This window comes from Microbacterium resistens NBRC 103078, assembly GCF_001552355.1.
GTDB classification, from domain to species: Bacteria; Actinomycetota; Actinomycetes; order Actinomycetales; family Microbacteriaceae; genus Microbacterium; species Microbacterium resistens.
Map to the genome: position 1 here is coordinate 1 of NZ_BCRA01000023.1, position 53,812 is coordinate 53,812.

At 71.1% G+C, this 53,812-nt stretch carries 57 protein-coding genes, 1 tRNA gene, 1 other RNA gene and 1 pseudogene; 27 read left to right on the forward strand and 33 right to left on the reverse strand.

The window, feature by feature from the left end:
* The first annotated feature begins 202 nt into the window (after nt 1-202).
* Nucleotides 203-572, forward strand: a transfer-messenger RNA (tmRNA) gene (gene ssrA, locus MR1_RS04870).
* Nucleotides 573-651: 79 nt separating this feature from the next.
* Here the strand turns inward: ssrA and MR1_RS04875 are convergent.
* From MR1_RS04875 to MR1_RS04895, 5 genes are read right to left on the reverse strand one after another with little or no spacing between them, the layout of a single operon-like run.
* Nucleotides 652-1,251 (reverse strand): DUF4304 domain-containing protein, encoded by a 600-nt coding sequence (locus tag MR1_RS04875; protein ID WP_067243558.1) that lies wholly within the window; start codon nt 1,249-1,251, stop codon nt 652-654.
* Between the two features lie 4 nt (nt 1,252-1,255).
* The gene (locus MR1_RS04880) at nt 1,256-2,131 is read right to left on the reverse strand and encodes a protein phosphatase 2C domain-containing protein (RefSeq protein WP_067243559.1); all 876 of its coding nucleotides are present in this window, start codon (nt 2,129-2,131) and stop codon (nt 1,256-1,258) included.
* A gap of 23 nt (nt 2,132-2,154) precedes the next feature.
* Nucleotides 2,155-3,210, reverse strand: coding sequence for a phosphogluconate dehydrogenase (NAD(+)-dependent, decarboxylating) (gene gnd, locus MR1_RS04885; protein ID WP_067243560.1), 1,056 nt, complete (start codon nt 3,208-3,210; stop codon nt 2,155-2,157).
* Between the two features lie 49 nt (nt 3,211-3,259).
* A complete protein-coding gene (locus MR1_RS04890) occupies nt 3,260-3,829 on the reverse strand; it encodes a hypothetical protein (protein ID WP_157517904.1) in 570 nt (189 codons plus the stop codon).
* A complete protein-coding gene (locus tag MR1_RS04895) occupies nt 3,826-4,650 on the reverse strand; it encodes an inositol monophosphatase family protein (protein WP_067243561.1) in 825 nt (274 codons plus the stop codon). The genes MR1_RS04890 and MR1_RS04895 overlap by 4 nt, the downstream gene beginning before the upstream one ends.
* A 94-nt stretch (nt 4,651-4,744) precedes the next feature.
* Between MR1_RS04895 and MR1_RS04900 the strand changes: the two genes are divergently transcribed.
* Nucleotides 4,745-4,820: transfer RNA gene (locus MR1_RS04900), tRNA-Lys, on the forward strand.
* A 102-nt stretch (nt 4,821-4,922) separates the two neighbouring features.
* Here the strand turns inward: MR1_RS04900 and MR1_RS19675 are convergent.
* Nucleotides 4,923-5,072, reverse strand: a complete 150-nt coding sequence (locus MR1_RS19675) for a hypothetical protein (RefSeq protein ID WP_157517905.1) — start codon at nt 5,070-5,072, stop codon at nt 4,923-4,925.
* 469 nt (nt 5,073-5,541) lie between these two features.
* On the opposite strand from MR1_RS19675, the gene MR1_RS04905 reads away from it, so the two are divergent.
* Entirely contained in the window at nt 5,542-6,000 is a 459-nt protein-coding gene (locus tag MR1_RS04905) for a GNAT family N-acetyltransferase (protein ID WP_067243562.1), read from the forward strand.
* Between the two features lie 73 nt (nt 6,001-6,073).
* A complete protein-coding gene (locus MR1_RS04910; protein WP_067243563.1) occupies nt 6,074-7,078 on the forward strand; it encodes an adenosine deaminase in 1,005 nt (334 codons plus the stop codon).
* A 6-nt stretch (nt 7,079-7,084) separates the two neighbouring features.
* On the opposite strand, the gene hflX is transcribed toward MR1_RS04910, so the two are convergent.
* Nucleotides 7,085-8,590 carry a GTPase HflX gene (hflX, locus tag MR1_RS04915; RefSeq protein WP_067243564.1) on the reverse strand — a complete coding sequence of 502 codons (1,506 nt, stop codon included), beginning with the start codon at nt 8,588-8,590 and terminating at the stop codon, nt 7,085-7,087.
* Between the two features lie 74 nt (nt 8,591-8,664).
* On the opposite strand from hflX, the gene MR1_RS04920 reads away from it, so the two are divergent.
* Nucleotides 8,665-9,306: a class I SAM-dependent methyltransferase gene (locus MR1_RS04920; protein WP_067243565.1), complete on the forward strand. Its 642-nt coding sequence runs from the start codon at nt 8,665-8,667 to the stop codon at nt 9,304-9,306.
* A gap of 21 nt (nt 9,307-9,327) precedes the next feature.
* Here MR1_RS04920 and dapF read toward each other — a convergent pair whose 3' ends face one another.
* Nucleotides 9,328-10,200, reverse strand: a complete 873-nt coding sequence (dapF, locus tag MR1_RS04925) for a diaminopimelate epimerase (RefSeq protein ID WP_067243566.1) — start codon at nt 10,198-10,200, stop codon at nt 9,328-9,330.
* 103 nt (nt 10,201-10,303) lie between these two features.
* Between dapF and MR1_RS04930 the strand changes: the two genes are divergently transcribed.
* Together MR1_RS04930 and MR1_RS04935 are read left to right on the forward strand one after the other, a co-directional pair.
* Nucleotides 10,304-10,942: a ClpP family protease gene (locus tag MR1_RS04930; RefSeq protein ID WP_067243567.1), complete on the forward strand. Its 639-nt coding sequence runs from the start codon at nt 10,304-10,306 to the stop codon at nt 10,940-10,942.
* A 1-nt stretch (nt 10,943) separates the two neighbouring features.
* Nucleotides 10,944-11,546, forward strand: a complete 603-nt coding sequence (locus MR1_RS04935) for a ClpP family protease (RefSeq protein ID WP_067243568.1) — start codon at nt 10,944-10,946, stop codon at nt 11,544-11,546.
* 47 nt (nt 11,547-11,593) lie between these two features.
* Here the strand turns inward: MR1_RS04935 and MR1_RS04940 are convergent, their stop codons facing one another.
* The 15 genes from MR1_RS04940 to MR1_RS05010 form a co-directional block, all read right to left on the reverse strand.
* Nucleotides 11,594-11,974 (reverse strand): helix-turn-helix domain-containing protein, encoded by a 381-nt coding sequence (locus MR1_RS04940; protein WP_067243646.1) that lies wholly within the window; start codon nt 11,972-11,974, stop codon nt 11,594-11,596.
* A 65-nt stretch (nt 11,975-12,039) separates the two neighbouring features.
* The gene (locus MR1_RS04945) at nt 12,040-12,579 is read right to left on the reverse strand and encodes a dihydrofolate reductase family protein (RefSeq protein ID WP_067243569.1); all 540 of its coding nucleotides are present in this window, start codon (nt 12,577-12,579) and stop codon (nt 12,040-12,042) included.
* Between the two features lie 43 nt (nt 12,580-12,622).
* Nucleotides 12,623-13,066 carry a GNAT family acetyltransferase gene (locus tag MR1_RS04950; RefSeq protein ID WP_067243570.1) on the reverse strand — a complete coding sequence of 148 codons (444 nt, stop codon included), beginning with the start codon at nt 13,064-13,066 and terminating at the stop codon, nt 12,623-12,625.
* The gene (gene miaA / locus MR1_RS04955; protein ID WP_255218093.1) at nt 13,063-14,040 is read right to left on the reverse strand and encodes a tRNA (adenosine(37)-N6)-dimethylallyltransferase MiaA; all 978 of its coding nucleotides are present in this window, start codon (nt 14,038-14,040) and stop codon (nt 13,063-13,065) included. Before miaA ends, MR1_RS04950 begins: the two co-directional genes overlap by 4 nt.
* Nucleotides 14,037-15,584, reverse strand: a complete 1,548-nt coding sequence (gene miaB, locus MR1_RS04960; protein ID WP_067243650.1) for a tRNA (N6-isopentenyl adenosine(37)-C2)-methylthiotransferase MiaB — start codon at nt 15,582-15,584, stop codon at nt 14,037-14,039. Before miaB ends, miaA begins: the two co-directional genes overlap by 4 nt.
* Nucleotides 15,585-15,691: 107 nt before the next feature.
* Complete coding sequence (locus MR1_RS20495) at nt 15,692-16,159, reverse strand: regulatory protein RecX (protein ID WP_255218094.1); 468 nt, start codon at nt 16,157-16,159, stop codon at nt 15,692-15,694.
* Between the two features lie 320 nt (nt 16,160-16,479).
* Nucleotides 16,480-17,532: a recombinase RecA gene (gene recA / locus MR1_RS04970; RefSeq protein ID WP_067243572.1), complete on the reverse strand. Its 1,053-nt coding sequence runs from the start codon at nt 17,530-17,532 to the stop codon at nt 16,480-16,482.
* Nucleotides 17,533-17,804: 272 nt separating this feature from the next.
* Complete coding sequence (locus MR1_RS04975) at nt 17,805-18,029, reverse strand: DUF3046 domain-containing protein (RefSeq protein ID WP_067243652.1); 225 nt, start codon at nt 18,027-18,029, stop codon at nt 17,805-17,807.
* A 40-nt stretch (nt 18,030-18,069) separates the two neighbouring features.
* Complete coding sequence (locus MR1_RS04980) at nt 18,070-18,378, reverse strand: helix-turn-helix domain-containing protein (protein ID WP_025103227.1); 309 nt, start codon at nt 18,376-18,378, stop codon at nt 18,070-18,072.
* A 144-nt stretch (nt 18,379-18,522) separates the two neighbouring features.
* On the reverse strand, nt 18,523-19,011 hold the full coding sequence (locus tag MR1_RS04985) for a CinA family protein (RefSeq protein WP_067243573.1): 489 nt from the start codon (nt 19,009-19,011) through the stop codon (nt 18,523-18,525).
* The gene (pgsA, locus tag MR1_RS04990) at nt 19,008-19,592 is read right to left on the reverse strand and encodes a CDP-diacylglycerol--glycerol-3-phosphate 3-phosphatidyltransferase (protein WP_067243574.1); all 585 of its coding nucleotides are present in this window, start codon (nt 19,590-19,592) and stop codon (nt 19,008-19,010) included. The genes MR1_RS04985 and pgsA overlap by 4 nt, the downstream gene beginning before the upstream one ends.
* Nucleotides 19,592-22,378, reverse strand: coding sequence for an FtsK/SpoIIIE family DNA translocase (locus MR1_RS04995; protein WP_067243576.1), 2,787 nt, complete (start codon nt 22,376-22,378; stop codon nt 19,592-19,594). The genes pgsA and MR1_RS04995 overlap by 1 nt, the downstream gene beginning before the upstream one ends.
* A gap of 83 nt (nt 22,379-22,461) precedes the next feature.
* Nucleotides 22,462-24,138: a ribonuclease J gene (locus MR1_RS05000; protein ID WP_067243578.1), complete on the reverse strand. Its 1,677-nt coding sequence runs from the start codon at nt 24,136-24,138 to the stop codon at nt 22,462-22,464.
* A gap of 106 nt (nt 24,139-24,244) precedes the next feature.
* Nucleotides 24,245-25,222 carry a 4-hydroxy-tetrahydrodipicolinate synthase gene (gene dapA, locus MR1_RS05005; protein ID WP_067243580.1) on the reverse strand — a complete coding sequence of 326 codons (978 nt, stop codon included), beginning with the start codon at nt 25,220-25,222 and terminating at the stop codon, nt 24,245-24,247.
* Between the two features lie 28 nt (nt 25,223-25,250).
* Nucleotides 25,251-25,685 (reverse strand): EF-Tu/IF-2/RF-3 family GTPase, encoded by a 435-nt coding sequence (locus tag MR1_RS05010; protein ID WP_067243583.1) that lies wholly within the window; start codon nt 25,683-25,685, stop codon nt 25,251-25,253.
* Nucleotides 25,686-25,728: 43 nt separating this feature from the next.
* Between MR1_RS05010 and MR1_RS05015 the strand changes: the two genes are divergently transcribed.
* The gene (locus MR1_RS05015) at nt 25,729-26,268 is read left to right on the forward strand and encodes an NUDIX domain-containing protein (RefSeq protein WP_067243585.1); all 540 of its coding nucleotides are present in this window, start codon (nt 25,729-25,731) and stop codon (nt 26,266-26,268) included.
* Nucleotides 26,269-26,290: 22 nt separating this feature from the next.
* Here MR1_RS05015 and MR1_RS05020 read toward each other — a convergent pair whose 3' ends face one another.
* From MR1_RS05020 to MR1_RS05030, 3 genes are read right to left on the reverse strand one after another with little or no spacing between them, the layout of a single operon-like run.
* Complete coding sequence (locus MR1_RS05020) at nt 26,291-27,052, reverse strand: SDR family NAD(P)-dependent oxidoreductase (RefSeq protein ID WP_067243587.1); 762 nt, start codon at nt 27,050-27,052, stop codon at nt 26,291-26,293.
* On the reverse strand, nt 27,052-27,528 hold the full coding sequence (locus MR1_RS05025; RefSeq protein WP_067243589.1) for a dihydrofolate reductase: 477 nt from the start codon (nt 27,526-27,528) through the stop codon (nt 27,052-27,054). The genes MR1_RS05020 and MR1_RS05025 overlap by 1 nt, the downstream gene beginning before the upstream one ends.
* Nucleotides 27,525-28,334, reverse strand: a complete 810-nt coding sequence (locus MR1_RS05030; RefSeq protein ID WP_067243591.1) for a thymidylate synthase — start codon at nt 28,332-28,334, stop codon at nt 27,525-27,527. Before MR1_RS05030 ends, MR1_RS05025 begins: the two co-directional genes overlap by 4 nt.
* 124 nt (nt 28,335-28,458) lie before the next feature.
* Between MR1_RS05030 and MR1_RS05035 the strand changes: the two genes are divergently transcribed.
* From MR1_RS05035 to MR1_RS05045, 3 genes are read left to right on the forward strand one after another with little or no spacing between them, the layout of a single operon-like run.
* Entirely contained in the window at nt 28,459-28,920 is a 462-nt protein-coding gene (locus MR1_RS05035; protein ID WP_067243654.1) for a TlpA family protein disulfide reductase, read from the forward strand.
* On the forward strand, nt 28,917-29,483 hold the full coding sequence (locus MR1_RS05040) for a DUF4395 domain-containing protein (protein WP_067243593.1): 567 nt from the start codon (nt 28,917-28,919) through the stop codon (nt 29,481-29,483). The genes MR1_RS05035 and MR1_RS05040 overlap by 4 nt, the downstream gene beginning before the upstream one ends.
* A 45-nt stretch (nt 29,484-29,528) precedes the next feature.
* The gene (locus tag MR1_RS05045) at nt 29,529-29,954 is read left to right on the forward strand and encodes an OsmC family peroxiredoxin (protein ID WP_067243596.1); all 426 of its coding nucleotides are present in this window, start codon (nt 29,529-29,531) and stop codon (nt 29,952-29,954) included.
* A gap of 84 nt (nt 29,955-30,038) precedes the next feature.
* Here MR1_RS05045 and MR1_RS05050 read toward each other — a convergent pair whose 3' ends face one another.
* Both MR1_RS05050 and MR1_RS05055 read right to left on the reverse strand, forming a co-directional pair.
* Nucleotides 30,039-30,482, reverse strand: coding sequence for a hypothetical protein (locus MR1_RS05050; protein ID WP_067243598.1), 444 nt, complete (start codon nt 30,480-30,482; stop codon nt 30,039-30,041).
* Nucleotides 30,483-30,544: 62 nt separating this feature from the next.
* Complete coding sequence (locus MR1_RS05055; RefSeq protein ID WP_067243600.1) at nt 30,545-31,198, reverse strand: GntR family transcriptional regulator; 654 nt, start codon at nt 31,196-31,198, stop codon at nt 30,545-30,547.
* Nucleotides 31,199-31,379: 181 nt separating this feature from the next.
* Here MR1_RS05055 and MR1_RS05060 point away from each other — a divergent pair, with 181 nt between their 5' ends.
* Both MR1_RS05060 and MR1_RS05065 read left to right on the forward strand, forming a co-directional pair.
* On the forward strand, nt 31,380-32,075 hold the full coding sequence (locus MR1_RS05060) for an HpcH/HpaI aldolase family protein (protein ID WP_255218095.1): 696 nt from the start codon (nt 31,380-31,382) through the stop codon (nt 32,073-32,075).
* Nucleotides 32,072-33,043, forward strand: coding sequence for a C-terminal binding protein (locus MR1_RS05065; protein WP_067243605.1), 972 nt, complete (start codon nt 32,072-32,074; stop codon nt 33,041-33,043). The genes MR1_RS05060 and MR1_RS05065 overlap by 4 nt, the downstream gene beginning before the upstream one ends.
* A gap of 40 nt (nt 33,044-33,083) precedes the next feature.
* On the opposite strand, the gene dapB is transcribed toward MR1_RS05065, so the two are convergent.
* The gene (gene dapB / locus MR1_RS05070; RefSeq protein ID WP_067243608.1) at nt 33,084-33,830 is read right to left on the reverse strand and encodes a 4-hydroxy-tetrahydrodipicolinate reductase; all 747 of its coding nucleotides are present in this window, start codon (nt 33,828-33,830) and stop codon (nt 33,084-33,086) included.
* Between the two features lie 61 nt (nt 33,831-33,891).
* On the opposite strand from dapB, the gene MR1_RS05075 reads away from it, so the two are divergent.
* Both MR1_RS05075 and MR1_RS05080 read left to right on the forward strand, forming a co-directional pair.
* Nucleotides 33,892-34,368, forward strand: coding sequence for a GNAT family N-acetyltransferase (locus tag MR1_RS05075; protein ID WP_067243611.1), 477 nt, complete (start codon nt 33,892-33,894; stop codon nt 34,366-34,368).
* Nucleotides 34,358-34,999, forward strand: a complete 642-nt coding sequence (locus MR1_RS05080; RefSeq protein ID WP_067243613.1) for a class I SAM-dependent DNA methyltransferase — start codon at nt 34,358-34,360, stop codon at nt 34,997-34,999. The genes MR1_RS05075 and MR1_RS05080 overlap by 11 nt, the downstream gene beginning before the upstream one ends.
* A 34-nt stretch (nt 35,000-35,033) precedes the next feature.
* Here the strand turns inward: MR1_RS05080 and MR1_RS05085 are convergent, their stop codons facing one another.
* The 3 genes from MR1_RS05085 to MR1_RS05095 form a co-directional block, all read right to left on the reverse strand.
* Entirely contained in the window at nt 35,034-35,636 is a 603-nt protein-coding gene (locus MR1_RS05085) for a histidine phosphatase family protein (protein ID WP_067243616.1), read from the reverse strand.
* A gap of 103 nt (nt 35,637-35,739) precedes the next feature.
* Nucleotides 35,740-36,777 (reverse strand): aldo/keto reductase, encoded by a 1,038-nt coding sequence (locus MR1_RS05090; RefSeq protein WP_067243656.1) that lies wholly within the window; start codon nt 36,775-36,777, stop codon nt 35,740-35,742.
* Nucleotides 36,778-36,972: 195 nt separating this feature from the next.
* Nucleotides 36,973-39,249: a polyribonucleotide nucleotidyltransferase gene (locus MR1_RS05095; protein ID WP_067243618.1), complete on the reverse strand. Its 2,277-nt coding sequence runs from the start codon at nt 39,247-39,249 to the stop codon at nt 36,973-36,975.
* 426 nt (nt 39,250-39,675) lie between these two features.
* Here MR1_RS05095 and MR1_RS05100 point away from each other — a divergent pair, with 426 nt between their 5' ends.
* The 9 genes from MR1_RS05100 to MR1_RS05140 all read left to right on the forward strand — a co-directional run bounded on the left by MR1_RS05100 (nt 39,676) and on the right by MR1_RS05140 (nt 50,520).
* Nucleotides 39,676-40,737, forward strand: coding sequence for a LacI family DNA-binding transcriptional regulator (locus MR1_RS05100; RefSeq protein WP_067243620.1), 1,062 nt, complete (start codon nt 39,676-39,678; stop codon nt 40,735-40,737).
* Between the two features lie 62 nt (nt 40,738-40,799).
* On the forward strand, nt 40,800-41,678 hold the full coding sequence (locus MR1_RS05105; RefSeq protein ID WP_255218096.1) for a carbohydrate ABC transporter permease: 879 nt from the start codon (nt 40,800-40,802) through the stop codon (nt 41,676-41,678).
* 2 nt (nt 41,679-41,680) lie between these two features.
* Nucleotides 41,681-42,508, forward strand: a complete 828-nt coding sequence (locus MR1_RS05110; RefSeq protein WP_067243624.1) for a carbohydrate ABC transporter permease — start codon at nt 41,681-41,683, stop codon at nt 42,506-42,508.
* Between the two features lie 41 nt (nt 42,509-42,549).
* The gene (locus MR1_RS05115) at nt 42,550-43,824 is read left to right on the forward strand and encodes an ABC transporter substrate-binding protein (protein ID WP_067243626.1); all 1,275 of its coding nucleotides are present in this window, start codon (nt 42,550-42,552) and stop codon (nt 43,822-43,824) included.
* A gap of 91 nt (nt 43,825-43,915) precedes the next feature.
* Nucleotides 43,916-45,076: an ADP-ribosylglycohydrolase family protein gene (locus tag MR1_RS05120; protein ID WP_067243628.1), complete on the forward strand. Its 1,161-nt coding sequence runs from the start codon at nt 43,916-43,918 to the stop codon at nt 45,074-45,076.
* Nucleotides 45,073-46,464, forward strand: coding sequence for an ADP-ribosylglycohydrolase family protein (locus tag MR1_RS05125; protein ID WP_067243630.1), 1,392 nt, complete (start codon nt 45,073-45,075; stop codon nt 46,462-46,464). Before MR1_RS05120 ends, MR1_RS05125 begins: the two co-directional genes overlap by 4 nt.
* The gene (locus MR1_RS05130; protein ID WP_067243632.1) at nt 46,461-48,443 is read left to right on the forward strand and encodes an SUMF1/EgtB/PvdO family nonheme iron enzyme; all 1,983 of its coding nucleotides are present in this window, start codon (nt 46,461-46,463) and stop codon (nt 48,441-48,443) included. Before MR1_RS05125 ends, MR1_RS05130 begins: the two co-directional genes overlap by 4 nt.
* Nucleotides 48,440-49,648 carry a CaiB/BaiF CoA transferase family protein gene (locus MR1_RS05135; RefSeq protein ID WP_067243635.1) on the forward strand — a complete coding sequence of 403 codons (1,209 nt, stop codon included), beginning with the start codon at nt 48,440-48,442 and terminating at the stop codon, nt 49,646-49,648. The genes MR1_RS05130 and MR1_RS05135 overlap by 4 nt, the downstream gene beginning before the upstream one ends.
* The gene (locus tag MR1_RS05140; protein ID WP_067243637.1) at nt 49,645-50,520 is read left to right on the forward strand and encodes an HpcH/HpaI aldolase/citrate lyase family protein; all 876 of its coding nucleotides are present in this window, start codon (nt 49,645-49,647) and stop codon (nt 50,518-50,520) included. The genes MR1_RS05135 and MR1_RS05140 overlap by 4 nt, the downstream gene beginning before the upstream one ends.
* Here MR1_RS05140 and MR1_RS05145 read toward each other — a convergent pair.
* Nucleotides 50,517-52,451 carry a GDSL-type esterase/lipase family protein gene (locus MR1_RS05145; RefSeq protein WP_067243639.1) on the reverse strand — a complete coding sequence of 645 codons (1,935 nt, stop codon included), beginning with the start codon at nt 52,449-52,451 and terminating at the stop codon, nt 50,517-50,519. The genes MR1_RS05140 and MR1_RS05145 overlap by 4 nt on opposite strands.
* Nucleotides 52,452-52,590: 139 nt before the next feature.
* On the opposite strand from MR1_RS05145, the gene MR1_RS05150 reads away from it, so the two are divergent.
* From MR1_RS05150 to MR1_RS05155, 3 genes and pseudogenes are all read left to right on the forward strand, one after another.
* A complete protein-coding gene (locus MR1_RS05150) occupies nt 52,591-53,211 on the forward strand; it encodes a DedA family protein (protein ID WP_067243641.1) in 621 nt (206 codons plus the stop codon).
* Between the two features lie 10 nt (nt 53,212-53,221).
* On the forward strand, nt 53,222-53,398 hold the full coding sequence (locus MR1_RS19995) for a DUF5302 domain-containing protein (protein ID WP_169797652.1): 177 nt from the start codon (nt 53,222-53,224) through the stop codon (nt 53,396-53,398).
* Between the two features lie 116 nt (nt 53,399-53,514).
* Nucleotides 53,515-53,812: pseudogene (locus MR1_RS05155) on the forward strand (hypothetical protein); the annotation flags it as partial.

The following is a 53,812-nucleotide window of genomic DNA, read 5'->3' on the forward strand; positions in this document are numbered from 1 at the left end:
CCCCTGGCGATCGGCGGGCTCCTCCTGCTCCTCGGCACCGTCGCGCTCGTCGCCGTCCGCCGCCGACGGGCCTGACCGGGACGCATCCGTCGCCCGCGGAATGGCGTGGGCGGCGGATGCGTTGTAGTCTGTGATGCTCGGGTGTTTCGGCGCCCCTGACAACTCCACAGCGCGACAGCGGCTCCTTCGAGAGAAGGACCACGGGGCTGATCGGTTTCGACAGCGCCTGTGAATCCACGAGAAGCGGGCCGAGGATGCAGGGTTATCTCGTGAACGCTCCCTGCAAAACAATAAGTGCCAATGCAAAGCGCACTGACTTCGCCCTCGCTGCGTAAGCGAGCCCGATAGTCCGTCAGACCGTATGTGATCCCGGTACGGATTCTGGCGTCATCTAGGGATCTTGCTGTGCGGTGGCGTCCGGACGCCGCACGGGACTCTTCCCGGACTGGGCCTGTCGACTTAGGTGTCTGTGACAAAGGTCGGGGCCGAGCAGAACGTCTGCACAGACTGCGCCCGGAGAAGGCGTGGAGACTCAGCGTTGGACGGGGGTTCGATTCCCCCCAGCTCCACCAGCCGCTGTCGCTGTGGAAGGCCCCTCGGTCCCGTGCATACGGGCCGAGGGGCTTTTTCATATCCGGGCGGCTCCGGCGCTCACTCCGCGATGCGCTCCAGCGAGGCCCGGAGCGAGGTAGCGCGTTCGGGCACCCGAGGCAGTGCCGCAGACGCCAGCCGACGGGAGAGATCGTCCTCCCCCGCCATCCGGGCCACCCGCGCCCACGTGAGCATGGTGGCGGGGTGCGGAAGGGTCGTGAGCGCCTCGCGGGCGGCGTCGAGGAACGTGTCCGGATACGCCGCGTACGGGCGAAAGAACGCCTCCGACTGCCGCGGCCACTCGGAGACGAGGAAGGCGACGGACTCCCGCGCCTCCTCGTCCGTCGCGCCCCACGCGAACTCGGCGTCGTCCGCGTTCCGGAATCCGGAGACGATCCCACCGCGCCAGGCGCAGTCGTGGTCCCGGAAGCGTTCGATCTCGGGCGCCTCTGCGCCGGCCACTCCGCCGAGGCCGAGCAGATGCGCGCCGAGGTTCACCTGGAACAGGTGCCGACGAGGCTGGTGCTGGAGGTCCACGACGTGGACCACGCCGCCGTCGAGGACGCGCCTGGCCACATCGCCCTTGCGGGTGAACCCCTCGGCGGCGAGGAGGGGGAAGAACTGCGCGCGCAGATGCGCGTTGACGGTCGTCCGGTCCATGCCGTCACGCTATCGGTTCGGGCGTCGCGCCACCGTGCGGCGAGGAGAGGGACGCTGGGGGCACGAAGGACCCGACGACGATCGTCAGGTCGTCGAAGGGCTTGCCGCGGAACGTGCCGCGTTCGCGCAGACGCTCCTCCCCCGTGCGGATCTCGGCGGCGAGCTCTTCCAGCTCGCCCGACGCGGCACGGGCCGCGAAGGAGGCGAGATCATGCGCTCCCACCAGTTGGAAGCCTCGCGTGCCGCCGTCGGACGCGGCGAGCACGGCAGCCGCTCCCCCGTCGCCGATCCGGCGTCGACCGGTCAGCGCCTCCCCGGCCGCGGCCGGGTCGGCCTGGGCGCACCAAAAGCCGCCCCGCACGTTCCGGGTCTCCTCCAGGGCGCGGAACCGCGTCGACCAGACCTCCTCGGGCGTCGGCGGGCGAGGCCCCGCCGTCTGAGCCAGGATCTCGGCCGTGCGACGCGTCACGACCTCCTCGATGCGTCGGTCCGTGATCTCCTCAACACCTCCGTCCGCATCCAGGACCACGATCGAGGCGTCGCACAGCACGAGGTGCTCCACGTCGTCGCCGTCGACGCGCCAGGCGGCGACCGTGGCGCTCGGCGATCCCCCGATCAGCGAGCAGCCGTCGCCGTGCGAGGCGGTCACGATGCGGATCGCCTCGGCGAGCGCGTCCGTCATCGCGACCCGGCGGTCCTCCAGGAGCTCGCCGAAGGCCGCCGCGAGGCTGCGGGCGTACCAGGCGACGCTGTGCACGCAGCCCCGGCGGACCGAGGCGTCCAGTCCCGCTCCGTCGACGACGACCCCGATGCCCGGGCGCAGGACGACCGCGTCCTCGTTCTCCCGATCCGGCCCCGCGGGCCACGACACCGCGAACATGCGCGGCGTCCCTCGTGGTGCGCTCACCCGGCGTCGGCGCTGCGTCCGCCCGCCTCCAGCACGTCGCCGGCCGGGCGCTCCTGATGTCCCCCGAACTGCAGCCGCATCGCAGAGAGCACCTGGTTCGCGAACTGGCCCTCGCCGCGCGACGCGAAGCGGCCGAACAGCGCCGCGGACAGGACCGGGGCGGGAACCCCCACGTCCACCGCCGCCTTCACGGTCCAGCGGCCCTCTCCGGAGTCCGAGACCCGCCCGGCCAGCCCGTCCAGCGTCGGATTCTCGTGCAACGCCGCGGCGGTCAGGTCCAGCAGCCAGGAGGAGATCACCGAGCCGCGACGCCACAGTTCCGTGACCTTCGCGGTGTCGATCGGGAACTGGTAGAACTCCGGCTGCTCCAGCGGCGCGACCTCCGCGGAATGCTCCGCCTCGCGGACGCCCGCGTCGGCGTTGTGCAGGAGGTTCAGCCCCTCGGCGAGCGCCGCCATGGCGCCGTACTCGATGCCGTTGTGCACCATCTTCACGAAGTGACCCGCTCCGGACGGCCCGCAGTGCAGGTAGCCGAGCTCCTCCGGGGCCAGCTCGCCCTCGCGCCCGGGTGTGCGCTCCACGTCTCCGGCGCCGGGGGCGACCGTGCGCAGGATCGGCTCGATCAGCGTGACCGCCTCCTCCGGACCGCCGACCATGAGGCAGTAGCCTCGCTCCAGTCCGAACACCCCGCCGCTCGTGCCGATGTCCACGTAGTGCAGGCCGCGCGGGCGCAGCGCCTCGGCGCGGCGGACGTCGTCGTGATAGTTGGAGTTCCCGCCGTCGATGATGACGTCTCCCGGCTCCAGCACCGCCGCCACCTCGTCGACCACCTGGCCCGTGATCCCCGCCGGGATCATCACCCACACGACGCGGGGGCCGTCGAGCTGCGTCGCCAGGTCCGCGATGCTCTCGGCCCCGACCGCTCCCTCGGCGACGAGCTCGGCGACCGCCGCCGGGTTGAGGTCGTACACCACGCATTCGTGCCCGTCGCGCAGCAGCCGCCGCACGATGTTCGCACCCATTCGGCCGAGTCCCACCATGGCCAGTCGCATCACGGTCCTCCTTGTCGTCGCTCCGCCCGGCGCCGCCCGCCGGACGGTCTCAGCGTGGTGCCTCGATCAGCACCAGTCCCTGCCGCGTGTCCGAGAACGTCACCCAGCCGTCACCGAAGAGGTAGGTCGATCCGTAGCCGTCCGCGTCCTTCTCGAACGCGAAGTCCGGGTCGATGGTGATGTAGACACCGCGGTCGCTGTCCTCACGGATCCACCCCTGTTCGACGAGCTGCTGTTGAAGCGTCGCCGCGCGCTCGGCGTCGATCGGCGCCCATCCGTACATCTGCCCGCGGTCGGATGCGTGGGTGAAGTCCGCCCAGAGGCAGAGGAGGCCGTCGGGGACCACCTCCGGCCCGACCGAGAACTCGCGCTGTTCCGAGGTCCAGCCGAGCTTCTTCAGCGCATCGACGGTCGTCGCCGAGATCAGGGTGTCGCACGTGGGCGGTCCGGTCGGCTGATCGGACGGGGTCGCGGATCCGGCCGTGTCCTCGGACGGCGAGGAGGGCGCCCCGCCTCCCGTGCCCGCGCCCGAGGCGGAGGGGCTGCAGGCGCTCAGCATCGCCATCATCCCGACCGCGAGAACGGCCGGGAGGAGTCTGCGCGGCGCCCGCGCCGTCATGCGGTGTCCGCCGGTGCCGACGGAGGCCCGCCGAGCAGGCCCAGGAAAGCGTCGTGCAGGCGCCCGTTGGTGGCGAGCGCGGAGCGTCCGGACAGGGTCTTCCGCCCGTCGAACGCCGTCGCGCGGCCTCCCGCCTCCGCGACGATGGCGAAGGCGGCGGCGATGTCGTACTCCTTCACGTCGAACTCGGCCACCATGTCGATGCGTCCCTCGGCGAGCAGCATGTAGGAGAAGACGTCTCCGTACGCGCGGTCCCGCCAGACGCGGCGGCTCAGCGCCACCAGGTCGTCGAGATGGCCGGCCTCGTCCCACTGGGCGATGCTCTGGAAGCTCACGCTCGCCTCGTCGAGGGAGGAGACGTCCGAGACGTGGATCCGGCGAGGCTCGGCCTCCGTGCCCGTCCACGCGCCGAGGCCCGCGCCGGCCCACCACCGACGCCCGAGGGCGGGCATGCTCACCACGCCGACGAGCGGCTTGTGATCCACGGCGAGGGCGATCATCGTGCCCCACAGCGGAACGCCGCGCAGGAAGTTGGCGGTACCGTCGATCGGATCGATGATCCACTGGCGGTGCGTTCCGCCCTCTGCTCCGTACTCCTCGCCGAAGATACCGTCCTCGGGACGCTCGGCCTGGAGGATGGCACGGATCGCGCGCTCCGTCGCCAGATCCGCGTCGGTGACGTGGGAGTGGTCCGCCTTGAGCGACACCGTCAGATCGGCCGCGTCGAAGCGCGGGAGCGACTGGGCGTCGGCGGCGTCGGCGAGGCGGAGGGCGAGCTCGAGGTCACCCCGGAAGTCGGTGGCAGCGGGGGTTTCAGACACGTCCTCAGAATACCCGCCGGGTAGGACCCGGCTCGATTTCGCGTCCTACGGATCCCCTGCTAGTGTTGTTCCTCGGCCGGGGAACACCGGCCACGCACCTCTAGCTCAATCGGCAGAGCAACTGACTCTTAATCAGTGGGTTCTGGGTTCGAGTCCCAGGGGGTGCACCACACCAACGACGGAAGGCCTGCTCGGCGTGAATCCCGAGCAGGCCTTCCGTCGTTCTCGGGCACGGAACCGACGCCTATCCATCGTTCCCCGGGCGCGGGACGCTAGGCGGCGACGGTGTGCGCGCTGAGGAACACCACGATCCACAGCGCGGTTCCCAGCGCGAGCGGGATCACGGTCACGAACCGGCGTCCCGTCCCTGGCCATCGGAGAGCCGCAGCCGTGAACACGACCAGCAGCACACTTCCGGCCATACCAGCGACCGTCGTCGGCCAACCGGTCTGAACACTGACCGTTCCGCCGCCGGCGCGATCCCATTCGCAGAGGATCCCAGCAGGAACGGCCGTCAACGATGCCTGACGCAGGGCATTGTCTATCGACGCCACGTCATCCGGCGCAGGGACATAAAAGCAACTCCCTACGACATTATCGCCACGATCGATGTACTGGCTTCCGGCCATGACGAGAACCGGAAACACGCACAGGACCGCGGCGAGGAAGAGAAGCCACCAGGTGGACCTTCGCGAGGCGCGCGGTACTGTGCGTGTCATCGTCGAGACACCCTAGCAGGCGGCCTGAACCGCCGCGTCGTCGCCGTCGTTCGATTCCGGGGGTGGTACCGCCGACGGGTGCGGCCGCCACACGCTGACGGCGAAACGCCCGCCTGCGGGGTGAGTCCGGATCGGGTTTGAACCTGCTGGCCGGGTCGGCCAGGATGATCTGATGCCCGAGGCCGCCCGCTCCGTCACGCTCCGACCCGCTCACGGACCCGCGGAATATCCGCAGCTCACCGAGATCTGGCGGAGCGCGGTCCGCGCCACGCACGACTTCCTCGAGGATGCGGACTTCGCCCGCATCGAGAGCAACCTCGCCTCCGTCTACTTTCCGGCCGTCGAGCTCATCGTCGCCGACCGGAGCGGCACCGCGGTGGGGTTCGCCGGCGTCGCGGAGGGCAGCCTCGAGATGCTGTTCGTCTCCGAGGACGCACGAGGCACAGGAATCGGCAGCCTCCTCCTCACCGAGGCCATCGCCCACCACGGCGTCATCAGGGTCGACGTGAACGAGCAGAACACCAGCGGCCGTGGCTTCTACCTCAGCCGGGGGTTCGTTCAGGTGGGTCGTAGCGAGCTGGACGGGGACGGCCGACCCTACCCGATCCTCCACCTCGCCCTCCCCGCATGACCGCGATCATCGGCACGACCTGCGAAGCGGGACGCTGACCACGGACGGCGCGGCGAGCGGCTACGGTGACCCCATGCCCACTTCGGATCCGATGACGACAGCCCCGGCCGCGAAAGAGAACCTGCCGTTCTGCGAGCTCCATGTGCACATCGAGGGAACCCTGGAGCCGGCGACGATCTTCGAGCTCGCCCGGGCGAAGGGGCTCACTCTGCCGTACGCCTCCGAGGAGGAGCTCCAGCAGGCCTATCGGTTCACGGATCTGCAGTCCTTCCTCGACCTGTACTACGACAACATGCGGGTGCTCCAGACGGAGGACGATTTCTTCACGCTGGGCGCGGCATACCTCCGCCGCGCCCACGCCGGCGGCGTGGTCCACGCGGAGATGTTCGTCGACCCGCAGGCGCACGCGAAGCGCGGGATCCCCGAGGCCGTGGTCCTCGCGGGACTCCATCGGGCGATCGCGGAGGTCGGCGGCCAGACCGGCATCACCGCGTCCATCATCGTCTGCGTCCTCCGGGACGACCCGGTGGAGGACGCCGCCCGCATGCTGGATCGCGTCCTCGACACCGGCTTCGCGGTCACCGGTCTCGGACTCGACTCGGCCGAGGTCGGATACCCGCCGTCGCTCTTCGCCGGCGTGTTCGACCGCGCCAGGGACGCCGGGCTGCGGCTCGTCGCACACGCGGGAGAGGAAGGACCGGCCGACTACGTCTGGGAGGCCCTGGACGTCCTCGGCGTCGAGCGCATCGACCACGGGAACCGCGCGCTGGAGGACCCCGCGCTGGTCGCACGGCTCGCCGCCGACCGCGTCCCGCTGACGATGTGCCCGTTCTCCAACACCCGCCTCCGGGTCATCCGGGAGCTGTCCGACTTCCCCCTCCGGCGGGCGCTCGACGCGGGGCTCCAGGTCACGATCAACTCCGACGACCCGGCGTATTTCGGTGGCTACCTGGACGACAACCTGCGAGCGCTGGCCCGCACGTTCTCGCTGACCGCGGACGAGCTCGCGGAGCTCGCGCGCACCAGCGTGCGCGCGAGCTTCCTGAGCCCTGATCAGAAGCGCCGCCTCCGCGCCTGACCCGCGTCAGACGGCGAACGGACCCAGTTCCGCGGCCAGACGCTCCGACACGTGGGCGTGGATCGCCGTCCCCGCCTCCTCGTGCTCGGCCGAGACGAGCAGGCCCGTCTCATGCACGGCGGCCACGAGATCGCCGCGGTCGTACGGGACCACCGCGCGGATCTCCACCGCCGGCTTCGGCAGGGTCTCGTCGATCGTCGCCCGCAACTCCTCGATCCCCTCGCCGGTCCGAGACGACACGAAGTGCGCCCCCGGGACGAGGCCCCGCAGCACGAGCCGCTCGTCGTCGTCCAGCAGATCGGCCTTGTTGAAGACCACGATCTCCGGCAGGTCGCGCGCGCCGACGTCGCCCATCACGTCGCGGACGGTCTGGAGCTGACCGGCGGGGTCCGGGTGGGACCCGTCGACCACGTGGACGATGACGTCGGAGTCCGCGACCTCTTCGAGCGTGGATCGGAACGCCTCCACCAGCTGGTGCGGGAGGTTCCGGACGAACCCGACCGTGTCCGTCAGCGTGTAGACGCGGCCGTCGGCCGTCTCCGTCCGCCGGACCGTGGCGTCGAGCGTCGCGAACAGGGCGTTCTCGACGAGGACGCCCGCGCTCGTGAGCGCGTTCAGCAGGCTCGACTTGCCGGCGTTCGTGTACCCGGCGATGGCGACCGACGGGATCGTGTTGCGCTTGCGCTCCGCGCGCTTGGCCTCGCGAGCGGGAGCGAAGTCGCGGATCTGCTTGCGCAGGATCGCCATCCTCGTCCGGATGCGGCGGCGGTCCAGCTCGATCTTCGTCTCACCGGGTCCGCGCGACCCCATCCCGGCACCGCCGGCGCCGACCTGTCCACCCGCCTGGCGGCTCATGGACTCGCCCCAGCCGCGCAGCCGCGGAAGCATGTACTCCATCTGGGCCAGCTCGACCTGGGCCTTGCCCTCTCGGCTCTTCGCGTGCTGACTGAAGATGTCCAGGATCACCGTCGTGCGGTCGATCACCTTGACCTTCACGACGTCCTCCAGCGCGCGACGCTGGCTGGGCGCGAGCTCGGTGTCGGCGATGACCGTGTCGGCGCCGAGCGCCGCGACGATGTCACGGAGCTCCTGTGCCTTTCCCCGCCCGAGGTAGGTCGCGGGATCCGGGTGCGGGCGGCGCTGGAGCACGCCGTCGAGGACGACGGCACCGGCGGTCTCCGCCAGCGCCGCGAGCTCGCGCAGCGAGTTCTCCGCGTCCTCCTGCGCGCCCTGGGGGTACACGCCCACCAGGACCACGTTCTCCAGGCGGAGCTGTCGGTACTCGACCTCGGTGACGTCTTCGAGCTCGGTGGACAGCCCGGCGACGCGCCGCAGCGCATGCCGGTCCTCGAGGTCCCACTGCTCGCCGTCCGCAGAGGAGTACGTCGCCGTCGCCTCGTCCTGCAGCGCCTGCGCGGCGCCGAAGACCCGCGGCTGCGTGCGCTGCTCCCCCGCTTTGAGGACGCGCTCGATCGCGTCGTCGTGATCGTCGTTCGTCGTGGACTGCGTCATCCGCACCTTTCTGTCGCTCTCCGCACCGGAAGAGCGCCTTAACCTTAGCCCCGGCTCTCCGCTACGCTCACCGTATGGGGTCCGACCACTACTTCACTGCGGCCCCCGCAAGCCCTGAGAACCTGCGTCGGATCCGGGTCACGCTTGCGGGCCGTGAACTCGAACTCACCACCGCCTCCGGGGTCTTCAGCCCCGATCATGTGGACGCCGGGACGTCCGTGCTGCTCGCGAACACCCCGCCTCCCCCTCCCGGCGGCAACCTCCTCGATCTCGGCTGCGGATGGGGTCCGATCAGCATCTCTCTCGCGCTGAGCGCCCCGCACGCCACGATCTGGGCCGTCGACGTCAACGAGCGCGCCCTGGATCTCGTACGCCGCAACGCCGCCGAACTCGGGCTCGATAACGTCAACGCCGTGACGCCCGACGATGTTCCCGACGACGTCGTCTTCCGCACCATCCGCTCCAACCCTCCGATCCGGGTCGGCAAGAACGAGCTGCACGGACTCCTGGAGCGCTGGATCCCACGGCTGGACGAGCGCAGCGACGGCTGGTTCGTGGTCAGCCGGAACCTGGGATCGGACTCCCTGCAGCGGTGGCTCGCCGCGACCTTCTCCCCCGGCTACAGCGTGTACCGCGCCGCCACGGGCCGCGGCTTCCGCGTCCTCAAGGTGCGCCGCCACGGCACGCCTCCCACCGAGGGCATCCCGGTCATCTGACCTTCACCGGGACGAGCAGCGTCAGACGAGGTCGATCTCGCCCTGGAACACGATCTGCGCCGGACCGGACAACGCGACGTGCTCGCCGTCCTCCGCGGGGAACATCCGCACGCCGAGGACCCCGCCGGGGACCTCGACCCGCCAGGCGTCCGGTGCCGCGGACCCGGCCCAATGCCGCACCGCGAGCGCGGTCGCCGCGACACCGGTCCCGCAGCTCAGCGTCTCTCCCACGCCTCGTTCGAACACCCGCATCCGGACGCGTCCGACACCGTCCTGGACGAGGGGGTCCGCCGGGACGACGAACTCCACATTCGCCCCGGCCTCGGGGGCAGGCGCCAGCTCCGGCGACCGGGTCAGATCGAGGCCGTCCAGCTCCTCCTCCGAGGCGAGGGCGACGACGACGTGCGGGTTCCCCACGTCGATCCCCTGCCCCGGCCGGGGCACGCCGAGGCCGTGGGCACGAGCGAGCGGTTCACCGCCTGCGAGACGCCAGCGCCCCAGATCCACCTGATAACCGGTCTCGCTGCGCATCACGTCGCGCACGCCCGCACGGGTCCCGATCGGCAGCGTCGCGCCGTGCTCCAGCTCGGCGAGGCCGGAGCCCAGCAGGTAGTGCGCGAAGACGCGGACGCCGTTCCCGCACATCTCGGCGATGGAGCCATCGGCATTGCGGTAGTCCATGAACCACTCCGCCGCGGGCTCCTCCGCGAGAGCCGCCGCCCCCTCGGGGAGCGCGCGCGAGCGCACCACGCGCAGCAGCCCGTCCGCACCGATGCCGAAGTGCCGGTCGCACAGCGCGGCGACCTGCTCCGGCGAGAGGTCGAGCTCTCCGTCCGGGTCGGCGATGATGACGAAGTCGTTCCCGGTGCCGTGACCCTTGGCGAATGCGACCATCGCCCCAGTCTACGGGCCGGTCCTGCACCGCCATCCGCTCAGGGTGGATCAGCCCACGGCGGATCCGGGGCCGTGCCGATCCGCGACGCCGCAGGCTGGTCGCATGACAGAAGACGCTCCACGCAACCTGTTCGACGCGGACACCCGTCGCATGCTCTACGCCCGTCGGATCCTCGTCCTCGACGGCCCCCTCGACGACGACAACGGCGTGCTGCTGATGACGCAGCTGCTCGCCCTCGCCGCCGACGACGACCAGGCCGACATCACCTTGTGGATCCACTCGCCCGGCGGCTCGGTCCCGGCCATGCTCGCGATCCGGGACCTCATGCGCGCTGTCCCCTGCGACGTCGGCACCGTCGCGTTCGGGCTCGCCTGCAGCGCCGGCCAGTTCCTGCTGTCCGCGGGGACACCGGGGAAGCGCCGAGCGCTCCCGCACAGCCGCGTCCTCCTGCACCAGGGATCCGCGGGGATCGGCGGCACGGCCGTGGACGTCGAGCTGCAGGCCGCAGACCTCCGCCAGACCCGCGACACGGTGCTCGGGCTCATCGCCGAGGACACCGGCCAGCCCCTGGACCGGGTCTTCGAGGACTCCCTGCACGATCGCTGGTTCAGTGCCCAGGAGGCACTCGAGTACGGCTTCATCGACGAGATCACGTCGTCGTTCCCCGTCATCATGCCGAAGGTCGCACGCCGCGCCGTCGGCCTCGTCGCCGAACCCGCCCCGCTTCGGGAAGGAGCCTGACATGGCCCAGTTCCTCATCCCCAACGTCGTCGCCCAGACGCCCCGCGGCGACCGGGTCATGGACGTGTACTCGCACCTGCTCGCCGAGAGGGTCATCTACCTCGGCACACCGCTGGACTCCGACGTCGCCAACTCCCTCGTGGCCCAGCTCCTCTACCTGGACGCCCAAGGCGGCGACCGGGACATCCAGCTCTACATCAACTGCGAGGGCGGGGACCCGAGCGCCATGCTCGCCGTGTACGACACGATGCGCTTCATCCGCTCCGACGTCGCGACGTTCTGCATGGGTCAGGCGGTCTCCGTGGGGGCCGTGCTCCTCGCTGCGGGCGCGAAGGGCAAGCGTGCCGCCCTCCCCCACTCGCGGATCGTGCTGCATCAGCCGGCCGCGCAGGGACGGGGTGCGATCCCCGACCTCATCCTCCAGGCCGACGAGATCGTGCGCGTGCGCAGCGAGCTCGAACGGATCCTCGTCGCGCACACCGGCCGGGCGGCGGAGGATCTCCGCTCCGACACCGATCGGGACCTGGTGCTGACCGCCGACGCCGCACGGACGTACGGGATCGTGGACGAGGTGATCGCTGAACGCCGGGAGCTCGTGCCCTGATCAGCTCGCGCGATCGGGGCCGGCCGGTGTCCCGGCCGGCCCCGTCGTCACGCCGCGAGGGCGAAGGCCGCCCGCGAGAACGTCGCCGCGGTCACCGCCGCGGGGACGGCGCGGGGAGCCATCCGCTCCGCGACGCCGAGCGTGAGATCCAGCAGCGTGAGGTCGAGGGCGCCCGCGACAGCAGCCAGCATCTCGCTGGACGGCTCCTTGATGCCCCGCTCCATCTCCGACAGGTACTGCGGGGAGACGCCGGCACGCCGCGAGGTCTCCACCAGCGTCTCGCCCCGGTCCATCCGCTCGGCGCGGAGCAGGTCGCCGACCACCTCCCGCCAGAGCGGCTCGGGCTCCCGCAGCGGCGCGACGGGACGAGGCGAGTCGGGGACGGATGCGTCGGGCTCGGGCGCGGGGCGAGGGGCGTTGTCGGTCATGGCCACATGCTAGGCGTGCGGCCGCGACGGCATCGAGCGGATCCGCTCAGAGCAGAACGCTCGGGTCAGACGTTCGTCCGGCCCGTCAGTACCCGGTATCGGCCGCACAGGAAGGCCCGGTTGCGCGCCACCTCCTGCAGCTCGAGGTCCAACCGGCGCGGAAGCAGCGGCATCCCCGCGCCGAGCGTGACCGGAGCGTATTGGATCCAGACCTCGTCCAGCAGCCCCGCATCGGCGAACTGTCCCGCCAGATCCCCACCGCCGACGATCCACACGTCCTTGTCTCCCGCGGCCTCGACCAGCTCGGCGTGGACGGTCGGGATGTCCGCCTGCGTGAGCCGCACATCCCCCTGCGTCGGAAGGTCGAGATCGCGATGCGTGAACACCCAGGTCGGCTGACGATAGCTCCACCGCCCCTCTTCGTTGCGCATGACCCATTCGTAGGTGGAGGCGCCCATCGCGAGCGCGCCGATCCCCTCGACGAAACCGGGATAGGCCATGGGCCCTTCCATGTCGATGTCCTGTGAAAGCAGCCAGTCGAGCGAGTGGTCGGTCGTCGCCAGGAAGCCGTCCAGCGAGGACGCCGTGAAGTAGTGAGTCGCCATGCGCCCATCATCCCCGGGGCCACGGACATCGCCGGCCGTGCGGTCAGGCGCCCGGGCTGTCGGCGATCAGCCGCTTGCCCATCATCGCGACGTCGACCGGCTCGTAGTCCAGCCCTTCGTAGAACCGGAGGACCTGCTCGTTCTCCCGCCGGACCATCAGCTGGACCTTGGGGCAGCCCATCTCCGTCAGCAGCCGCTCCGCCTCCGTGACGAGGAGCCGACCGATCCCCTGCCCCCGTGCGGCGCCGGCCGTCGCGAGGTAGTACAGCCATCCGCGGTGCCCGTCGTACCCGGCCATGACGGAGCCCACGATGCGGTCCGCCGGATCGACCGCGACGAGGAAGAGCTCGGGCTGTACGGACAGCTTGCGGAGGATGTCCGCACGCGGATCGTTCCACGGTCGCGTGAGCCCGGCCTCCTCCCAGAGCGCGACGACGGCCTCGGTGTCGCTCGGTTCGAACGCGCGGAGCCGTGCTGCCGCCGTCATCGGGGCCTCTCCTCGGCGACAGCCTCCCGGAGGAACGAGGCCGTTCCCGCGAGAGCGTCGTGCCAGCGGACCTCCTCGTACCGCCGGAACCAGGACACCTGACGGCGCGCGTACCGCCGGGTCAGCGCCTGGGTCTGGGCGATCGCCTCCGCCTCCGACAGCTCCCCGGCGCCCTGCGCGAGCGCCTGGGCGTACCCGATCGCGCGGCGCGCGGTGATCCCCGATTCCAAGCCCTGCTCGCGCAGCCCCGCCACCTCGGCCATCAGTCCTTCCTGCCACATGCGCTCCACGCGTCGATCGAGCCTCTCCACGAGGACCGACCGCTCCACCGTCAGCCCGAGGATGCGCGTCCGCGGATGCCACGGCACGGGGCGGTCCGGCAGAGCCGCCCCGTGGGTCGCGCTCCCCTGCTCCAGCACCTCCAGCGCCCGGACGATCCGGCGGCCGTTCCGCGGGTCGATCCGCTGCGCGGTGACCGGATCCCGCTCGGCCAGCTGCGCGAACAGCGCCGACGGCCCCTTCTCCGCCAGCTCCGACTCCCAGCGCGCACGCACCGTCTCGTCCCGGGGCGGGAACCGGAAGTCGTAGAGCACGCTCGACACGTACAACCCCGATCCGCCGACGAGGATCGCGTCGGCACCGCGGGCATGGATGTCCTCGATCGCCGAGCGGGCCAGGGGCTGGTACCACGCCACAGCCGCCTCCTCGGTGACCTCCCGGACGTCGAGGAGATGGTGCGGGATGCCGCGCCGAGCGGACACCGGCAGCTTGGCCGTGCCGATGTCCATCCCGCGGTACAGCTGCATGGCGTCGGCGTTGACGACCTCCGCCTGCACCCCGTGCGATGCCAGGGCCTCGGCGAGATCCAGGGAGAGCTCGCTCTTCCCGGTCCCGGTGGCTCCGACGACCGCCCACAGCCGGGGCGGACGGCGACCGTCGCCCGGGCCGATCGCGTCCGGTCCCGGAAGGGTCACACGCCGACGCGCAGGGTCGGCAGCCCGAGGGAGACGGGGCGGGCCCCCGCGCCGTCGGCGGGCGCCGGAACCCCGCAGCTCTCCGCCTGCGCCCGGTCCCATGCGTCCCCGCCACGGGTGCGACGGATGCGCAGCGGCTTCCCGTCCGGGGAGTCCGCGAGGAGATGGAACGGCGCGGCGTGCGTCACCGTGACGGTCACGACGTCACCGGGCCTGGGGATGTCGGAGCCCTCCGGGACCTCGAAGTGCACGAGTCGGTTGTCCTCCGCGCGCCCGGTGAGGCGATGGGTCTCCGCGTCCTTCTTGCCCTCGCCGACGGAGACCAGCACCTCGATCTCTCGTCCCTGCTGCTTCTGGTTCTCCTCGAGGGAGATCCGCTCCTGCAGGGCGATCAGGCGGTCGTAGCGCTCCTGCACGACCTCCTTGGGAACCTGGTCCTCCATGGTGGCGGCCGGGGTGCCCTCGCGGATCGAGTACTGGAACGTGAAGGCGTTCGCGAACCGCGCCTGCTCGACGACGCGCATCGTGTCCTCGAAGTCCTCGTCCGTCTCGCCGGGGAAGCCCACGATGATGTCCGTCGAGATCGCGGCGTGAGGGATGCGCTCGCGGACGCGGTCGAGGATCCCGAGGAAGCGCTCGCTGCGGTAGGAGCGGCGCATCGCGCGGAGGATCCGGTCGCTGCCGGACTGCAGAGGCATGTGCAGCTGGGGCATGACGCTCGGCGTCTCCGCCATGGCGTCGATGACGTCGTCGGTGAACGCCGCCGGATGCGGGCTCGTGAAGCGGATCCGCTCCAGCCCCGGGATCTGCCCCGCCGCACGCAGCAGCTTTCCGAACGCCTGTCGATCACCGAACTCGACACCGTACGAGTTCACGTTCTGCCCGAGCAGCGTCACCTCGATCGCGCCGTCCTCGACGAGGAGGCGGATCTCGTTCAGGATGTCTCCCGGGCGGCGGTCCTTCTCCTTGCCGCGCAGGCTCGGGACGATGCAGAACGTGCACGTGTTGTTGCAGCCGACCGAGATCGAGACCCACCCGCTGTGAGCCGAGTCCCGCCGCGTGGGCAGCGTGGAGGGGAAGACCTCGAGGGACTCGAGGATCTCCATCTCCGCCTCGCCGTTGTGCCGGGCGCGCTCCAGCAGCCCCGGGAGGGAGCCCATGTTGTGCGTTCCGAACACGACGTCGACCCACGGCGCTTTGTCGAGCACGGCGTCCTTGTCCATCTGGGCCAGACAGCCGCCCACCGCGATCTGCATGCCCTCGTGCTTGTCCTTGCGGGACTTCAGGTGGCCGAGGGTGCCGTAGAGCTTGCCCGCCGCGTTGTCGCGCACCGCGCAGGTGTTGATGATGACGACGTCCGCCTCCGCGCCCTCGTCCACACGCACGTAGCCGGCGCTCTCCAGGGATCCGGACAGACGCTCGGAGTCGTGCACGTTCATCTGGCACCCGAAGGTGCGGACCTCGTAGGTGCGCGGGCGTCCCGCGTCGTCGAACGCTGCGATCGAGGGCGCGATGATCGTCGGCTCACTGGCTGGAGTGCTCATGATGTCAGCCATTCTACGGTCGGTCGGAGCACCCGGGCCCGCCCTCCGAACGGATCCGGACCGATGTACCGCCGCCCGGCCCCGCGGGCGTCCGATGCTCGACGGCGTCAGTCGGAGTCCTCGAAGCGGACGCGCCCGCGTGCTCCCGAGGAGCGGGTGTTCTCCCGCAGTGCCGTCCTGGCCGCCGTCATCGCGACACCGCCGCCGTAGCCACGCCGCGCGAGCTGCCCGACCAGGCGCCGCACCGCGGTGTCCTCGTCGTATCGCGCGAGCGATGCGGCCTTGCTCCGGGCGAACTCCAGCGCGCGATCGGCGTCGTCGTCCTCGAGCTCGGCCAGCGCCGCATCAGCGGTCTCCCGAGGGATGCCGCGTTGCTGGAGGGTTCGACCGATCGCGACGCGTCCCTGCCCCTTGCGCTGGGACCCCGCGGTCACGAGGTACTCCGCCAGCGCCGCATCGTTGAGGTAGCCGCGCTCTTCGAACTCGGCGATCACATCCGCCGCGTCGTCCGCCGGAACACCCTGCTCACGCAGTGCCTCCCGTGCTTCCCGGCTGGAGAGTTGCTTGGTCCTCAACCGGCGCACGAGGTACTCGGTCGCCTCTTCGATCCCCGGTCCAGCCTCGTCGGTCGCATCTCTCCGGGAGAAGCGGCCCGCCCGCTCGTCCGCGGCGAGCGGCCGCGGCGACTCCCCCGACGTCGACCGACGAGACGGATGCGCGGGGTGTCGCGAGCTCGGTGCCCTCTGCGGCTCCTCCGCCGTCGCCGCGTTCGGTCGGCGGGAGCCGAACAACGGGATGACGGGAGCGAGCCGGTCGTCCTCCGATGGCCCGCCCCCGCTATGCATGGCCCACCGCACTCATCGAGTCGCGTCGAGACATGGTCATCGCCTCCGGATCAGGCGGGACGCCGCTGCGCCAGCTCGTCCGCGGGCGCGGCCTCCGGAGCCGCTGCCCCGCCGACGCCCAGCTTCTGCTTGATCTGCGTCTCGATCGCGGCGGCGATGTCCGGGTTGTTGATCAGGAAGTTCCGGGCGTTCTCCTTGCCCTGCCCGAGCTGATCGCCGTCGTACGTGTACCAGGCCCCGGACTTCTTCACGATGCCGTGGTCCACCCCGAAATCGATGAGGCTGCCCTCGCGCGAGATGCCCGTGCCGTACAGGATGTCGAACTCGGCCTGCTTGAACGGCGGGGCCATCTTGTTCTTCACGACCTTCACGCGGGTCCGGTTCCCGACCGCCTCGCTGCCGTCCTTCAGCGTCTCGATCCGGCGGATGTCCAGACGTACCGAGGCGTAGAACTTCAGCGCCTTACCACCCGCGGTGGTCTCCGGCGAGCCGAAGAAGACGCCGATCTTCTCGCGGAGCTGGTTGATGAAGATCGCCGTGGTCTTCGTCTGGTTCAGGCCACCGGTGAGCTTGCGCAGCGCCTGCGACATCAGGCGAGCCTGCAGACCCACGTGGGAGTCGCCCATCTCGCCCTCGATCTCGGCCCGGGGAACCAGGGCCGCGACCGAGTCGATGACGACGAGGTCGATCGCGCCGGAGCGGATCAGCATGTCGGCGATCTCCAGCGCCTGCTCGCCCGTGTCGGGCTGGGAGACGAGCAGCTGGTCGATGTCGACGCCGAGCTTCTTGGCGTACTCGGGGTCGAGCGCGTGCTCCGCATCGACGAACGCCGCGATGCCTCCGGCGCGCTGGACGTTGGCGATCGCGTGCAGCGTCAGAGTGGTCTTACCGGAGGACTCCGGTCCGTAGATCTCGATGATGCGGCCGCGCGGCAGTCCGCCGACGCCGAGGGCGACGTCGAGGGCGATGGAGCCGGTCGGGATGACCTCGACGGGAGCACGCTCGTCGCTGCCCAGTCGCATGACCGAACCCTTGCCGAACTGCTTGTCGATCTGAGCGAGGGCCGACTCGAGGGCCCGTTCGCGGTCTGCGGGTGATGGCATGGGATGCTCCTTCTTGCTCGCGTACTGCCGCCTGTAGGCTGTCGCGGCCGCCCCGGCTGGGGCGACTCTCCGACAAGGCGCATGACCTCTTCGGTCCGTCTGCCACGGTATGCGGGGCCACCGACATTCGCGTCGGCTCCGGGACCATCCGTGGACAACGACACCTCGTTGTCATCTGTGCAGAACGATACCCGTTTCTCGAACACAGCTTCGATGACACGCCGACGATCGACTGCCGTGTCATCGAACACGCCGAGAACGCGACGAGGGCGTCAGGAGCGCTTCGGCTCCTGACGCCCTGCTCCGTAGCGGCGGTGCGCCGGAACGTCCGTCTCCTCGCACAGTGCAAGCCAGATCTCCCGCGGCGGGACGCCGGCCGCGAGCGCTTCGGACGCCGTGCGCGTGCCGAGGGTGGTCAGGACCAAGTCGTCCAGCAACGCCGTCGCCCGGGCTCCGAACTCACCGTCGACGGCGCGGAGGAATTCGCTTCTTCGCACGCGGAGGGGCTCCACGCGTCGATACGCCGACCCCGAGGGGTCAGCGCAGCGACAGCTCCGGCTCGACCGAGGCCACGAGGTCGTCCGGAACGACGTCCGGGAAGACCTGGATGCCCTCGAGCACCGAGATGCGGTCCCCCACCTCGCGCATGATCGTCGAGATGGGCACGTCGAGCGCCTCGGCCACGGAGGCGAGGATCTCGCTCGACGCCTCCTTCTGACCGCGCTCGACCTCGCTGAGGTAACCGAGGGCGACCGAGGCCTTGCTCGCGACCTGGCGCAGCGTGCGACCCTTCTGCAGTCGGAAGTCCCGCAGCACGTCGCCGATCTCCTGTCGTACAAGGATCATCGGAACCCCCTCTCCTCAAGGCCCGTGTCGGATCTCGCGTCCGAACGGATCGTCAGTCTAACCCGACCTGTTGTCATCGAATCTACTTTTTCATCCTGTGCTTTGAATGTGAGCACACAGGACTCAACTTCGGTGACGTCGCTCTTATTCCACGCTTCCGGAAAGGACGCCGGAGACGACCGCGATCGCCGCCTCGACGCTCGCCGTGCGGATCGTGGCCCGGTCGCCGTCGAACCGGAACGCCCGGCTCGTCGACCGCTCGCCGATGCTCACGCCGATGTGCACGGTCCCCACGGGCTGCCCGCCCTGCGGCGTGGGCCCGGCGACGCCGGTCGTCGAGACGCCGACATCCGCCGCGCGGCCGTCGACGGCCAGCGCCGAACGCACCCCGTCGGCCATCTGTCGCGCCACCTCGGGGTGCACCGGCCCGTGAGCGGCGAGGAGCGCTGCGTCGACGCCGAGGACGCTGTGCTTGATCGGAGTCGCGTAGGCGACCACTCCTCCGCGGAGGACATCGGAGGCGCCGGGGACCGACACGAGCTCGGCGCAGAGCGCTCCGCCGGTCAGCGACTCCGCGACGGCCACGGTCCACCCGCGCCGCCGAAGCTCCGCCAGCAGCGCCTCGGTGCTCATTCCCCGGTCCGCCCGCTCCGCGCGCCGCGCACCTGGGCCACGACGTAGTCGATGCCGCTGGCCACCGTCAGCACCAGCACCACGACCATGAGGATCATGGTGACCACCGTCCACGGCGTCATCCCGACGAGCACGTGGAGCGGCAGCAGCGCCCATCCGAGAGCGACGCCCTGGACGGCCGTCTTGACCTTGCCCATCCACGCCGCCGCGACGACGTGCTCCTTGGCGATCACCAGACGGTGGACCGTGATCCCCCACTCCCGCACCAGGATGACCACGACGATCCACCAGGGCACCTCGCCGAGGACCGCGAGCCCGAGGAATCCCGCACCGGTCAGCAGCTTGTCCGCGATGGGGTCCCAGAGCTTTCCGAAGTCGCTGACGATGTCGTACTTGCGCGCCAGGTACCCGTCGACCCAGTCCGTCGAGATCGCCAGGATGAACAGCGCGCCGGCGATCCACCGGAGGACGAGGTCGTGAAGGCCCGCCGTGCCGCCCATCAGCAGGAGCACGAAAAACACGACGGCGAGCGGGATGCGCGCCACCGTGATCGCGTTGGGCAGCTGCCGCGGGATGGCCATCAGTCGCGTCCCGTCAGGCCCCAGGCGTCCTCGTCGCCTTCCGACTCCACCACCGGGAGGTCGCGATACTGCTCCTCCAGAGGATCGGCCCCGTACGGGTCGTCCGCCGCCGGTGCTCCCGCCGCAGGCGCCGACGCGGGCGCCGACGGCGCGGCGGGCGGCTCGTCGCCTCGGAGCCGGGCGAGGACGCCGGGAAGCTGCTCGGCCGTGACGAGGACGTCGCGCGCCTTGGAGCCCTCGGAGGGGCCGACGATCTCGCGCGATTCGAGAAGATCCATGAGGCGGCCGGCCTTCGCGAAACCGACGCGCAGCTTGCGCTGCAGCATGGACGTGGAGCCGAACTGCGTCGACACGACGAGCTCGGCGGCCGCGAGGAGAAGCTCGAGGTCGTCGCCGATGTCCTCGTCGACCTCCTTCTTCTTCGTCTCGATGGCCTCCTGGACGTCCGGACGGTACTCCGGGCGGGCCTGGCCGGTGACGTGCTTGACCACGGCGTCGATCTCGCTCTCCTCGACCCACGCCCCCTGGAGGCGGAAGGGCTTCGAGGACCCCATCGGGGAGAACAGGGCGTCGCCCTGTCCGATGAGCTTGTCCGCGCCCGGGGCATCGAGGATCACGCGGCTGTCGGTGACGCTCGTCACCGCGAAGGCGAGCCGCGACGGGACGTTGGCCTTGATCAGACCGGTGACGACGTCGACGCTCGGCCGCTGCGTCGCCAGCACCAGGTGGATGCCCGATGCACGCGCGAGCTGGGTGATGCGGACGATGGAGTCCTCGACGTCGCGCGGGGCGACCATCATGAGGTCCGCCAGCTCGTCGACGACGACGAGCAGGTACGGATACGGCTTGAGGACCCGCTCGCTGCCGGGCGGCACCTCGACCTCCCCCGCACGCACGGCGCGGTTGAAGTCGTCGATGTGGCGGAACCCGAACGACGCGAGGTCGTCGTACCGCATGTCCATCTCCTTCACGACCCACTGCAGCGCCTCGGCCGCCTTCTTCGGGTTCGTGATGATGGGTGTGATCAGGTGCGGGACGCCCGCGTAGCTGGTGAGCTCGACCCGCTTCGGGTCGATCAGGACCATCCGCACGTCCGACGGGCGGGCGCGCATCAGCAGGCTCGTGATCATCGAGTTCACGAAGCTGGACTTGCCCGAACCGGTGGAGCCGGCCACCAGCAGGTGCGGCATCTTCGCGAGGTTGGCGACGACGAAGTTGCCGCCGACGTCCTTGCCGACGCCGATGGTCAGCGGGTGCGTGCTCTTCTGCGCGGCCGTGGAGCGCAGGACGTCGCCGAGGGACACCGTCTCGCGGTCCGCGTTGGGGATCTCGATGCCGATCGCGCTCTTGCCGGGGATCGGCGACAGGATCCGGACGTCGTTCGACGCCACGGCATAGGCGAAGTTGTTGCTGAGCTGGAGGATCTTCTCGACCTTCACGCCGTGGCCGACCTCGACCTCGTACTGCGTGACCGTCGGGCCCCGGGAGAAGCCGGTGACCTTCGCATCGACGTTGAACTGGGTCAGGACGTTGGTGATCTGCTCGACGACGCGATCGTTCGCCTCGGAGCGCGCAACGGCCGGCGGTCCCGCGCTCAGCGTCCCCGGGGACGGCAGCACGTACGGGGCGACCGGGGCCTGCGGGCCGCGTTCGCCGGGACCGTCCGTGCCGAAGCCGTCGAAGCCCGCGAGCTCCGGGTACTCCCCGGTGTCCGATCCGTCGTCGAGCAGGGCCGTGCTCTGCTGCTCGGCGAGCGCGTCGGCCACGGAACGCACGTCCGACAGCACCTCGGTCGCCGCGTCGTATGGGTCGTCGCGGATGACGGCCTGGTCGTAGGCGGGCGTCTGGTCCCCGGCCGTGTCGGTCGTGGGCAGCAGCTCCGTGAGGTCCTGGGAGCCCCGCATCGACGTCGGGACCGTGGGCGTGTCGTCGGGGTCCTCCTCGCGACCGGTCTTGTTCCGGCGCCACCAGGGCAGCGCGTCGTCGTCCTTCGGCCCCTCGACCTCGACGTCCTCGTCGGCAGGGGCGTTCTTCTCCTTCTTCTCCTTCGGCGTCCGCTCCGCGTCGAACATCCAGGCGTACAGGTCGCCCAGACGCGAGCCGATCCGGTTCGGCGGGGTCTTGGTGAGGATGAGGATGCTGAGGGCGGCGAGCAGGCCCAGCACGATGTAGCCGACGACGGGCGACAGCATCGCGAGCGGCTCGGCGACCAGCCAGCCGAACAGTCCGCCGGACTCGCTGAGCGCCGGCATCCCCTGACGCGGGTGCGGACGCGCGCCGGCCACGTGGCAGAAGCCGGCGAGCGCGAGCGTGAACAGGCCGAACCCGATGCCGATGCGGCCGTTGTCGTGCACGGACGAAGGATGACGGAAGAGCCAGCCGGCCAGGAGGATCAGGAGGACCGGCATGACGAACGCGACCCGTCCGACGAGCAGGCCGACCGAGTACGCGCTGATGTTGGACGCGACGTCGTTGCCGATGAAGAACCACTCGTTGACGGCGCCGGCGATCGCGAGCAGCACGAGCAGGAACGGGAAGCCGTCCCGGCGCTGCTCCTTCTCCAGCGCCTCCGGCCCGAAGGCGCGGAAGAGTCCCCCGACGCCGTGGGCCAGCCCGAGCCACGCGCGCACGGCGACGTTGGGCTTGTCGGGCTCGTCGATGTACTTCTTCGGCGCGGCCGCGCTCCGGCGCTTCGGCGCGGAGGCCGAGGCCGAACCGGAGCGGGAGCGCGTCGAGGACTTCTCGGACGCCTGTCCGCTCTTGGTCGCACTCGTACTCCTGGGCATGCCTCCACGCTACGGCCGCGGGCCGACATCCGCCCGCAGTGACGCGGGTTTCCCGGGATTTCCGGGCTTCGGCGGAGCCCCGGTCACGCCTCGATGACGAGCGGCACGATCATCGGGCGGCGACGCAGCTTCTGGTTGACCCAGCGGCCGATCGTGCGACGGACGACCTGCGAGAGGGCGTGCGTGTCGCGCACGCCGTTGCCCGACGCCTCCTTCAGGGCGGCGACGATCTTCGGAGCCACGTCGTCGAACACCGCGTCGTCCTCGGCGACGCCGCGGGCATGGATCTCGGGGCCCGAGATGATCCGCCCGGTCGCGGAGTCCACGACCACGATGACCGAGACGAACCCCTCCTCGCCGAGGATCCGCCGGTCCTTGAGGTCCGCGTCGGTGATCTCGCCGACCGTCGAGCCGTCCACGTACACGAAGCCGAGGTCGAGCTGGCCGGCCACACGAGCGACGCCGTCCGCGAGGTCGATCACGGTGCCGTTGGCGGCGATGATCGTGCGCTCCTCGGGGATCCCGGTGTCCTGCGCGAGCTTGGCGTTCGCGATCAGGTGGCGGTACTCCCCGTGCACGGGAAGGACGTTCCCGGGCTTCAGGATGTTGTAGCAGTAGAGCAGCTCGCCCGCCGCGGCGTGCCCCGAGACGTGCACGCGCGCGTTCGCCTTGTGGACGACGTTCGCGCCGAGCTTCGTCAGCCCGTCGATGACGCGATAGACCGCGTTCTCATTGCCGGGGATCAGGCTGGACGCCAGGATCACCGTGTCGCCCTCGCCCGGCTCGATCGCGTGGTCGAGGTTCGCCATGCGGCTGAGCACGGCCATGGGCTCGCCCTGCGACCCGGTCGACATGTAGACGATCCGGTCGTCCGGCAGGTCGCGCGCCTTCTTGTAGTCGATGAGGACGCCGTCGGGCACCTTGAGGTAGCCGAGCTGCTCGGCGATCGTCATGTTGCGCACCATGCTGCGCCCGAGGAACGCGACGCGGCGGCCGTGGGCGTGGGCCGCGTCGATCACCTGCTGCACCCGGTGGACGTGGCTGGAGAAGCTGGCGACGATGACCCGGCGCGGCGCCTTGCCGATCACCTGGTCGAGCACCGGTCCGATCGAACGCTCCGTCGGCGTGAAGCCCGGCACGTCCGCGTTCGTCGAGTCGACGAGGAACAGGTCCACGCCCTCCTCGCCCAGACGCGCGAAGGCGCGCAGGTCCGTGATGCGGCCGTCCAGCGGGAGCTGGTCCATCTTGAAGTCGCCGGTCGCGAGCACCATGCCCGCGGGCGTGCGGATGGCCACGGCCAGAGCGTCCGGGATCGAGTGGTTCACCGCGACGAACTCGAGGTCGAAGGGACCGACCCGCTCCTCCTGCCCTTCCTGGACGGTCAGGGTGAAGGGCTTGATCCGATGCTCCTTCAGCTTGGCCTCGACCAGTGCGAGGGTCAGCCCGGAGCCGATCAGCGGGATGTCGTTCTTCAGGCGGAGGAGGTAGGGCACCGCTCCGATGTGGTCCTCGTGGCCGTGGGTGAGGACGACGCCGACGATGTCGTCCAGGCGGTCCTTGATCGGCTCGAAGTCGGGCAGGATCAGGTCGACGCCGGGCTGGTGCTCCTCGGGGAACAGCACGCCGCAGTCGACGACGAGGATCTTGCCGTCGAACTCGAAGATGGTCATGTTGCGACCGACCTCGCCCAGCCCGCCGAGCGGGGTGACCCGGAGGGTTCCGGCGGCGAGCGGGGCAGGATCTGCCAGGGGAATGGACATGCGGTCTCCTCAGTCGGACACCCGTGTGCCCGTTCGTTGCCTTGCGCCCCGCCGGGCCCGCCGCCGTGCCGCCCGAGCGGGCGGCACCGCGCGAGCCGCGCAGGGGCTATCGAGTTGTGCCGTGCACCTTGGGCAGGGCGCCGCCGGCGGCGGCGTTGCGGTCGGGACGGAAGTCGGAGAAGTCGGCGCCGGGCACGTCGGAGACCAGGGCCAGCTCGTCCTCGATGATCGCGGCCTCCCACTCCTCCGGGCCGACCAGGGGAAGGCGGACACGCGGGCTGCCGATGCGACCGAGACCGTGCAGCACGTACTTGGCGGCGACGGTGCCGGGGACGTGCGTCATCACCGCGCGCACGAGCGGCTCCAGCCGACGGTGCTCGGCGGTCGCGGCGGCGAGGTCGCCGCGGTTGACCGCGTCGACGATCGTCCGGTACGGCGCCGAGGTGATGTTGGCGGTCACGCCGATCAGGCCCGTGGCACCGATCGACAGGTGCGGGAGGACGTTCGCGTCGTCCCCGGAGAAGTACATCAGGTCGGTCTGGTTGAGCACCCGGCTGACCTCGGAGAAGTCGCCCTTCGCGTCCTTGACCGCCAGGATGTTGGGGTGCTTGGCGAGCCGGAGGATCGTCTCGTACCTGATGGGCACCCCGGTGCGGCCCGGGATGTCGTAGAGGATCACCGGCAGGTCGGTGGCGTCGGCCACCAGACGGAAGTGCGTGAGGATGCCGGCCTGGGTCGGCTTGTTGTAGTACGGCGTCACGATCATGATGCCGTCGGCCCCGGCCTTCTCGCTGGCCTTGTAGAGCTCGATCGCGTGCGCGGTCTCGTTGGACCCGCCGCCGGTGATGATCTTCGCGCGACCGGCGGAGACGTCCTTGCCGACCTCGACGAGACGGAGCTTCTCGGCGTCCGTGAGCGTGGAGGTCTCGCCGGTGGTCCCAGTGACGACGATGCCGTCCGCACCGTCCGAGATGACGCGGTCGATGTGCTTCTCGACGGCGGGCCAGTCGACCTCGCCGTCGGCCGTCATCGGGGTGATGAGGGCGACGAGCACCTGTCCGAAGGGATTGGGAGCGTGCGTCATGCTCTCAGCGTATCGGTTCGCCCGAGGCTCACGCAGACGGGGACGACGCCCGGATCACGTCGCCGCGCTCGACGGCGGGCCTGCCGCGGAGGAGGATCCCGGCGTTCGTGCCGGCCCCGACCTCGGTCGCCTTCTTGCGGAACATCTCGATCCCGGTCACGCGCGACGCCGCGACCGGAGCGCCGCCACGGAGGATCTCGACGTCCTGATCGACCCGCATCGTGCCGGAGAGGACCGTGCCCGTCGCCACGATGCCGCGACCGGTGATGGTGAAGACGTCCTCCACCCGGAACTCGCCGGCTCCGGAGCCGGTGTCGAGCGTGACCGGCACCGTCGGTTCCGGGGCCGCGGCGTCCGCGGGGTTCGTCAGGGCCGTCAGGCGGGCGGCCTCGGCTTCGTTGTAGCGGCGCAGCGTCTCGCCCGCGTCGTCGCGGTCCCGCTTCTTCTTCCCGAACCAGCCCATCCTCCGATCCTACGGGCGCACCACCGCCCCCTAGGCTCGCTGCATGGCCTGGCAGACCCGCAGCACCCGCACCGTCTACGAGAACCCCTGGATCCGTGTCCGCGAGGACGAGATCGTCGGGCCCGCCGGCGAGGGGATCTACGGCGTCGTGGAGATGCGCCACCCCGCCGTCTTCGTCGTCGCGGTGGACGACCGCGAGCGGGTGTGCCTGGTCCGCCTGGATCGGTACACCACCGGGTCCTCCCTCGAGGTGCCCGCCGGCGGCAGCGACGGCGAGGACCCGCTCGTGGCCGCACGCCGGGAGCTGCTCGAGGAGACGGGGTTGACGGCGTCCGAGTGGACCCATATCGGCTTCATGAACGCGCTCAACGGGATCACGGTCGCCCCGGAGCACGTCTTCCTCGCCCGGGGGCTGGCGCAGGCGCGGACGGACGACGACGCGCAGCGGGAGGAGGGCATCGACGAGGTGTCGTGGGAGCCGTTCGAGGAGGTGCTGGGCATGATCGCCGACGGCCGGATCACCGACGGCGAGACCATCGCGGCGATCGCCTACGCCGGGATCCACCTCGATCGGTTCCGTTGACGGCCGCCAGCGCCGCTCTGCGTCAGACGCGACCCCTCCGGGCGACGCGCGCGGTCACGGAGGCCGGCAGCACCCTGGCGAGGGCGACGATCGCCTTGTAGCGGAGCGACGGGATCGAGACCGCTCTGCCGCGGGCCGCGTCGCGCAGTCCCTCGCGGACCACGTCGCGGGCGTCCAGCCACATCGCCCGGGGCACGCCCTCCTGTCCCGGCGCGAGGCCCATGCGCTCGTGGAAGCTCGTGTGGGTGAATCCGGGGCATACGGCGGTGACCGACACGCGGTCCTCGGCGTACTCGGCGTTCGCCCAGCGGCTGAAGCCGATCAGCCATCCCTTGCAGGCCGAGTAGGTGGAGCGCGAGATGAAGCCCGCGACGGAGGCGACGTTGACGATCCGTCCGCCGCGTCCGCGCATGACGCCCAGGGCCGCATGCATCAGCCGCATGGAGGCCTCCACATGCACGCGCAGGTGGCGGACCTCGTCCGCGATGTCGTTGTCGGCGAACTGCAACGGCAGTCCGAAGCCGGCGTTGTTGACCAGGAGGTCCACCGGGCGCCCGGCGTTCGCGAGCCGGCGCTCCACGCGGGCGAGCTCCCTCGGGACGGACAGGTCGGCGGGGAGGACCTCCACGACGACGCCGTAACGCTCGCGCAGCGGCGCCGCGACCGCGTCGAGGTCGTCACGCGAGCGGGCGACGAGGACCAGATCGGATCCCCGCGCCGCGAGCTGACGCGCGAACTCCGCGCCGAGTCCCGCACTCGCCCCGGTGATCAGCGCGGTCGGCATCAGCGCTCGTACCCGAGGAAGCGGTATCGGATCCCGGTCCGGGAGGTCTGCCACTCCCCCTCGTCGACGAGTCGCCACCCTTGGCGCGACGGCGCGAAGGCGTCGCCCTCCACCACGAGATCGAGCTCGGTGACCTCCAGCCGGTCCGCGCCGCCGATCGCCTGCGCGTAGATCTCCGCGCCGCCGATGATCCAGATCCGGTCGCGGCCACGGGCGGCGTCCGCCAGGTTCGCGACCCGCTGCGCTCCCTCCGCGCTCCAGTCCTGTTGACGGGTGACGACGATGTTCTCCCGCCCGGCGAGCGGCCGGAACCGCTCGGGCAGCGACTCCCAGGTCTTGCGTCCCATGACCACAGGATCCCCGAGCGTGGTCTCCTTGAAGTGCGCCATGTCCTCAGGGACCCGCCACGGCATCCCCCCGGAAGCGCCGATCACGCCGCCTTCCGCCTCGGCCCAGATCAGGCCGACCCAGGTCATACCGCCACCGCCGCGCGGATCGCCGGGTGATGCTCGTACCCCTCGACGACGAAGTCCTCGAAGCGGTAGTCGAAGATCGACTCGGGGGTGCGGGCGAACCGGAGGGTCGGGTACGGATACGGCTCGCGGGTGAGCTGCTCGCGCACCTGCTCGACGTGGTTGTCGTAGATGTGACAGTCGCCGCCCGTCCACACGAAGTCGCCCGGCTGCAGCCCCGTCTGCTGCGCGATCATCAGGGTCAGCAGTGCGTAGGAGGCGATGTTGAACGGCACCCCGAGGAACAGGTCGGCGCTGCGCTGGTAGAGCTGGCAGGACAGGCGCCCGTCCGCGACGTAGAACTGGAACATCGCGTGGCACGGTGCCAGGGCCATGTCCGGGATGTCGGCCGGATTCCACGCGGAGACCAGGAGCCGCCGTGAGTCCGGGTTGTCGCGGATCTGCTGGACGACCTGCTGGATCTGGTCGATGTGTCCGCCGTCGGGCGTCGGCCAGGAGCGCCACTGCACGCCGTACACCGGTCCGAGCTCGCCCTCGGCGTCCGCCCACTCGTCCCAGATCGTCACGCCGTTCTCCTGGAGCCAGCGCACGTTCGAGTCCCCGCGCAGGAACCAGAGCAGCTCGTAGGCGATGGACTTGAAGTGCACCCGCTTCGTGGTGATGAGGGGGAAGCCCTTCGACAGGTCGAAGCGGATCTGCCGGCCGAACGCGCTCGTCGTCCCCGTTCCCGTGCGATCGTCCTTGCGGGTGCCGTGCTCCAGGACGTCCCGGAGCAGGTCTTCGTACGGCGTGGGGATCGCGGCGCTCATGCGCATCACGATACCCGCGCCGGACCGCGACGGGGCCCGTGACGCCCGCTCCGGATCCGTCCGTGCGCGGGTCATCCGGCGTCACATCCGGTCCCGGTCGGCCACGCCGGCGTACCCTCGACGCATGTCCCTCCCGCTCGTCCTCGTCGTCATCGGGGCCCTGCTCGCGGTGACGGTGGCGATCGGTCTGCTCGCACGACGCCGCGACGGACGCCGCAGAGACGTCCGCGGGGATCGTCGCGCCACGGACGCCGCGGAGCTCGCCCCCGGCGGACTCGGCGACCGGGCGACGCTGGTCCAGTTCAGCACCGAGCTCTGCGCGCGGTGCCCGCAGGCGCGCCGCGTGCTCGACGGTGTGGCCGCGCAGCGGGAGGGCGTCGTGCGCACCGAGGTCGACCTGACCCACCGCGCGGATCTCGCCTCCCATCACGGCATCCTGTCGACCCCGACGACGTTCCTGCTCGACCCGGACGGCACGGTGCGCTCCCGCTTCCACGGCGTCCCCCGCCCCGCCGAGGTCCTCGCCGCCATCGACGAGCTGACGCCGGCCCCCGCGCCGACGGCGAAGGAAAGGAGGGCGGCATGACCGTCCCCGACGGCATCGACCCCCGCGGACCGCGCTTCGCCGCCGCGATCACCTCCGCGCTGCTGCTCGTCGCGACCGCGCTGGCCATGGCCGACGCATCAACGCCCGCCGAAGCGTCGTTCGGATGGTTCGCCTACCAGCCCCTCGCCGATGCGACCTTCGTCCCGACGGTTCCGTGGACGGACCGCGCGACCGAGCCCGGCTTCGTCCTCGCGCTCGTCGTGGCGCTCCTGTTCGCCTGGAGCCTGATCTCGCCCCGCACGCAGCCGTGGGCACTGCTGTTCCGCGCCGCCGTCCGTCCGCGGCTGTCTCCCCCGGCCGACCTCGAGGATCCTCGCCCGCCGCGATTCGCCCAGGGGGTGGGGCTCGTCGTCGTGGCCGTCGGTCTGGCGCTGCACCTGCTCGGGGTTCCGTGGGCGCTGCCCGTCGCGACCGCCGCGGCCTTCGTCGCCGCGTTCCTCAACGCCGTCTTCGGGCTCTGCCTCGGCTGCCAGCTGTACCTGCTCCTGCAGCGCGCAGGGGTCCTGGGGCGCCGCACCGGAGGTTCCTCGGCCGCTGCCTGATCGCTAGGCTGACAGCACATCTGTCCCCGAACCGGAGGAACCGTCATGCCTGTCACGAGCGAAGCCGCAGCCACCTGGACCGGAAGCCTCACGGAGGGGTCGGGCACCGTCTCGTTCTCCTCGTCCCACCTCGGCACCTTCCCCCTCGACTGGAAGGCCCGCTCCGAGGGCTCGGAGACCACCACGACCCCCGAGGAGCTGATCGCGGCAGCCCACTCGTCCTGCTTCAGCATGGCCCTGTCGCACGCGCTGGCCGGCAACGGCACGCCTCCGGAGCGCGTGGACACGACCGCGTCGGTCACCTTCAAGCCGGGCACCGGCATCACGGGCAGCCACCTCAACGTCAACGCCTCCGTCCCGGGGCTGGACGCCGAGACGTTCCAGCGCCTCGCCGAGGAGGCCAAGGCCGGCTGCCCGGTGTCCCAGGCACTGTCCGGCATCGAGATCACCCTCGAGGCCACCCTCGCCTGACCTCCCTCATCGAGTGGTCAGTTTCTGTGGGTTCGCGCGTCGCCGACCCACAGAAACTGACCACTCGATGCGAGGGGAGCACGATCAGCGGGCGGAGCGCTCCATCCGGATCGCGGCGCGCACGCTCGCACGGGCCGCCTTGCGGTCGCCCGCCAGATCCTGCACGATGCCGAGACGCAGCCGCGCCCGCCAGTCCTGCGGCGCCGCGGACGCCTCGCTCTCGTACCGCTGCACGAGCCCCGAGGCCTCCGCCTTCACGACCCGTCCGCTGGGCAGCATGTGCACGTCGTCGTCCGGGAGCGTCCCCTCGGCACGCAGCGTACGGGTGAGCCGGTCGGCGGAGAACCCGAACTGGAGCTCGCGCACCAGCGCCCACAGCCCGATCAGCGGCAGCACGACGAGAGCCACGCCCATGAGGACCCCCACCGGCTGCCCCGACACGAAGAGCGCGATCGCCCGCTGCCCGACCAGCACGATGTAGAGCAGGAGGCAGGCGGCCATCAGGGCCACCCCGATGCGGGAGCTCATCCCTCGATTCTAGGCGGGACGCCGCACGTCAGCCGCCGTCGCGACGGAGACCACCGCATAGGTCACGGCGTCTGCGCTGCCTCACTCGCATAGCGGGCGACGAACCGATCGCGCGCCTCGTCCAGGTGCGCTCGGAGCAACTCCTCCCAGACCGGATCGCCTTCCTCGACCGCCCGCAGCAACTCTCGGTGCAGATCCACTGCGCGTGCGGAATCGAACATCGGATGGGGATTCACTTCCATGAGCGTGCGAAGTGTGCGCTCGAAGGCGAGCCAGGCGGAAAGCAGCCGACGCTGGCCGAGCGCGTGCGGGAACGCACGATGGAAAGCCAGGTCCGCGAGCCCGAATGCGGTCCCGTCGGAGCGGGTCGCCGCCCGGTCCATCTGCGCGATCGCCTCGCGGGCCAGCCGTAGGTCCGCACCGGTCCGCGCAGCCCTGGCAAGGGCGTGGCGCTCCAGCAGGAACCTGAGATCGTAGATCTCCTCGATGTCGGCGCCGGTCACCTCCAGAATTCGATAGCTGCGGCCGGAGGCGGCGATGAGGTCGTCCTCGGCGAGCTGAGCGAGCGCGTCACGGACGGGACCGCGACTGGTACCGAACTCCTCGGAAAGCGACTTCTCGATCAACAGGTCGCCCGGGCGCCGCTCTCCGGAGAGGATCTGCCGCCGCAGAACGCGTGCGACCTGATCCCCCAGGGGCTCGTTCCGCAGCGCCATCCCCCGCCCGGGTCCTTGGTGTTTGGCTGCACCCATGGTGTAATCCTCCCACATGGCTAACGGTTAACCGTTAACGGTTAACGCGAGCCCCGCGTCCACGGGAAAGGAACCCGGCATGGCCCACTTCCGTCCATCACTTCTCCATGCGGCCCGCTCCGGACGGCCTTTCTATGGCATGTGGATGATGACAGCCAGCACGGAACTCGCCCGCATGGCCTCGGCAGCCGGCTACGACTACGTGGGGATCGATCTGCAGCACGGCTTCGCACGGATCGGGGATGTCGTGCCCCTGTCCGACGCCATCCGCTCGGGCGGCGGCGCCATGGTCGTCGCCCGCGTCGCGGAGAACGATTTCACGCAGATCGGGGCCGTGGCGGACTCGGGGGTCGAGGCCGTCATCGTCCCGCTCGTGTCCTCAGCGGCCGACGCCGAACGGGCCGTCGCATCGTTGAGATACCCGGATGTCGGCGGGAGGCGCTCGTGGGGCGCGGCCAACGCTCTGATGACGGGAGACCCGACCGGGGGCGACACACGCCCCCTGCTGTTCGCCATGATCGAGACCGCGGAGGGGCTCTCCGCCGTGGACCAGATCGCCGCCGTCGACGGCGTCGATGGGCTCTACGTCGGCCCGAGCGATCTCGCCTTCGCCGTCGGCTCTCAGCCCGGTCCCGAAGGCCCGCGCACCACCGAAGCGATCGCGCTCGTCCTCGACACGGCCCGTCGCCACCGAAGGATCCCGGCGATCCACGCGGGCGACGGCGTGACCGCGCGCCAACGGCGAGACCAGGGCTTCACCTTCGTGACCGCGTCGTTGGACGTCGGCGCGACGCGACGCGCCTTCGTCGCCGACCTCGCTCAAGGAAGGAGCGCGGAATGAGAGCCCGCCGTATCGTCGTCACGGATCACTCTTTCCCCTCGCTGACGCACGAGGAGACCGCTGCCGCCTCGTCAGGAGCGGAGATCGTCGACGGACGGAACGCCACGGCAGAAGACGACGTCGCCGCTGTGACGACCGGTGCCGACGTCGTCCTGCTGACGTTCGCCGAGATCACCGATCGCGTGCTGGCCGGCCTCGCCCCGGATGCCGTCGTGATCCGATACGGCATCGGTGTCGACACAATCGATGTCGATGCCGCGACCCGGCGAGGCATCCGCGTATGCAACGTCCCCGACTACGGCGCCGACACGGTGGCCGATCACACAATCGCCCTCGCCTTGGCCGTCCTCCGCCGTGTGGTCGACTACCATCGCGAGATCACCGGATCACCCGACGGCTGGGTCGGTGCCACCGCTATCGGCGCGATCCCGGCGCTGTCGGACCTCACCTACGGCCTCGTCGGCACCGGACAGATCGGCCGCAAGGTCGCCGCCCGCATCCGCGCCTTCGGCTCGAGCGTCATCGCGTACGACCCCTATGCCGACGCAGGCATCCTCGCCGCCGAGGGCATCCGTCTCGTGGGCATCGAGGAGCTACTCGCCCGCGCCGACGTGATCTCGGTGCATGCCCCGCTCACGCGCGAGACGACGCACCTCATCGATGCCGACGCGATCGCACGGATGAAGAGGACGGCGATCCTCGTGAATACGGCCCGTGGAGCCCTGGTGGACACAGTGGCCGCTGCGGAAGCCGTCTCCTCCGGACGCCTTGGGGGGCTCGGACTCGACGTCTTTGAGAGAGAGCCCTTGGAGCATGGCCACGCGCTTCGAACGGCACCCCGCACCCTCCTCACCCCGCACGCGGCGTTCTACTCCGAGACGTCCCTTCGAAACCTGCAGCGGCTCGCCGCAGAGGAGGCAGGTCGGGCACTGCGCGGCGAGCCGTTGCGCTGCGCAGTGAACGGCTGATCCCACCGTTCCCGGGGCCCGAGGACCGCGATCCGGTCGGTCATGCGCTCGGGACGATCCCCAGGTCGATGATGCGCTCGAGCCCCACGATCACGCCGCGCGCGTCCCGCGCGTACGGGAGGGCGAGCCGGATCCCCGGCGCGTACGCCTCCGCGGAGTCGACCGTGTCATGCCGGATGGTGAGCGATTCGCCGGGGCCGGAGAGGATGACCTGCTGCTCGGCCATCACACCGGGACGCCGCAGGGAGTGGATCGGCACCCCGGCGACCTGCTGCCCGCGGGCACGCTGGTCCACGTGCGGCGCGTCGACGGGACCCTGCCCGGCCCGGGCCTCGGCGATGAGCTCCGCGGTGCGGACGGCGGTGCCGCTCGGGGAGTCGATCTTCGTGTGGCGGTGGGCCTCGATGATCTCCGCCGACCCGAAGAAGGGCGCGGCGATCGCGGCGAGCGCCGAGCCGAGGACCGAGCCCACCGAGAAGTTCGGGATGAACACCGCGCCGGTGCCCGCGGCCTCGACCAGCGGGCGGACCAGCGCGATGCGCTCCTGCGACCAGCCGGAGGTTCCGACGAGCACGTTGACCCCCCGCTCCACGGCGGCACGGACGACATCCACGCTCACCGCCGGAGTGGAGGCGTCGACGACGAGATCCGCCCCGTCGAGCTCGCCGAGATCGCTGCGCGAGGTCAGGACGGCGTGCACGTCGAAGCCGTCCTGCTCGTCGATCACCGAGCGGATGATCGCCCCGAGCTTGCCGGTCCCGCCCACCAGGGCGACGCGCGTGGTCATGTCTCGATTCTATTCAGCGCGGCACGCCGGAGGCCCCCGCCGCGCGGCGTACCGTCGAGGCATGCTCGTGTTCCGTCCTGCTTCCCCCGAGGATCCCGACGCCCAGGAGATCCTGTCCGCGTACTTCGCGATGCGCGCCGCGGAGTTCCCCGGCGGCACGTACTCCCCCGCCACGCCCTCGCCGTCCGCCTTCACCGAGCCCGTCGGGGTGCTGCTGCTCGCGGAGCACGACGGCGGCGTGGTCGGCTGCGGCGGCATCCGCCTGCTGGAGCACCTGGAAGGACGCGTCTACGAGGTCAAGCACGTCTTCCTTCGTCCGGAGACCCGCGGCCGCGGGTGGGGAAGGCACCTGCTCGAGGAGCTGGAACGGCGGGCGCGCGCATGGGAAGCGACCGCGCTGGTCCTCGACACGCACCACACGCTCGCCTCGGCAGGCCACCTCTATCTGCGCACCGGCTTCGTCGAGATCCCGGCGTACAACGACAATCCGAACGCGACGCGGTGGTATCGCAAGGACCTGGTCGGCGATGAGCACTGATCGACACGCGGCCACGCGCGCCTTCTATGACACGGTGGCCGAGGAGTACGCGTCGCTCCTGCCCGACCTCCGATACGAGCGCCCGCTGGAGCAGGCGATGCTCACGGAGTTCGTCGATGCGCTACCCGACGACGACGCCCCGGTGCTCGACGCGGGGTGCGGCACCGGGCGGATGCTCACGCACCTCTCGGCGCAGGGGGTCGCTCCCCTGCACGGCCTCGACCTCTCCCCCGAGATGGTCGCCCACGCCCGCGCCTCGCACCCCGGCCTCCCCGTGGAGGTGGCGGACCTCGCCGCCCTTCCCCTCGACCCGCAGACGACTCGTGGCGTGCTCTGCTGGTACGCGATCATCCACAGCACCCGCGACGAGGTCGGGGCGATCCTGGACGAGTTCGGCCGGGTGCTCCGGCCGGGTGGCGCGCTGCTGCTCGGATTCCAGGCGGGTGCCGGCGAGCGGGTCGTGGACGGACGCGCCTACGGTCATCCGCTCACGCTGCACGGCGTACTGCACGAGCCGACAGAGATCGCACGCATGCTCGGGCAGCGCGGGTTCACGGTGATCGTCACCGCGCACCGCGCCGCACACGGCGAAGAACGCCACGCCCAGGGGTTCGTCCTCGCCCGGCGCTGAGCACGGTCGCCCCCGGCGACCGACGCCGTCCGGCTCAGACCGGAAGCGGATCGGGCATTCCGGTGCGCAGTTCGAACGGCAGGTGGCTGAGGTCGTTGTGGGCGACCAGGCTCCACGGTCGCCCCTGCTTCTGCGAGATGACCGTGAGGCCGCAGTGCGCCTGGTTCAGCGTCATCCAGCGCCACTCCGGGGCTTCGAGCACCTCGCGGACGAGCCAGGAGATGACGAAGTTGTGGGTGATGAGGACCTCGTGGACGTCTCCCTGCTTGCGCACGAGGAACTCGCTCACCGCGTCGCCCATCTGCGCGCGCCCGGCTTCGATCTCCGCCTCCGTGACCGATCCGAAGAACGGCTCGAACGCGGCCGGGGTGTCCTCGGTCATCCCCGTGGGCACGCAGTCGAAGAGCAGCGCGGACGGCTGCGCGGTCACGGCGGGGAGGCGCTCGGCGATCGCGCGCGCGGTCTCGGCCGCCCGCAGCAGCGGCGAATGCCAGACCGCGTCCAGCGGAAGCCCCGAAAGCCGGTCTGCGATCAGCTCGGCCTGCCTCCGCCCGCGGGGCGAAAGGGGTCCGTCATCGACGCCGTGCTCGGCGTCCTGATGTTCACCGTGTCTGACCAGGTAGATGTAATGCGTCACAACCGCTCGCTTCGTCGCCGACGGTTCTGTCGGAGCCCTTCCAGCCTACGTCACCCGCCCTCGGCGGCTCCGGAGGGTTTCGGGATGAGACGCTCTTCCGCCCTCAGCTGGCGGCGCGCGCCAGCTCCGCCAGCTGGGCACGGCTCAGGGCCACGCCCACGCCCTGCACGATCTCGTCGACGTGCTGGATCGAGAAGGCATTGACGATCGGCGCCACGACGGTCCGCTGGGCCAGCAGCCACGCGATCGACACCGCGGCGACGGGCACCTGCAGTTCCTCTGCGGTGAGATCCAGGGCGCGCAGCACCTTGATTCCCCGGCGGTTGATGTTGCTGCGCAGTTGCATGCCACGCACCCCATGACGCGCGTCCGCCTTCGACCGGTGCCGCCCGGACAGGAACCCGTGCTCCAGGGCATGCGACGGGGTGACGGCGAGGCCCTGTGCACCGGCGACCAGCCGGAGGTCGCCTTCGAAGACGGTTCGTCGCAGCATGTTGTACGGCTCGTCGATCGCCTCGATGCGCGGATAGCCCGCGGACGAGAGGATCCGCGCCTCGACGAGTCTCTCTGCGGAGAATCCGAACGCGCCCAGCGTGCCGACCTTGCCCGCGTCGACGAGCCATTCCGCCGTCGCGAGGGTGTCCTCCAGCGGGCTGCCGTCGTCCTGGCTCGCGTCGAGGTACAGCACGTCGATGCGCTCGACGCCGAGCCGTGTCAGTGATGCCTCGACGGCGCGCACGAGGTTGACCGAGCCCAGACCGGGGTTGTCCGGGTGCGCCCCGACGCGCACGGCGAGGACCGTCCGGTCCCGGCGCCCCCGCGTGCGCAGCCAGCGTCCGATGATGTGCTCGCTGCGCCCCGCGGCGAAGCTGTCCGCCGTGTGCACCGCGTTGCCGCCGATCTCGGCGTACCGATCCAGGATGGCCTCGCTGCTCGCGGTGTCGGTGTTCCACCCGAACTCCGCTCCGCCCAGCATGAGCGGGAAGACCTGCAGTCCGCCTTCCCCCAGCGGTACGCGCACGGCTTCGCCGATCCCGGGGCCGATCACGGGGATCGGCGCCGACGGGTGGACCATCGCTGCGCTCTCCTCCGCGGCCGGGCGCTCGGTGGCGCTGCCGGTGCCGACACTGAAGAGACGCATGCGTTCACCCCCGAATGCGATGCTGCGCTTGTCGCGCACCCCCCGGTGCGCACTTCCGAGCGTAGGGGAGGCATCGGACACTCCCGTTCATTGCGGCCAACGGCAGGCGAACTTCCCATAACGTTTCGGTCACAACAACGACGAAAGGCCCGTGTTGTCCCCCGTTCGGGGGACAACACGGGCCTTTCCGACGACTCAGTCCTCGGACGGCGCCTCCGCGGCGGCCTCGCCCTCGGCGGGGGCGTCGTCGAGCACCGGCTCGAGCGACAGCTTCCCGCGGTCGTCGATCTTCGTGATGCGCACGAGGATCTTCTGCCCGACGCCCAGCACGTCCTCGACGTTCTCGACGCGCTTGCCGCCGGCGAGCTTGCGCACCTCCGTGACGTGCAGCAGGCCGTCCTTGCCCGGCAGCAGCGAGATGAACGCGCCGAAGGTCGCGATCTTCACGACCGTGCCGAGGAACTGCTCGCCGACCTCAGGGTTGGTGGGGTTGGCGATCGCGTTCACCTGGGCACGGGCCGCCTCGGCCGAGGGGCCGTCGGTCGCGCCGATGTAGACGGTGCCGTCCTCCTCGATGGAGATCTGCGCGCCGGTCTCGTCCTGGATCGCGTTGATCGTCTTGCCCTTCGGACCGATCAGCTCGCCGATCTTGTCGACCGGGATCTGCACGCTGATCACGCGCGGCGCCGTCGGCGCCATCTCGTCGGGAGCGTCGATCGCGGCGTTCAGCACGCCGAGGATCGTGAGGCGCGCCTCCTTGGCCTGCGTCAGCGCGCCGGCGAGCACCTCCGAGGGGATGCCGTCGAGCTTCGTGTCGAGCTGGATCGCCGTGACGAACTCGCTCGTGCCCGCGACCTTGAAGTCCATGTCGCCCAGGGCGTCCTCGGCCCCGAGGATGTCGGTGAGGGCCGCGTAGCGGGTCTCACCGTCGACCTCGTCGGAGACCAGGCCCATCGCGATGCCGGCGACCGGCGCGCGCAGCGGCACACCCGCGTTCAGCAGCGACAGGGTGGACGCGCAGACCGAGCCCATCGAGGTCGACCCGTTCGACCCGAGCGCCTCGGAGACCTGGCGGATGGCGTACGGGAACTCCTCACGGCTGGGCAGCACCGGCACGAGGGCGCGCTCGGCGAGGAAGCCGTGCCCGATCTCGCGACGCTTCGGCGACCCGACGCGGCCGGTCTCACCGGTCGAGTAGGGCGGGAAGTTGTAGTGGTGCATGTACCGCTTGCTCGTCGTGGGCGAGAGCGAGTCGATCTGCTGCTCCATCTTGAGCATGTTCAGCGTGGTCACGCCCAGGATCTGGGTCTCGCCGCGCTGGAAGATCGCGGATCCGTGCACGCGAGGGATCACCTGCACCTCGGCGTCGAGCGGACGGATGTCCGCCAGGCCCCGGCCGTCGATGCGGACGCCCTCGGTGAGGATGCGCCCCCGGACGATCTTCTTGGTGACGGACTTGTACGCCGCCGAGAACTCGCCCAGCGCGGACTCGGGCAGATCCCCGGCCTCGACAGCGGCGGTCAGCTCGCCCTTGACGCGGTCCTTGATCGCGTCGTCGGCGTTCTGGCGCTCCTGCTTGTCGGCGATCTGATAGACGTCGTTCAGCTCGGCGAGGGCGCGCTCGGACACGAAGTCGTAGGTCGCCTGCTCGTACGGAAGGAAGACCGGGTAGACGCCCGGCTCCTTCGAGGCCGTCTCGGCGAGCTTCGCCTGCGCCTCGACGAGCTGCATGAGGAACGGCTTGGCCGCCTCGAGACCCTCGGCGACGACGGACTCGCTGGGCTTGGTCGCGCCGCCCTTGATGAGGTTCCAGCTGCCCTCGGTCGCCTCGGCCTCGACCATCATGATCGCGACGTCCTTCGAGCCGTCGGCCTTGGTCACGACGCGGCCGGCGACGACGAGGTCGAACACGGCCTCCTCGAGCTGCGCGGCGGTCGGGAACGCGATCCACTGGTCGGCGGTGTCGCCGTGACCCGGGATGAGCGCCAGGCGCACACCCGCGATCGGACCGGAGAACGGCAGACCAGAGATCTGCGTGGACGCCGAGGCGGCGTTGATCGCGAGCGCGTCGTAGAACTCGCCCGGCGCAATCGAGAGGACCGTGATAACGATCTGGACCTCGTTGCGCAGGCCGTCGACGAACGACGGGCGCAGCGGACGGTCGATCAGACGGCAGACGAGGATCGCCTCGGTCGAGGGACGGCCCTCGCGACGGAAGAACGATCCGGGGATCTTGCCCGCCGCGTAGGAGCGCTCCTCGACGTCGACGGTGAGCGGGAAGAAGTCGAAGCCCTCACGCGGGTGCTTGCCCGCGCTCGTGGCGGACAGGAGCATCGTCTCCTCGTCCAGATAGGCGGCGACCGCGCCCTGCGCCTGCTGGGCGAGGCGACCCGTCTCGAAACGGATCGTACGGGTGCCGAAGCGGCCGTTGTCGAGCACGGCCTCCGTGGCGGTGATTTCAGGACCTTCCAAGAGGTCTCTCCTTCTTTGTTTAGACTCGCCCTCCCGTGTGGAGTGCGAGCATCTCGAAGGAGCGGAGACGGGCAGATATGGGCGCACGGGAAGGACCCGCGTCATCCGCCTGCGCTGGCCACCAGTGGAAGGCCACCCGACGATCACCCGCCGGGGAGTCCACCACAGGGGACCAGCTTCCTGCCGACCCGCTCCGTGAAGGCTCCCTCGTGGCGAGAGAGCCCTGTTCAGTTGTGGATTCCGCAGAGGAATCCTCGTCCAGCCTAGCAGCAGGCCGCTCCGGCCCCACAGGCCGCCGGGCGGAACGATCTGGCGCCGTCACCGCCTTCCTGCTATGGTCCTTTTTGGAAACGTTTCCAAGATTCATCTGATCGAGTTTGGAAACGTTTCCGGAATCGGCCGATCAGCGCAGACGGAGGAACCGGCATGACCGAGAAGCCCACACGGGTCACGCTCGTGGAGGTGGCCGAGCGCGCCGGGGTCTCCTTGGGGTCGGCCTCCCGCGCGCTGCACGGCGGCGGCGCCAGCGACGTGATGGTCGAGCGCGTGCGCGCGGCCGCGGACGAGCTCGGGTACCGCCCCGACGCGAGCGGCCGATCGCTGCGGATGAAGCGCACCCAGCAGATCGCCTTCGCGGTGGCCGACATCGGCAACCCGGTGTACGTCGAGATGCTGTCGGCGATCCACTCGGCACTGGAGCCGCACGGCTACCGCGTCGTCGTGATGGGGACAGGACCGACCGCGCGCAGCAGCGCCGACCTCATCCGCAGTCTCAGCACGGGCATCGTCGATGCGATGATCATCGCGCCGCTGCGCACCGACGACGCCCTCGTGCAGGAGATCCGCGACGCCCCGGTGCCGATCGTCGTGATCGGACGCTCGCTCGCGGACGCGGGAATCGACTCCGTGTCGACCGACTCCGCCGAGGCGATCGGCATGGCCGTCCGCCATCTCGTGGGGATCGGACGCCGTCGGATCGCCTTCGTGAACGGCCCCCTGGACACCACGCCCGGCGAGGCCCGCCAGCGCGGCTTCGACACCGCCACCGTCGAGGGCTTCGGCGCCGAGCGGGGCGAGGTCGTGGTCGCCGAGGACTTCACCGTCGCCGCGGGCCTCGCGGCCACGAGTGCGCTGCTGGAGCGGAGCCGGGACGCCGGATCGCTCCCCGACGCCGTCGTCGCGGCGAACGACCTGCTGGCGATCGGAGCGATCCGGGCCGCCCGGAGGCTGGGGCTCTCGGTCCCCGAGGACCTCGCCGTGACCGGACTCGACGACACCGAGTTCGGCCGCGTCTTCCAGCCCAGCATCACGAGCGTCTCGCTCGGGACGACCCAGCGCGGCCTCGCCGCCGCGGAGCTGGTGCGCGAGCTCGTGGACCCGGAGCGCCCGGCCGTCCGGACGGCCGCCCAGATCCGCGTCGCCCCCGAACTGCGTGCCCGCGAATCCACCGGCGCGCCCGAGCCCGCATCGAGCGAGGAGGCCCGATGACCCCGACCGCGACGACCGATCCGCCCGTCAGGACTCGTCGGTCCCCCCGCCGGATCACCGGCATGGAACGGGCCCGCCGCCGCGAGGCCATCGCGCTCGTGATGCCGTCGCTGCTGCCGATCCTCGTCCTGAGCGTCGCGCCGCTCGTGGTCGGGATCGCTCTCGCGTTCACCGACGCGCGGCTGGTCCGTCGTCCGGAGTACACGTTCGTGGGAATCGACAACTTCCTCCGCCTGGCGGGCAACGGCTTCTTCTGGGAGTCGTTCCGCATCGGCATGGTGTGGGCGGTGTCGGTCACGCTGCTGCAACTGGTCGCCGCCATGGGGCTGGCGCTGCTGCTGAACTCCGACCTGCGCTTCCAGGGCCTGACGCGGGTCCTCGCTCTGATCCCGTGGGCGATGCCCCCGGTCGTCGTCGCGATCATGTGGCGGATGATCTACTCCCCCAACGCCGGCCCCCTCAATGCGTTCCTCGGGGCGCTGGGGCTCCCCGATGACACGAACTGGCTGGGCAGCTTCTCGCTCGCCCTCCCGGCCGTCGTGATCGTCGGGGTCTGGGTCGGGATGCCGCAGACCACCGTGACCCTGCTCGCCGGCCTCCAGCAGGTCCCGTCCGAGCTCTACGAAGCGGCATCGGTGGACGGCGCAGGGTCATGGCGGCGGTTCGCCACCGTGACGCTGCCGAGCCTGCGCCCCATCATCGTCTCGATCACGTCGCTGAACTTCATCTGGAACTTCAACTCGTTCTCGCTCGTCTACGTCCTGACCGAGGGCGGACCCGGCGGGAGGACCATGCTGCCGATGCTCTTCACCTACCTGGAGGCCTTCAAGAACCGCAACATCGGCTACGCCGCCGCGATGGGCGTCGTCCTCGTGGTCGTCGTGGTGGCCCTCCTGGCCCTGTTCCTGCGCTCGCAGTTCCGCGCCGAGAAGGAGAGCTGATCGTGAGGATCCTCGCCCGCACCGGTCAGTACGCGGCACTGGTGCTGTACATCGTCTTCCTCGGCTTCCCGTTGCTGTGGCTCATCTCCGCATCGCTGAAGTCGTCCGGCGAGCTGAACTCGCTGACCGTGAGCCTCATCCCCCGGGACTGGGCGTTCGACAACTACGGCCAGGCGCTGTCCAAGCAGGGACTCATCCGCTCAGCCGGCAACAGCGCCGTGGTCGCCCTGGCCTCGACCGCCCTGGTCGTGCTCATCGCCCTCCCCGCGTCCTACGTGCTGGCGCGCATCAAGGGCCGCATCCGGGTCACCGGCGTGGCATGGATCCTGGTGAGCCAGGTCTTCCCGGTGATCCTCATCATCCTCCCGCTGTTCCTGATCCTCCGCTCCATCGGGCTGACCGACAGCCTGGTGGGCCTGACCCTCGTGCACACGACGTACACGCTGCCGTTCGCACTGTGGATGCTGCAGGGCTACGTCGCGGCCATCCCGCTGGAGCTGGAGGAGGCGGGATCGATGGACGGCGCCAGCCGGCTGGACGTGCTGCGACGCATCGTGTTCCCGCTGCTCGCGCCCGGAGTGGTCGCCACCGCCATGTTCTCGTTCGTGTCGTCCTGGAACGAGTTCTTCTTCGCCCTGGTGCTGCTCCAGTCTCCGGAGAACTACACGCTGCCGATCACCCTGCAGATGTTCATCGGAGGCGAGGGCAAGGTCGCGCTCGGCCCGCTCGCCGCCGGCGCGGTCCTGGCCGCGATCCCCAGCATCGTCTTCTTCTCGATCATGCAGCGCAAGCTCGTCGGCGGCCTGATGGCCGGCGCGGTCAAGGGCTGACGAGAACGCCGTACCCCACGAAACCCCGAAAGGAAACGCTCATGAACACCCGTGGTGCATCCATCGCCGCATGCCTCGCGATCAGCGCTCTGGCCCTGGCGGGCTGCTCGTCGGCCGAGCCCGACTCCGACGGACCGGTCACGCTGACGTTCCAGTCCCTGTCGGATCAGCCGGCAGCCATCGCCGCTACCGAGGAGATCGTCGACTCCTGGAACACGGACAATCCCGAGGTCCAGGTCGAGATCGTCCAGGCCGGCTGGGACGGGATCTACGACAAGCTCATCACCCAGTTCAACGGCGGTGCCGCGCCGGACATCATCCACTACGAGGCGGCGGGCATCGTGCCCTTCGCCCGCGACGGCTATCTCGCCGATCTCGGCGAGCACATGTCCGACGAGCGACGCAAGGACATCCCCGAGGGTGTGCTCGACGCCGTGACCGTGGACGACGCCGTCGTCGCGTACCCGACGGAGCTGCAGTCGTACATGGTCTTCGCGAACAAGACGCTCCTGGATGCGGCCGGAGTCCAGATCCCCTCCGGCGACACCATGACCTGGGACGAGCTGCGCGAGATCGCCCGGGCGACGACCAAGGACGGGGCGTACGGGCTCGGATGGGGGCTGAAGAGCCCCACCGCCGCGTTCATGGCCATGGCCCCGCAGTTCGGCGGGGAGTACTTCGAGGGCTCCGGTGCGGACGCGTCCATCGTGGTCGGCGAGGGCGAGATGGCGCTGCCGGTTCTCGTGGACGAGATGGCCCACCAGGACAACTCGATCCTCCCCGTCAGTCTCACCCAGTCCGGCTCCGAGGTGCTCGCGTCGTTCTACGCCGGGCAGGTCGCGATGACCGTCCAGGGCTCCTTCCAGGCGGCCAACATCGCCAAGGACGCGCCGGAGGGCTTCGACTGGGTGGTGCTGCCCCCGCTGGAGGGCCCCGAGGGTCCGGACCAGGCGGCGAACCCGCAGACGCTGTCGGTGAACATCGACTCCGAGCACGTGCAGGAGGCCGCAGAGTTCATCGAGTACTTCACCGCCGCGGACAACCTCGCCGCGCTGAACAAGGCCGATGCGCTGATCCCGGCGACGACGTCGGCGCAGCAGGCGATGGCGGACGAGCTGGGCGCGGAGTCCGGCTGGGATCGCATCCTCGCATCGGGCCAGCACATGGCCTCGGCGCCCTACCTGTTCGCCGACGCCTTTGCGCAGTGGAAGGACACGGTCGCCACGCCCGCCTACCAGAAGTTCCTCGCGCAGGAGATCGACGCGGCACAGCTGGAGAAGGACCTGACCGACGGCTGGGATCAGATCACGAAGTGAACCGAGGTCGGCCGGGCCGCCCGGCCCGGCCGACCAGACCCGGACGGGTCGACGGCGCCATCCGCGCCGATGAGAGCAGCAGGGAGAACTGATGGACTGGCTCGAGGACCGATCGGTCGCCGTCATCACGGGTGCCGCGGTGGGCGACGCCCTCGGCGGCGCCGTGGAGGGGTGGACACCCGAGCAGATCGAGGAACGCCACGGAGGCCGGGTGACCGGCATCGTCGGACCGTGGTTCGAGAACTGGCGCGATGCCCGACCGATCGCGCCCTATCACAAGGGCGACGGGCACGTCACGGACGACACCCTGATGACCAGGGCGCTGGTGGAGGTCTACGCCAAGCGCCGCGCGCATCTCGACGCGTACGCCGTGGCCGAGGACCTCGTGCCGCTCATGATCGGCGAGCCGCGGTGGATCCCCGAGCTGGAGTCGACCGCCCTGCTGCTGCAGCGCGTGTTCCTCGCCGAGAAGTGGATCGTCGCCCGCCTCCACTACGGTCACGTGGATCCGCGCGAAGCGGGCGTGGGCAACATCGTCAACTGCGGCGCAGCGATGTACATCGCGCCCGTCGGCCTCGCCAACGCCGGGGACCCCGCCGCCGCCTATGCCGAGGCGATCGACGTCGCCGGGGCCCACCAGTCCAGCTACGGCAGGGAGGCCGCGGGCGTGTTCGCCGCCATGGTCGCCGCCGCGATCGCCCCCGGCGCCGTGCTGGACGACGTCGTCGGCGCCGGGCTCTCGCTCGCGCACGACGGCACCGCGGCGGCGCTCCGCGCGGTCGTCGACGTGTTCGGCTCCGGCGAGCACCGCCCTCAGGACGCCGCCGCGGAACGAGCGCTGGGCGCCCGCGTGCGGGACGTGGTCGCCCCCTTCGACTCGGTCGGCGACGCCTACCGGCAGATGGCGATGGACGCGCGTCGTCCCTCCCGCACGCGCTCGATCGAGGAGCTGCCCGCGGCGCTGGCCTTCGTGCTCGCGCACCGCGGCGACTTCCGCGGCGCCGTGCTCGGCGCCGTCAACTACGGACGGGACGCCGACTCGATCGCCGTCATGGCCGGGGCGATCTGCGCAGGTCTCGGCGGGACCGCGGTCGTGCCCGACGAATGGCTGGACCCCATCGAGGAGGCCAGCCGCATGGACATCCGCGCGACCGGGGTCCTCATGGCCTCCGCCGCGCGCGACATCCTCGCCGACGACCGCGCCCGCGCCGATCGTCGCGCTCGCGCCCTCGAGGAATGGGGGCAGGCGTGAGGCTCACCTGGGCGCAGCCGGAGGACCTCCTCCCCCACGAGCTGGTGCAGTCCGCCCGCGAGGGCCGCGAGGTCGCCGACATCCGCGAACGATGGGTCGCTGCGGGCGGCGACCCCGCCCCGGCCGTGAGCGGAGCGGGGCCCGTCCCCGCCTCGGATGAGCTGCGCAGGCTCGCGCGGGCGCTCCTCGCAGAGCTCGACGCGCGGCCCGTCCCGATCGATCCCGCCGAGCCCCAGGACGACGGCGGCATCGCCGCTCTCCTGCCTGACCCGCTCGCCCTGCCGTCGGTCCCGGAGGCCGACGTCCTGCGGGACCGGGTCGCCGGCGCCTGGACCGGACGGGCCGCGGGATGCCTTCTCGGCAAGCCGGTGGAGAAGATCCCGCGCGAGGGGATCGAGGAGATCCTCCGCACGACCGGGCGCTGGCCGCTGGACCGGTGGTTCACTGCCGTCGGCCTGCCGGACGATGTCGCCGCCCGCTGGCCGTGGAACCGCCGCAGCGCGCCCACGTCGCTGGAGGAGAACATCCACGGCATGCCGGAGGACGACGACCTCAACTACGCACTGCTCGCGCTCGGCATGCTGGAGGCGCACGGCGCCGCGCTGGAGACCGAGGACGTCGCCCGGTCCTGGCTGGACGCGCTGCCCGCCGGGCGGGTGTTCACGGCGGAGCGCGCGGCGTACCGGAACCTCCTGGACGCCGTGCCGGTGACCGCCACCGCCACCACCCGCAACCCCTTCCGGGAGTGGATCGGCGCCCTCATCCGCGCCGACGTCTACGGCTGGGCCCACCCGGGGGATGTGCGCGAGGCCGCACGCCTCGCCGGGATCGACGCCCGGCTCAGCCACACCCGCAACGGACTCTACGGCGCACGGTGGGCCGCGGCTCTCGGTGCGGCGGCCCTCGTCGCGGACGACGTCCGGACCGTGCTCGACGCCGCCGATCGTGTCCTCCCCCCGGACAGCGCGCTTGCCGCCGCCGTCCGCCGCGGTCGCGCCCTGGGAGCCGACGGGGACGCCTCGGAGCCCGCGGTCCGGGCGGCCCTCGACGCGCTGCACGCCGAGTACGGGCACCTGCACTGGGTGCACGTGCTGAACAACGCCGCCGTCATCGCCTACGCGCTGGAGGCCGGCCGCGGCGACCTCGGCACCAGCATCGCCATCGCCGTCACCGCGGGCTGGGACACCGACTCCGCCGGAGCGACCGTGGGCGCCGTCGTCGGGGCGGTCCGCGGCGCCTCGGGCATCGATTCGCGCTGGGCCTCGCCCCTGGACGGACGGATCGCGACCTCGCTGCCCGGCGGCGAGCAGCGCATCGACGACCTCGTCGACCGCACGCTCGCCATGATCGCCTCGCCCTCGGGTCAGACGGCAGGGGAGCGCTCATGACGTACGCCTTCGACCCCCTCGTCCCCCGCGATATCGACCGCCCCTCGCCCGTGGACGTCACCCGTCCGCTCGACGAGGAGGCCTCGCTCGCGATGGACGAGGCCAAGATCTTCGCCGCCCCTGCGGACCCCGCCGAGCGGCCCGCCTGGCGACGGAGGCTCCACGAGTGGCGCGACGACTCGCGCCGCCGACACGCCTACCGTGGCGAACGCTACGCGCACCCCGACGCGCGCTGGGCGGCCGGATGCTCCACGGTCGCGCAGGTCTGGCTCTGGGACGAGCTGCTGTTCGATTTCGCGGCGCAGCGGTTCACGCCCGAGCGCTTCGTCGCGGACGCCCGGGAGCGCTTCGGCGGCCTCGACGCGGTCGTCCTCTGGCACGCCTACCCCGTGATCGGGATCGACGAGCGCAACCAGTGGGACTTCTACCGCGACGTCCCCGGCCTCACCGACCTGGTCGAGGACCTCCATCGTGCCGGGCTCCGCGTCTTCGTCGACTACAACCCCTGGGACACCGGCACCCGCCGGGGCCGGGACGACGCGACCGAGCTCGCCGCGCTCGTGGCCGACCTCGGCGCCGACGGGGTCTTCCTGGACACCCTGAAGAAGGCGGATCCGGAACTCGTGGCCCGGCTTGACGAGGCCCGCCCCGGGATCGTGCTGGAGGGCGAGTCCAAGCTCGCCGTGGCACGCATCGAGGACCATGCCGCGTCCTGGGCGCAGTTCTTCGCGGACTCGGACGTGCCCGGCGTGCTGCGCGCCCACTGGTACGAGCGACGCCACATGCAGCATCACATCCGGCGCTGGCACCGCGACCACTCCGAGGAGCTGCAGTCCGCGTGGCTCAACGGCGTCGGGGTGATGGTGTGGGAGGTCGTCTTCGGCGTGTGGGTGGGCTGGTCCGCGCGCGACAGTGCGACCGTGCGCCGGATGGTGCGGATCCAGCGCGCGGCGCGGGAACTGCTGATCGAGGGCGACTGGACCCCGCTGGCGCCGCTGTCGGACGCGGCCGAGGAGGCCGGCGTGTACGCGTCGCTCTGGGAGCGGGGCGGGGTCCGTCTGTGGACCGTGGTCAACCGCGGCGACCACGAATGGACCGGACCTCTGCTCTCCGGCGCGTCCTCGCCGGTCGTCACCGTCCCCGGCCGCGGCATCGCGGCGGTGGCCGAGGCAGACGACGAGTCCCCGGACTGGTGGCCGGGACTGGCGCGGGCGATCGCCGAGGCGGAACGCGACCGAGACGACGATGCCCGTTTCCCGCACCGGCCCGCGCGGCGGATCGCCCCACCCGCTCTTCCCCGGGACGATGACGCCCCGGGGCCGGGCCCCGGCGTCGATCTGCCCGAAGGCCCGTACGCCCTCACCGTCCGGTACCGGGCACGGGAGACCGGCATGTACCAGGGCGCGCCGTACGTCGACGAGTGGAAGCCGCTGCCGCCTCGGCTGCACGACGCCCGCACGCTGCAGCGCGAGGGCCTGCTCGCCGGTCGCGTGCGCGTGGCCGCCACCGAGGTCACCGCCGGGGAGTTCCGGAGGTTCGTCGAGGAGTCCGGCTACCGGCCTCTCGTGCCGACGCGGTTCGCGGGCGACGAGGGCGATCCCGACGCTCCTGCCGTTCTCGTGGACCTGGAGGACGCCCGTGCCTACTGCGCCTGGCGAGGTGGTCGCCTGCCGACCGAGGACGAATGGCAGCTGGCCGCCGACGACCCCGGGTTCCGCCGCAGCGAGCCGGCCGTCTGGAACTGGACCGAGAGCGAGCACAGCGACGGGCGCACCCGCTTCGTCATGCTCAAGGGCGGGAGCGATCGGGGCGCGACGGGCTCGGGCTGGTACGTGGAGCAGGGACGACAGAGCGCCGACTATGCGGTGAAGCTCCTGCGACCGGGACTCGGGCTGGGCCGCAGCACCGCGATCGGGTTCCGGTGCGCCTGGGACCTCGACGAGAACGTGGCCCCGCACGAGGACGAGGAGGAGCGATGAGCGTCACGACGGACCCGTCGCGGGGACCTCTCGCCGGTCTCCGCGTGATCGACGCGGCCACGCTGTTCGCCGGGCCGATGGCCGCGATGCACCTCGGCGACCTGGGTGCCGAGGTCGTCAAGGTGGAGCACCCGCGTCGCCCGGATCCCGCACGCACGCACGGCGTGGCCAAGGACGGCGTCAACCTCTGGTGGAAGACGCTGGGACGCAACAAGCGCACCGTCACGGCCGACCTGTCCACGCCGGGCGGCCGGGAGGTGATGCTCGCTCTGGCCGCGGAGGCGGACGTCGTCATCGAGAACTTCCGCCCCGGCACCCTGGAGCGGTGGGGTCTCGACTACGACACGCTGGCCTCGGCGAACGAGCGACTCGTCCTCGCGCGCGTCAGCGGCTTCGGACAGATCGGCCCCTACCGGTCCCGGCCCGGCTTCGGCACCCTCGCCGAGGCGATGAGCGGGTTCGCGGCCATGACCGGGGAGCCCGACGGACCGCCCACGCTGCCCCCGTTCGGTCTCGCCGACGGGGTGGCCTCGCTCGCCACCGCCTTCGCGATCATGGTCGCCCTGTCCACGCGCGATCGCACCGGCCGGGGCGAGGTGGTCGACCTCGCGATCATCGAGCCCATCCTGGCCATGCTCGGGCCGCAGATCACCCGGTGGGACCAGCGCGGCGACGTGCATCCGCGCACCGGCAACCGCACCAGCAACAACGCGCCGCGCAACACCTACCGCACGCGCGACGGGCTGTGGGTCGCCGTGTCCACCTCGGCCCAGTCCATCGCCGAACGGGTGATGGAGCTCGTGGGTCGGCCCGACCTCATCGCGCAGCCCTGGTTCGCGACCGGGGTCGAACGCGCCGCGCACGCCGACGAGCTGGACGAGGCCGTGGGCACGTGGATCGCCGCGCACGACCGCGATGACGTCGTGGAACGGTTCGCGCAGGCGCAGGCCGCCGTCGCACCGATCTACGACGCCTCGGACATCGTCGACGATCCGCAGTTCCAGGCCCTCGGCACGATCCACCCGATCACCGATCCGGAGCTCGGCCCCCTGCGGATGCAGGGCCCGCTGTTCCGATTGTCCGGGTACGACGCGGTCATCGCGCACACCGGCAGGGCGCACGGCGCCGATACCGACGCGGTGCTCGCGGAGCGGGGGTTCTCGCCGGAACGGATCGCGGCGCTGCGCGAGGAGGGGGCGATATGACCCCCGAGGATGCCCCGCCCGTGCTCACGCTGCTCTACGCCGGCGGGGATCACGAGGACCGGGTCCGCAAGGCGTGGGCGTCCGGAGCCGATGTCGTGATCGTGGATCTCGAGGACGCGGTGGCGCCGTCGCGCAAGGCGGCGGCGCGGCGCACGCTCGGGGTACTGTGCGCCGAGCTGCCCGCCCGGCCGGTCCAGGTGCGGATCACCGCAGAGGGATCCCCGTGGCACGATGCCGACCTCGACGCGGTGCGCGCGCTCCCGCCGGGCGTCGAGGTCCGGGTCCCCAAGCTGGAGTCCGCCGCCCAGGTCCAACGGCTCGCGGCCGCGCTGCCCGAGCGTCGCCTGCATCTGCTCGTGGAGAGCGCCCTCGGTGTCGAGCGGGCGTACGAGATCGCTGCGGCGGACCCCGCCGTCGCATCGATCGGCCTGGGCGAGGCGGACCTGCGCGGCGACCTCGGCGTTGCCGACGACAGGGCCCTGCTCTGGGCGCGCAGCCGCATCGTGGTGGCCGCGCGCGCCGCGGGTCTGCCCTCTCCGGCGATGTCGGTGTACGCCCACACCCGGGATCTGCGGGGCCTCGCGGCCTCCTGCGCCGAGGGCCGGGCCCTGGGCTTCCTGGGCCGCGCGGCGATCCACCCCGTTCAGCTCGACACCATCCGGGACGCCTTCGTCCCGGATGCGGAGGAGGCCGCCCGTGCCCGGGCGGTGCTCGCCAGGGTCGCGGAGGCGGCGGATGCCGGCGAGGGCGCGCTCGCGCTGCCGGACGGCACCTTCCTCGACGCGGCGATGGTCACCGGAGCGCGCCGTACCGTCCTGCTCGCCGAACGCGCGCAGACCACGGGAACGACCCGCCCCGCGGCGTCCCGCTAGACCTCGGCCCCCTCGCGCATCTGCGCGGAGCGCCCGAGCCACACGTAGTCGTCGTGCTTCGCCCGGCGTCCGTCCCCCGCGGCCTTCCCGCGCAGGCGGCGCCACACCCACGGCAGCGCGTGCCTGCGCCACCACTGGCCCCTGGTCAGCCGCTCGTGCTCGTGCAGGACCTCGTCCAGCGCTCCGAGCGCGTCCGCGTGCGGCACCCCGAGAGCGTCGCCGACCCGATAGGCGAGGAAGCGATGCCCCCGCGAGGACAGGTGAACCAGGTCCTCCCCCCAGTTCGCGCGCTCGCCGAGCTGCGGGACGAGATCGGTGTCGATGAGGATCGCCCCGGTGCGCTCTGCGACCCCGCCCAGGGCGCTCGCGAACGCCGCGAAACGGCGTGCGTAGATCGCCGACTCCGCGCGTCGGGGAAGGAACGGCGTGACCAGCACCACGTCGGCGCCGTCCGCCCGCAGCTGCGAGACGGCCTCCTCCAGCCGGCGCGCCAGACGCGGGACGTCGACCCGCTGCTTCACGAGGTCGTTGGCGCCGACGAGGATCGACACGAGGTCCGGCTTCAGCGCCCGCGCGCGCGGCAGCTGGACGTCGCACACGTCCTCCACCCGCTTGGAGCGGATCGCGAGGTTGGCGTAGTGGAGACCGCCGCGCGCCGCAAGGAGCAGCGCCATGCGGTCCGCCCAGCCTCTCAGGGAGCCGTCCGGGGCGGGATCGCACAGCCCTTCGGTCAGCGAGTCGCCGAGGGCGACGTAGCGCCGCCACCCCGGAGCCGCCGCGACGCGACGCGACGGAAGCTCCGGTCGCCGCTCGCGCGGGGCCCGTGCCGAGGCGTCCGCCGCGCGCAGGACGGCCGCCTCCTCGAAGTGCGCCAGCAGCTCATCGCACACGACGGTCCACGAGCGCCCTTCGACCGCGGCCCGACCGGCGTCGCCGAAGACCCGTCGCCGCCCCGCGTCGGCGACCAGATCCGAGACCCTGCCGCGGAGATCGTCGAGATCCCCCGGCCGGTAGAGCCAGCCGTCGACGCCATGGCGCACGAGATCCCGCGGCCCGCCCCGCCCCGTGGCGACCACCGGCACCCCGCTCGCCTGCGCCTCCTGCAGCGTCTGCCCGAACGTCTCGCTCTCCCCGGGGTGGACGAAGACGTCGAAGGAGGCCATCGTCTCCGCCAGAACCGTGCCCGACAGGTGCCCGAGGAACGCGGCGTCGGGGAGCAGCGCCTGCAGCCGCGGCCGGGACGGCCCGTCCCCCACGATCACCAGACGGACTCCGGGCATCCCCGAGAGCACCCGCAGGTCCTCGACCTGCTTCTCCGGGGCGAGGCGACCGACGTAGCCGACCACGATCTCCCCGTGCGCGGCCGGACGCCGTCGGGACGGATGGAAGCGCTCGGCGTCGACGCCCCGCCCCCATCGGCGCACACGGTCCACGCCCAGCCGCGCGAGCTGATGCGCCGACTCGGACGACGGGGCGAGGGTGAGGGTCGCCCGGCGGTGCAGGCGCGCGATGTGCGCCTCGGCGAGCGCGGTGGTGAGAGCCACGCCGTAGCGCGCCGTGTACGCCGCGACATCGGTCTGGTAGGCGGCGACGGCGGGCACACCGAGTCGCTCCGCCGCCAGCACGCCGCGCCATCCCAGCGCGAACGGCGACGCGAGGTGGACGACGTCGGGAGCGAACCGCTCCAGCGCGCGGGTCACCCGGAGGGTGGTGGACGCCCCGACGCGGACGGAGCGATAGCCGGGAAGCGCCATGCTGGGGATCGCCTCGACCGTGGCGTGTCCGGACCGTCGCGGCATCTCGCGCGCCGCCGGGGCGATCACGTGGGCCTCGTGGCCCGTGCGCTCCAGATGACGGAGGATCTGCAGCACGGAACCGGTCACGCCGTTCATGTGCGGGAGGAAGGATTCGGTGACGATCGCTACTCTCACGGTCTCAGGATGGCGGGGCGGATGCGCCCCGGACGCGCGAAACCGGCCGGATCGCCCAGTGTTCACCGGATGCATGCGCGCCGGACACCGGCTATCCGCCCGTTGGTTTCCGTTCACCCGGCGCGACGACAGTGGATCCGTGCTTCCCGAGGGATTGGACGCCGTGCTCACCGGTCCGTGGGGACTGGCGCTCATGGCGCTGCTGGTCGTGGGCGACGCCTTCTTCGTCGTCGTGCCCGGCGAGATCGCGGTGACGGCGCTCGGCGCGCTCGCGGTGTCGCACGGCTCGCCCGCGCTGTGGGCGGTCGTCCTCTGCGCTGCGGCAGCCGCCGCCGTCGGCGACGTGGCCTGCTATCTCATCGGACGCGGCGTCGGGGTCGAGCGGTGGCGGTGGATGCGCACGCGCCGGGTCCGGGCGGCATTGGAGTGGGCGCGCGGCCGCCTGGACCGAGGGACCGCCACGGTGCTGTTCACCGCCCGGTTCGTCCCCTTCGCCCGGTTGGCGGTCAACCTCGTCGCCGGCGCGTCCCGGATCCACCCGCCGCGGTACCTGGGACTGGTGGTCCTCGCGGCGACAGGGTGGGCGGCCTACCAGGCGGCGATCGGAGCGGCGATCGCCGCGATCGTCCCGGGCGGGCCGCTGGTGGCGATCGTGGTGTCCGTGGCGCTGGCGGTCGGGATCGGCCTCCTGATCGACGTCGCCGTCACGGGAGCGCGGCGCGCCCGACGGCCCTCCCCTCCGCGGCGGGGCGAACAGTAGGCTGGCGCGCATGAGTACCGAAGACAATGCCGTCCCCTCTGAGGAGATGAAGCGCAAGTTCAAGGAGGCGCTCGAGAAGAAGAACGCGCGGCATCGCAACGGCGAGGCGCACCTCGACGGCGACTCCGCCGTCCACGCGACCGCCGCCCCGCAGATGAAGCGCGAGTTCCGACGCAAGAGCGGCTGAGACACCGTCGGCGAGGAGGGAGGACCGGTCCGTCCGGTCCTCCCTCCTCTCTGTCTCCGGCGGACGGCGAGCGACCCGGGTGGCGATCCGCGCACGGGAGGATTAGCGTCGAGCGGGTGAGCACTGCACGATCGATCGCCCGCGGGCGTCACGCGCGCGCCGTCGGAGCGCGCCTGGCGAGCGCGCTCGTGCTCGCGGCCGGGCTCCTCGTCGCCGCCCCCGTGGCCGGGCACGCCGAGGACTATCCGACGTGGGAGGACGTGCAGAGCGCCCGCGGCGACGAGCAGGCGACCCAGGCGCAGATCACGCGGATCGAGACGGCGCTGAGCGCTGCGCAGTCGCAGGCCGCCACCACTTCGCGGACCGCCCTCGACGCCGCCACCGCCGCGAAGACCGCACGCGCCGAGGCCGACG

Coding starts and splice junctions, on each gene's coding strand:
- MR1_RS04875 (WP_067243558.1), bottom strand. CDS start 1,251: ATGGACCGGACGACCGTCAACGCGCATCTGCGCGCGCAGTTCTTCCCC.
- MR1_RS04880 (WP_067243559.1), bottom strand. CDS start 2,131: ATGTTCGCGGTGTCGTGGCCCGCGGGGCCGGATCGGGAGAACGAGGAC.
- gnd (WP_067243560.1), bottom strand. CDS start 3,210: ATGCGACTGGCCATGGTGGGACTCGGCCGAATGGGTGCGAACATCGTG.
- MR1_RS04890 (WP_157517904.1), bottom strand. CDS start 3,829: ATGACGGCGCGGGCGCCGCGCAGACTCCTCCCGGCCGTTCTCGCGGTC.
- MR1_RS19675 (WP_157517905.1), bottom strand. CDS start 5,072: ATGGCCGGAAGTGTGCTGCTGGTCGTGTTCACGGCTGCGGCTCTCCGA.
- MR1_RS04905 (WP_067243562.1), top strand. CDS start 5,542: ATGCCCGAGGCCGCCCGCTCCGTCACGCTCCGACCCGCTCACGGACCC.
- MR1_RS04910 (WP_067243563.1), top strand. CDS start 6,074: ATGCCCACTTCGGATCCGATGACGACAGCCCCGGCCGCGAAAGAGAAC.
- hflX (WP_067243564.1), bottom strand. CDS start 8,590: ATGACGCAGTCCACGACGAACGACGATCACGACGACGCGATCGAGCGC.
- MR1_RS04920 (WP_067243565.1), top strand. CDS start 8,665: ATGGGGTCCGACCACTACTTCACTGCGGCCCCCGCAAGCCCTGAGAAC.
- dapF (WP_067243566.1), bottom strand. CDS start 10,200: ATGGTCGCATTCGCCAAGGGTCACGGCACCGGGAACGACTTCGTCATC.
- MR1_RS04930 (WP_067243567.1), top strand. CDS start 10,304: ATGACAGAAGACGCTCCACGCAACCTGTTCGACGCGGACACCCGTCGC.
- MR1_RS04935 (WP_067243568.1), top strand. CDS start 10,944: ATGGCCCAGTTCCTCATCCCCAACGTCGTCGCCCAGACGCCCCGCGGC.
- MR1_RS04940 (WP_067243646.1), bottom strand. CDS start 11,974: ATGACCGACAACGCCCCTCGCCCCGCGCCCGAGCCCGACGCATCCGTC.
- MR1_RS04945 (WP_067243569.1), bottom strand. CDS start 12,579: ATGGCGACTCACTACTTCACGGCGTCCTCGCTGGACGGCTTCCTGGCG.
- MR1_RS04950 (WP_067243570.1), bottom strand. CDS start 13,066: ATGACGGCGGCAGCACGGCTCCGCGCGTTCGAACCGAGCGACACCGAG.
- miaB (WP_067243650.1), bottom strand. CDS start 15,584: ATGAGCACTCCAGCCAGTGAGCCGACGATCATCGCGCCCTCGATCGCA.
- recA (WP_067243572.1), bottom strand. CDS start 17,532: ATGCCATCACCCGCAGACCGCGAACGGGCCCTCGAGTCGGCCCTCGCT.
- MR1_RS04980 (WP_025103227.1), bottom strand. CDS start 18,378: ATGATCCTTGTACGACAGGAGATCGGCGACGTGCTGCGGGACTTCCGA.
- MR1_RS04985 (WP_067243573.1), bottom strand. CDS start 19,011: ATGAGCACCGAGGCGCTGCTGGCGGAGCTTCGGCGGCGCGGGTGGACC.
- pgsA (WP_067243574.1), bottom strand. CDS start 19,592: ATGGCCATCCCGCGGCAGCTGCCCAACGCGATCACGGTGGCGCGCATC.
- MR1_RS04995 (WP_067243576.1), bottom strand. CDS start 22,378: ATGCCCAGGAGTACGAGTGCGACCAAGAGCGGACAGGCGTCCGAGAAG.
- MR1_RS05000 (WP_067243578.1), bottom strand. CDS start 24,138: ATGTCCATTCCCCTGGCAGATCCTGCCCCGCTCGCCGCCGGAACCCTC.
- dapA (WP_067243580.1), bottom strand. CDS start 25,222: ATGACGCACGCTCCCAATCCCTTCGGACAGGTGCTCGTCGCCCTCATC.
- MR1_RS05010 (WP_067243583.1), bottom strand. CDS start 25,685: ATGGGCTGGTTCGGGAAGAAGAAGCGGGACCGCGACGACGCGGGCGAG.
- MR1_RS05015 (WP_067243585.1), top strand. CDS start 25,729: ATGGCCTGGCAGACCCGCAGCACCCGCACCGTCTACGAGAACCCCTGG.
- MR1_RS05020 (WP_067243587.1), bottom strand. CDS start 27,052: ATGCCGACCGCGCTGATCACCGGGGCGAGTGCGGGACTCGGCGCGGAG.
- MR1_RS05025 (WP_067243589.1), bottom strand. CDS start 27,528: ATGACCTGGGTCGGCCTGATCTGGGCCGAGGCGGAAGGCGGCGTGATC.
- MR1_RS05030 (WP_067243591.1), bottom strand. CDS start 28,334: ATGAGCGCCGCGATCCCCACGCCGTACGAAGACCTGCTCCGGGACGTC.
- MR1_RS05035 (WP_067243654.1), top strand. CDS start 28,459: ATGTCCCTCCCGCTCGTCCTCGTCGTCATCGGGGCCCTGCTCGCGGTG.
- MR1_RS05040 (WP_067243593.1), top strand. CDS start 28,917: ATGACCGTCCCCGACGGCATCGACCCCCGCGGACCGCGCTTCGCCGCC.
- MR1_RS05045 (WP_067243596.1), top strand. CDS start 29,529: ATGCCTGTCACGAGCGAAGCCGCAGCCACCTGGACCGGAAGCCTCACG.
- MR1_RS05050 (WP_067243598.1), bottom strand. CDS start 30,482: ATGAGCTCCCGCATCGGGGTGGCCCTGATGGCCGCCTGCCTCCTGCTC.
- MR1_RS05055 (WP_067243600.1), bottom strand. CDS start 31,198: ATGGCGCTGCGGAACGAGCCCCTGGGGGATCAGGTCGCACGCGTTCTG.
- MR1_RS05060 (WP_255218095.1), top strand. CDS start 31,380: ATGATGACAGCCAGCACGGAACTCGCCCGCATGGCCTCGGCAGCCGGC.
- MR1_RS05065 (WP_067243605.1), top strand. CDS start 32,072: ATGAGAGCCCGCCGTATCGTCGTCACGGATCACTCTTTCCCCTCGCTG.
- dapB (WP_067243608.1), bottom strand. CDS start 33,830: ATGACCACGCGCGTCGCCCTGGTGGGCGGGACCGGCAAGCTCGGGGCG.
- MR1_RS05075 (WP_067243611.1), top strand. CDS start 33,892: ATGCTCGTGTTCCGTCCTGCTTCCCCCGAGGATCCCGACGCCCAGGAG.
- MR1_RS05080 (WP_067243613.1), top strand. CDS start 34,358: ATGAGCACTGATCGACACGCGGCCACGCGCGCCTTCTATGACACGGTG.
- MR1_RS05090 (WP_067243656.1), bottom strand. CDS start 36,777: ATGCGTCTCTTCAGTGTCGGCACCGGCAGCGCCACCGAGCGCCCGGCC.
- MR1_RS05100 (WP_067243620.1), top strand. CDS start 39,676: ATGACCGAGAAGCCCACACGGGTCACGCTCGTGGAGGTGGCCGAGCGC.
- MR1_RS05105 (WP_255218096.1), top strand. CDS start 40,800: ATGGAACGGGCCCGCCGCCGCGAGGCCATCGCGCTCGTGATGCCGTCG.
- MR1_RS05115 (WP_067243626.1), top strand. CDS start 42,550: ATGAACACCCGTGGTGCATCCATCGCCGCATGCCTCGCGATCAGCGCT.
- MR1_RS05120 (WP_067243628.1), top strand. CDS start 43,916: ATGGACTGGCTCGAGGACCGATCGGTCGCCGTCATCACGGGTGCCGCG.
- MR1_RS05130 (WP_067243632.1), top strand. CDS start 46,461: ATGACGTACGCCTTCGACCCCCTCGTCCCCCGCGATATCGACCGCCCC.
- MR1_RS05135 (WP_067243635.1), top strand. CDS start 48,440: ATGAGCGTCACGACGGACCCGTCGCGGGGACCTCTCGCCGGTCTCCGC.
- MR1_RS05140 (WP_067243637.1), top strand. CDS start 49,645: ATGACCCCCGAGGATGCCCCGCCCGTGCTCACGCTGCTCTACGCCGGC.
- MR1_RS19995 (WP_169797652.1), top strand. CDS start 53,222: ATGAGTACCGAAGACAATGCCGTCCCCTCTGAGGAGATGAAGCGCAAG.